Genomic DNA, 56211 nt, shown 5'->3' on the forward strand with positions numbered 1-56211 from the left:
CAGGTAGACGTGCCCGTTCTCCTTGGCGGCCGCCTCCCACTCGGCGGGCACCGGGCACTGCGCCTTCATGAACGGCAGCGTGAGCACGGCCCGCTGGGCCTCGACGAGCAGATGGGCGCCGGTCGCCCGCTCCACCGAGGCGTCGACGACGCGGTCCCCCAGCGGCAGACCCATGCCTTCGAGGGCCGCCCGCATGGCCTCCTCGCCGGCCTCGGGACCGTCACGGCCGTCCCCGAGCGAATACACCATCAGGAAAGGAGTGACGGGGGTGTCGTCGGTCGGACCGATGGTCCACGGAACGACGGTGAGCGTGCCCAGCGGATTGTCACTGCGCGCCGCGGAAACGGCGGAGGGAGAAGTCATGGACCCGGATGCTAGTGGTCGAACAGCCGCCTTCCCGCGCTGAATTCACTCGATCGGCCGACATTCCACCCGCTGGCATTTCCCTCGCAACGAAGTCGGGTTTCCATCGTTGTGCCCTGAGGGCATTCTCCGACCGTTTGGAGATCAATCATGATCGTCCCGCGCCGCGTCGCACTGCGGTCCCTCTTCACCCTGGCCGTCGCCGCCTTCACCGGCGGCGCCCTGGCCCGCATCGCCGCCACACCACGCGAGGGCTCGCCCCGCGCCTCGGCCGGCGACACCGCCGAGAAGCCGTTCGGGGAGCCGTTCGGGGAGCACGGGGAGCTCTTCGACGAGATGTACCGAGGGCGCCGCATCCGGAGCCTCGCGGGCCCCTCGGGCGAGCCCGTGGTCCTCGTCGACGGCCGGCCGCTCCATCTGATGCGCCGCGCCGGCGGCGGCTATCTCACCCCCATCGACCACTACGAGTCCCATGCGACACCCCTGGCGGCCACCCGCGCGGCCGTGGACGAGCTGGGATCCGCCCCGCTGACCCGCTACGCCGCCGCCCACGGCGTCCACCAGGGAGGGAGTCCGCGTGGCCTACACGCGTAAGAACCAGCGCGATCTGACGAGCGCCGAGCGGAAGAAGTTCGTCGCCGCCGTCCTGGAACTCAAGCGGTCCGGAAAGTACGACGACTTCGTCCGCACGCACATCGACTACTACGTCGCCGACGGGGACAACCGCCTCCGCGTGGCCCACATGACCCCCAGCTTCCTGCCCTGGCACCGCAAGTTCCTGCTGGAGTTCGAGCGGGCACTGCGCCGGATCGACCCGACCGTCACCGTGCCGTACTGGGACTGGACCCGGGACAACACCCCGGCCGCCTCCCTCTGGAGCGAGGACTTCATGGGCGGCAACGGGCGCCGCGAGGACCTCCAGGTGATGACCGGCCCCTTCGCCTACTCCGGCGGACGGTGGGCGGTGAAGCACGGCATGACCGAAGGCCGCTTCCTGACCAGGGACTTCGGCCGCCCCCAGGACCCGATCACGCTGCCCACGAAGGCGCAGCTGGACGAGGTGATGCGGGAGACCGTGTACGACGTCGAGCCGTGGAACTCCACGAGCCGCTCGGGGTTCCGGAACACCCTGGAGGGCTGGGCCCCGGGCCGGGGCAACGAACGGTTCCGCATCCACAACCGTGTGCACCGCTGGGTCGGCGGCCTGATGCTCGGCGGCGCCTCCGTCAACGACCCGGTCTTCTGGCTCCACCACTCCTTCGTGGACCTCCAGTGGTCCCGCTGGCAGCAGCGCAACCCACGGGCCGGGTATCTCCCCACGCGCCCGCCGCAGCTGGGCGAGTCCCAGTACCGGCGGATCGCGGCCCGCGACGAGAAGATGGGCCCCTGGGGGGTCACCCCTGGCGAGATGCTCGACCACAGCGCGATCTACCGGTACGCATGACAGAACGTCCCCCCGGCCGACCGGCCGGGGGGACGTCGATGACGAGGGGTCGGCCTCAGCCGCCGTAGCCGCCGTCGCCGTGCCCGTCGACGTTCGCGCACTGGTTGCCGAACGCCGGGTTGATCAGCCCGATGACCGTGACGGTGTTGCCGCACAGGTTGACCGGCACGTGGACCGGGACCTGGACGGCGTTGCCCGACCCGACGCCGGGCGAGTGGGCGGCGACACCGTGGGCGCCCGAGTCGGCGACGGCCATGCCGGCTCCGCTGAGGGCAACGGCACCCGTGCCGGCGAGAACAGCGGCAGCCTTCGCGATGCGAGACATCAAGAACTCCTTGGACGTGGAAAGGCGACCGCGAGAATCACGGCCGACATTCCCGTTCAACGCCGAAACGGCACATGGGTCACGGCCATTACGCCGGACGGGACTGAAGGTGAGGGAAGGCCCGCAGAACCGGTGGGTCCGCCCGCCGTCGGATACGACGGAACGGGCCCGGGATCTGCGGGCCACGGCCATGCGACCAGCCTTCCGTTGTAACGAGCAACGACCCCTCGGGTGGCGGGGAAGAATCGTGCCTTCACCCGCCAGGCCATTGGTCGTACAAACGAACGCCGTCAGGCCGTCTACTGCGCCAGACCCAGCTGGGAGTCCAGCGCTCCGCTCAGCATCGGGGCGACGACTCCGACCTCGGGCACCGCGAGGTCCGGCAGCCCGAGCCGGTCGCCGCGCGGCGCGACGACCGGGTTGCCGACCGTGGCGCCCGGGGTGGCGGCGACCATCTCCGAGCGCGGGGTGGTGAAGAGGGCCTTGCCCGGCTCGCTGCCCTCGATGACCTCGGGCAGCTGCGCGGCGAGGACGGTCTCCGGGAGCGTGCTCGTGAACGGCACGCGGGGCAGGGCCACGTCCGGCAGCAGACCGGCCTGCCCCTCCTGAAAGCCGGTGGGGCCGCCCGGCACGGGCAGGGGAACCCCGCTGGCGACCGTGGGGGCGTCCATCGGGATCACCGGCTCCAGTCCCTGGAGCGGAACGACGACCGGCGCGTCGGCGGCGACGGCGGGGGAGGCCATGGCCGCGGAGGCGAGAGCGGTCATGAGGATTCCCATGCCGGCGTGAGAGCGCAGATTCATGACTGCGTAGGCCCTTCAGAGCAAGTGTCGACGTTACTGAGGTACTGCGCACTGAGAACGAGCCCGGCGGAGGGAACGTCGCGAAATTCCCCTGTCTGCAGCAACGTGAAAGACCCCCACCGGTGACGGCGGGGGTCTTCGTTGACGTGTCGTCAGTACGGAACGTCAGTGCCGGCGCTCACGGCGTCCGGCGCCGACGACGCGGCCGGCCCGGAGGTAGACCACGGTTCCGCCGATGATCAGGGCCGCGCTGATCGCCGCCGCGCCCATCGTCACCGAGTCGGCGCCCGTGTCGGGAAGGTGCGGCTTGTCGGGGCCGTGCGACTCCCCGGGCCCGCCCGGCCCGCCGGGGTGGCTCGGGGACGAGGTCGGCGGCTTCGTCGGCGGCGTGGTGGGCGGAGTCGTCGGAGGCTTGGTCGGCGGCTTCGTCGGCGGCGTGGTGGGCGGAGTCGTCGGAGGCTTGGTCGGCGGCTTCGTCGGCGGAGTCGTCGGCGGCTTCGTCGGAGGCGTGGTCGGCGGCTTCGTGGGCGGAGTCGTCGGCGGCTTCGTCGGAGGCGTGGTCGGCGGCTTCGTGGGCGGCTTCGTCGGAGGCGTGGTCGGCGGCTTCGTGGGCGGAGTCGTCGGCGGCTTCGTAGGCGGAGTCGTCGGCGGCTTCGTAGGCGGAGTCGTCGGCGGAGTCGTCGGCGGCTTCGTCGGCGGCGTGGTCTCGTCGTCCCCGTAGCCGCCGGGCTCTTCCTCGTCCGACGGCGGGCCGCACAGTTCCGCGAGCACGGAGGGCGGGACATGGGCGAACGGCGCGTGGTCGCCGCACAGGTCCGGCGGGACGGGGGCCTGGACGTGGTGACCCGAGCCGGGGTCTGGCGAACGGCCGGTGCCGCTCAGGGAGTTCGCCGCCAGCGCGAGACCTCCCGTCAGCGACAGGATTCCCGTCGTCGCCGCTGCGGTGATCAGCTTTCGGCTGATGTTGGATCGCATACCGATCTTCCTCTGGAGAAGGGAGAGACCGGCGGGACCCCCCTCGCTCCGACCGGCCTGTCCACGCACTCAACGCGTCGGTCCACCTGACGCACTGGTTACGGAACGTCAGGCTCAGGGACACCGGGCAGCGGCGCCGCGGACAGCGGCGCGAGTTCGAGCGCTGCCGCCCTCGGTCTCTCCATGGGCCGACCTTCCGTGAGGGGTCGGCGAGAGCCTAAGGAGCGGCACACCGCGGGAGCCGCGACCACACGGCAGCCGATCTGAAAATCATTCGATCAGCCGATCACTGTGGGTGGCGGCATACGCTCGGTGAGGGCGTCCGCCCGGGGCCAGGCGGAGCGAGGGTTCGATCCAGGAGGATCGGGACCGCGGGCGCGGTCCGCCACGCCGGGGAGCGGCGCGGGTCAGGCAGTCATGCGGGGAGAGAGGGTCAGCCGCCGATCGGGAGGCCGCCGAGCAGCGGGGCGCTCTGGGTCGTCTTGTTGAGCTGGTTGGCGGTGTCTCCCACGGTCTTGACGACGGAGCCGTCGGTGGTGCTGCTCAGCGCGTCCGTCTTCAGGCCCTCGCTGGCGAGCGCCCCGAGTCCACCGTTCAGGCTGGTGGGCATCATCGCCTCGGCGGCCATGGCGGGCGCGGCGGCACCCAGGGCCATCACAGAACCGGCGACGACCGCGGCAACCTTGGTGGGCTTCATGAATCGAATCCTTCCTCTTGGCGTAACTGTGCAGGCAAGTCGCTTGCTGTACAGGCCTCTTGGCCGATTCCTGTACGTCGTTCTGCCTTCTGTAACGAGAGGTGCGCTCCACGGAAACTCCGAGAGGCGGGATTTCTCTCCACTGCACTCGAATGACTGGACCCGGTGCTATTTGCGGATCGGATACCCGGACGCCGTGCCGTCCGGGTGACCGGGCGGCACGGCGTCGGGTGGTGAGGCGGAGCTACCAGCGGACCGGCAGGTCCAGTTCGGGCAGGTCCAGCTCGGGCGGTTCGACCTCGGGAAGCTCCGCCGCGGGAAGCTCCACCGGCGGCACCGCCACCGCCGGCACCTCGACCGGAAGCGTGGGCACCTCGACGGGGATCTCCGGCAGCGCCGGCAGTCCGCCGAGCACCCCGGAGAGAACCGAGTCGATCAGCGAGGTGACGGTCGCGGTGACCTGGGGCACGAGACTGCCGACACCGCCGGTGACCGTCGCGAGGAGATCGGCGATCACCTTCTGGACGGCCGCGAGGGCGTCGGAGACGGGGTCGGCGGCCGCGGCCTTCGCGGTCGGCGCCCCGTAGAAGGAGACCGGGGTACCGGGGCGCGAGGCCGGCGTGATGCCCTTGGCGGCGTCGACCGCCGTCGTGACCTTCGCCTTGAGCGCCTCGATCTCGGAGTGGGGCGGCGCCTCGGCTGTCGCGGCCGGGACGCGGGACTGGTGGTGTTCGTCGGCGACGGCGGTTCCGGCCGCGCCGAGGGTGAGGGTGGCGGATATCGCCAGGACGGTGAGGCGGCTGCAAGCGAGGGGACGCATATGTGTTCCTTTTCCTTATGCGTCGGACAACATCACGGCCACCGTGCGCTGCACACATAGCGCTCCGCAACAGGAGAACTACGGAGCGCCACCCCCTCCGTTCGGGTGAATCCGCCGCTCTGACCTGCTCCTCCGAGGGGCGTACGCCGTTGCACCGGGCGGCGCACGAGGGTGCGTCCGAATGATGCAGAAGGCCGGCGCGCCACCCCGGGTACAGGGGCGGCGCGCCGGCCTCGGAAGGACCACGATCCGGCGTGCGAGATCAGACGTTGGCGCAGGTGTTGCCGAAGGCGGGGTTCAGGGCGCCGATGACGTTGACCGTGTTGCCGCAGACGTTGACCGGCACGTGGACCGGCGCCTGGACGACGTTGCCGGACAGGACGCCCGGGGACTTGACGGCAGCGCCCTCGGCCAGGGAGTCGGCAGCGGCGACACCGGCGGCACCCGCGACGGACGCGGCGACACCCACGGACAGGACTACAGCCTTCGCGATACGGGACATGGAGAAGCGCTCCTCGATTGTTGACGAACCTGCGAGACGGCACGGACGGTTTCGCCCGGCTCCTTCAACAACGCTTCCGCAATTCATCGGTTGCTCTCCCGAACGGGTGACGTTCAACCGATCTTTGGGCCATAAGAGGGCCATTCGAGCGACTGACCGAAGAATGGCGCAACACGCTCAACGAGGAAACTGCCGAGCAGATGCGGGAGTTAGCGTTTGTGAGCATCTAATGCTTACTATCGCCCGACGTCGGGGCTATAACGTTCCCGAGCGTCGCCTACGGTCCAGCCGCGCGAACATCCCTTTCGCGCGGTCGACATCTTCTTCTCCCCCGGTCTACACGGGTGTTCCCTTGCTTCTCTCATCAAAGCGGAGAACCACTATGCGGAATTCAGCGGGTCGTGCTGTGCGCCGCGGTCTGTCGTGTGCCCGGTCGTGTGCGGCCCTGCCCGTCACGCCGCCGGCCGCCTCCGCCGCAGCGCTCCCGTCCAAGCAGGGCTTTCACGTTACCGAGTTGGGGAACGCGGCGGATTCCTCCCATTCCGCGGACGACGGGGGTGCGCTGCGCCATGGAGCCGACCGATTCCACATTCGCTTCGGAGCGCTCTTCCTCCAGGCGGACGTCGGGCGCTGACATGCGTTCCTTCTCCGTTCTGCACGCGGTCCAGCCCGGTGACGGCGGGGTCGCGCGGGTCGTCGTCGACCTCGTGCGCGCCCAGCTCGAAGAGGGGCTGCGGGTGTCCGTCGCGTGCCCGCCCGGCACCGCGCTGGCCTCGGCCGTCCGGGCCGAGGGCGCGGAGCCGTACGACTGGCGGGCCGGGCGCGATCCGGGTCCCCGTCTGGTCGGCGAGACCCGGCACCTGGCGCGGGTGATCCGTACGGTCCGCCCCGCCCTGGTCCACGCGCACAGCGCCAAGGCCGGGCTCTGCGCCCGGCTGGCCGTGCGCGGCCGGATCCCGACGGTGTACCAGCCGCACGCCTGGTCCTTCGAGGCGGTCGACGGCGCCGTCGCCGCGGCGGCCCGCCGCTGGGAGGCGTGGGCGGCGCGCTGGACGCACCGGATCGTCTGCGTCAGTGAGGCGGAGCGCCGCACCGGCGAGGCCGCGGGCGTCCGCGCGCCCTGGTCGGTCATCCACAACGGTGTGGACGTCGAGCGGTTCGGGACGTCCACGGCCGCCGTGGCGGACACCGGCTCCGACGGCTCCGCCGACGGGCCCACCGTCGTCTGCGTCGGGCGGCTCTGCCGGCAGAAGGGGCAGGACGTCCTGCTCGCCGCCTGGCCCGCCGTCCTGGAGCAGGTGCCCACGGCCCGGCTCGTCCTGGTCGGCGACGGGCCCGACGCGGAGCGGCTGCGGGCCGCGGCTCCGCCGTCGGTGCGGTTCACCGGCAACGTCGACGACACCGCGCCCTGGTACCGGGCGGCCGATCTCGTCGTCCTGCCGTCCCGTTGGGAGGGCATGGCGCTCGCGCCCCTGGAGGCGATGGCGAGCGGACGCCCGGTCGTCGTCAGCGACGTGGACGGGGCGCGCGAGAGCCTGCCGCCCGGCCACGAACCCCTGTGCCTGGTCCCGCCCGAGGACCCGGCCGCCCTCGCCGCCGCCGTCGGCCGCCTGCTCGGCGGGCCGGAGCCGCGGCGAACCCTGGGCCGTGAGGCCCACGAACACGTACTCAGCAGATTCGATGTGCGGCGCACCGGCGCGGCCGTCGCGGACGTGTACCGCGAGCTGGCCGGAGTGCGGTGCACCGAGCACAGAGAGCCGATTTCGCCGTGACCACGGAAAGCACCAGCGTTCCTCCTTCACCGGGCCCCTGGCCCTCGACGGTCCAGGGCCCCGGCCCCGGACGCGCCTCCCTCGCACCGCAGCGCGGCCGGCCCGACCGGCTCGCGCTGCCGCCGCGCCGGCCCGCGCCGCCACGGCTGACCGCCGTACCGCTGATCGCGGCCGACGGTCTCGCCGTGCTCATCGCGGCCGCGCTGCTGCCCGAACCACAGCGCGGGCTCCGGCTGTTCCTGCTGGTCGCCGTGTGCGTGCTCGTCGTCAACGCGCACGGGGGCCTGCACCGGCCGTCCGGCGTCGCCGCCTGCGTACTGGACGAACTGCCGGCGCTCGCCGCGCGCGCCGGTGTGGCCTGGTGCGTGGCCGCGGCGGCCGTCGCCGCGTTCGCCCCGGCCCTGGCCATCGGTCCGGTCGCGCTCTGCTCCGCTTACGCGACACAGCTCGCCGCCGTAGCCCTGGCCCGTGCAGCGGTGCACGCCGTCAGGCGGCGCAGGGCCCGGACGCATCCGCGCTCCGCGCTGGTCGTCGGCGGTCCCGCCGCAGCCCGCAGGTTCGCGGCGGCGCTCGCGCAGCACCCGGAGTACGGCATCAGGCCGGTCGGGATCGTCGGGTCGCGGGCGGACGGGGAGCCCGGGCTTCCGGTGCTCACCTCGTCCGAGGAGATCCACCGGGCGGTCATCCAGAACACGGTCCGCGACGCCGTCCTCCTGACCGACGACAGCAGCCTGGTGACGCTCTTCCAGCACTACGGCTGCACCACCTGGCGGGTGGGCGGCCGGGATCACGGCGGGCCGATGGGCGACCACCTGTGGGGGTACGCCTGCCGTCGTCTGGTCCCGCTGGACGAGCGGCCGGGACAGGGCGCGAAGCGCGCGCTGGACGTGGCCCTGGCCGGTCCCGCGCTCGTGCTGGCCCTGCCCGTGCTGCTGCTGTGCGCGCTGGCGGTACGGCTCTCCGACGGGCCCGGGGTGCTCTTCCGGCAGGAGCGGGTGGGGCAGCACGGGCGGCTGTTCACGCTGCTGAAGTTCCGTACGATCCGGCCGGCCGACGAGACCGAGTCGGCGACCCGGTGGAGCGTCGCCGAGGACCGGCGGATGAGCGCGGTCGGCGGCTTCCTGCGGAAGTCCTCGCTCGACGAGCTGCCGCAGCTGTGGAACGTGCTGCGCGGGGACATGAGCCTGGTCGGGCCGCGCCCCGAACGTCCGTACTTCGTCACGCAGTTCAGCCGTGCGCACGCCGGCTACGCGGACCGGCACCGGATGCCCGTCGGGCTGACGGGCCTGGCCCAGGTGCACGGGCTGCGCGGCGACACCTCCATCGAGGACCGCTGCCGCTTCGACAACCACTACATCGACCACTGGTCGCTCTGGCAGGACGTCCGGATCCTGCTGCGCACCGCGGCGGGCCTGGTCCGGCCGGCGGGGAGCTGATGATGGCGACGGCGGCCTGGGCGCTCCCCGGGACGGCTGGGACGACTGGGACGCCTGGGACCGGCGTACGGGACTGGACGCGCCGGATCTGGGCGCTGTCCCCGGTCCTCGCGGTGATCGCGCTGCTGCTCGTCCCGGGCGGCGGTGGCGCCGAGGGCGGCACCGGCGGTACGGGAACGATCGCGGACGCGGCCTCGGGGCTGCTCGTGCTGATCTGTCTGGTGCGGGTGGTCCGCAGCGGAGCGCGGCCGTTGAGCCGCGCGGCCGCGGTCGTGCTCGGGCTGCCGGTGCTCGGCATCTGTCTGGCGGCGATCACCTCGAACGACCCGGCGGCGAGCCTCCCGGGGGTCGCCCGGTACGTCCAGGTCTTCGTACTCGTCCCGGCCGCCGTGCTGCTGATGATCCGCGACCGGCGGGACTTCGCGGTGGTCGCCTGGGCGCTGGTCGGGCTGGCGCTGCTCCAGGGCGCGGTCGGGGTCACGCAGTACCTGACCGGGACGGGCGCGTCGTACCAGGGCGAGGACATCCGTGCGGTCGGGACGTTCGGTCCGACGGACGTGATGGGGATGGCGACGGTCGTCGCGTACGGCCTGGTCATCGTCACCGGGATCGCGCTGGGGAGCGGGCGGGGCCGGGCCCGTACCGCGGCGCTGGTCTGCGCCGGGCTGCTGTTCGTCCCCCTCGTGCTCTCGTTCAGCCGGGGCGCGTGGATCGCGACGGTGCTGACGGTCGCGATCCAGCTGGTGCTGTCGGGGCTGCGACGGGCGGGGCGGGTGGCGCTCGCGGCGGGCGCGCTGGCGGTGGTCCTGGTGGGCGGGCTCGGGGTCGGTTCGGCCATGGTGAAGGAGCGGGTCGCCAGCATCACGCAGGTGGCGGGCGCGCCGGACCAGTCGGTGACGGACCGGTACACGATGTGGGCGGCGGCCGGGGAGATGTGGCGGTCGGATCCGCTGACCGGGGTGGGGCTCAAGGGCTTCCCGGCGTACCGGGACTCGCACGCCTCGCTGGCGCTGTCGTCGGGCAGCGACACGGCGGGCGCGGGCGCCGCGTTCCACCGTCAGCCGCTGCTGTCCCCGCACAACATGTACCTGCTGGTGCTCAGCGAACAGGGGCTGCTGGGGCTGCTCGCCCTCATGGGCAGCTGGGCGGCGTTGCTCGTGGGGGCGGTGCGGCGGATGGGGCTCGTCGCCATCGGCGTGCTGTCGTGGCAGCTCATCGACTTCTTCTACGCGGACATCGGGGGGCCTTCGACGGTCCTGATGTCGGTCGTCCTCGGGCTCGCGGCCTGGTGGGCGCTGGCGGAGGTGAAACGTGCGTGACCCATGGGGCGGGGAGCCCGAGTCCACGGACCGGGTGTCCGCTCCGGAGGGCCCGAGGGCCGCGGGACCGCCGGTCTGGGCGGACCCGTGGCCCATGCCCGACCTCCCGGTGGGCGGCCGCCGCTGGGCGGGCACGGCCTCCCCCGTCCCGGACTCCCCGCCGCTCCGGCTCCCCGAAGGCCCCGCGGGCCAGGGCTCGGTGGGCCAGGGCCGGGGTCCGGGTGCCGGTCCGCGTCCGAGTCCCGCGGGTGCGACGGGCGGTCAGGGCTCCGGCGGAGGCGGCACCGACACCGGGCCGCGAACCGGCCCGTGGCCCGGGCCGGGCACCCGAGCGACGGTGCGCCCCGGCGCGTACACCGGTGCACACCTCGGCGGGGGTCCCGGCGGCCGTTCCGGCGCGGGCGCCGGTCCGGGGGGCGCCCGGGCCGGTGGTGCGACCGCCGTCCAGCCGCACGTCCACCGGGCGGACCGGGCCGTGGAGTACCCCGACGACTGGCGGCCCCGTCCGCCGCGCGACGAGGGCGTCCCGGCACGCGGACGCGCCCGGCACAGGGCGCCGAAGCCCGCCCGCTCCGGCGGGTTCCTCGCGCGGGCCGCGGCCGTGACGGCCGGGCTCACCGCGGCGGGGGCCGTACTCGGTCTCGTACGGGACCAGAGCCTCGCGCGCTACTTCGGCGCCGGGGCGGAGACCGACGCGTTCCTCGTCGCCTGGACCGTGCCCGAGTTCGCGTCGACGCTGCTCATCGAGGACGCGATGGCCCTCATCCTCGTGCCCGCGTTCAGCCGCGCCCTCACCCGCCGCGGCGCCGTCCGCGCGCTCGTACGCTCCACGCTGCCCCGGCTCGCGCTCGTCATGTCCGCCCTCGCCGGCCTCCTGGTCCTCGCCGCGCCGCTCCTCGTCGCCGCCCTCGCGCCCGGTCTCCCCGACCCGCGGCTCGCCGTCGACTGCACCCGGCTGACCGCGACCTGCGTGCTGACCTTCGCCCTCGCCGGCTACTGCTCGGCCGCGCTCCGCGCACACGGCTCCTTCCTCCCGCCGGCCGCCATCTACGTCGCGTACAACGTCGGCATCATCGGCACGATCGTGGCGCTGCGCGAGCCCTTCGGCGTCCGGGCGGCGGCCGCGGGGGTCGCCGTCGGCGGCGTGCTGATGGTGGCGGTCCAGGCGCCCTACCTCGTACGGGAGTTGCGGCGCACACCACGAGTCTCGCGCGGCACGCCGGCCGCCGACGGACGGCTCCTGGTGCTCGGGCTCATCGCCCCCGTCATCGCCTTCACCGTCTCCCGCCAGTCCCAGATCCTCATCGAGCGCTTCCTCGCCTCACCGCTGCCCTCCGGCGCGATCTCGCATCTGAACTACGCGCAGAAGGTCGCGCAGATGCCGATGATCCTCTCGCTGATGCTGTGCACGGTCAGCTTCCCCGTCGTCGCCCGCGCCATGGCGGCGGGCGACACGGACGGCGCGCGCCGCCGTGTCGAGCGGGACCTGCTGCTCGCCGCCGTGGTCGTCCTCACGGGCACCTCGATCGTCATCGCGGCCGCCCCCCAGATCGTCGAACTCCTCTTCCAGCGCGGCGCGTTCGACCGCTCCGACACCGCCGCGACCGCCGCCGTGATGCGCGTCTACGCCCTCGGCCTGCTGGGTCAGACGACGGTCGGCACACTCGTCCGCTGCTACTTCTCCGCCTCCCGCCCGCTCTGGTACCCGGCCGCCGCCATGGCCGTCGGCCTCGCCGCGACCGCCGTGGCCGGCGTCGCCGGCGCCGGCCTCTGGGGCGCCGTCGGCATCGCCGCAGCCAACGCCCTCGGGATCACGCTCACCGCCGCGATGATGCTGCTCGGCGCCCGCCGCCAGGCCATCCCGGTCCGGATCCGTTACCTCGGCGAGGGACTCCTGCGGCTCGCCACCGCCGCCGCCTGGGCCACCGCCGCCGGCTGGCTCTGCTCGGTCCTGATCGAGCCCGTGCTCCTCTCGCTCGCCGTCGCGTGCGCGGTCTGCGCCGCCGTCTTCCTGCTCCTCCTCGCCTGCTCCGCCCATGCGCCGGACATCCCTCCCCTCACCCGCACCGCGTCACGAAGGCTCGCCCATGCCCGATGCCACGGCGCCACGCGCCGCCTCGATCCGTCGACTGCTGCCCAAACCGCCTCCGTGGGTGGCGATGTACCACTCGATCGCCGACACCAGGGATGACCCGTACCGGGTGACCGTCTCCCCCGTGCGCTTCGCCCGGCAGCTGCACTGGCTCAACGACCGGGGCCTGCGCGGTGTCTCCGTACGCGAGCTGCTCGACGCGACGGCGGCGGGCCGCGCGAAGGGACTCGTCGGCCTCACCTTCGACGACGGGTACGCCGACTTCGCCGACTCGGCCCTGCCGCTGCTGCGCCGGCACGGCTTCACCGCCACCGTCTACGTCCTGCCCGGCCGGATCGGCGGCGAGAACGCCTGGGACGACGACGGCCCGCGCAAACCGCTGCTGACGGAGGACGGCATCGTGGCCGTCGCCCGGGCCGGCATGGAGATCGGCTCGCACGGGCTGCGGCACGTCTCGCTGCCCACGGTCGACACCGCGACGCTCGCCGAGGAGACCCGCCGCAGCCGCGAGCTCCTGGAGGAGATCACGGGCGGCCCGGTGCAGGGATTCTGCTACCCGTACGGGCACATCGACGCGCGCGCGGTGCGGGCTGTGCGGGAGGCGGGGTACCGGTACGGCTGCGCCGTCGACCCCGGCCCGCTGACCTGCGCGCACGCGCTGCCCCGGGTTCACATCGACGAGCAGGACACTCCTTTGCGCCTCGCAGCCAAGCGCGTCCTGCACCCCCTGCGCCGCCGGCGTCCCCGCGACCTCGACGACGGCCTCGGCATCGGCCTCGGCCTCGGCAACGCCACCCGTACCGGCGCCGGCCTCGAGGCGATGTCCGGCCGCGACGCCGTACGGGAGGCGTCGTGAAGGTCCTCCACGTCATCACCGGCCTCGGCATCGGCGGCGCCGAGCAGCAGCTCCGGCTGATGCTGCGTCATCTCCCGGTCCGCAGTGAGGTCGTCACGCTCACCAACCCGGGCCCGGTCGCCCGCGGCCTGGAGTCCGACGGGGTCCCGGTCACGCATCTCGGCATGACCGGCAACCGCGACCTCCGCGCGCTCCCCCGCCTCACGGGACTGGTCCGCCGGGGCGGGTACGACCTCGTCCACACCCATCTCTACCGGGCGTGCGTGTACGGCAGGATCGCCGCGCGCCTCGGCGGTGTCCGTGCCGTCGTCGCGACCGAGCACTCCCTCGGGGAGACCCAGATCGAGGGACGGCCGCTGTCGTCCGGAACCCGTGCGCTCTATCGGGCCACCGAGCGGCTGGGCACGGCGACGGTCGCCGTCTCGCCCAGCGTCGCCCGCCGTCTGGAGGCGTGGGGGGTGACGCCCTCCCGTGTCCGGGTCGTCCCCAACGGCATCGAGCGGGCCCGCTTCGGCTACGACGAGGACGCGCGCCGGATCGCCAGGAAGCAGCTCGACCTGCCGGACGACGCGTTCGTCGTCGGCGGGGTGGGACGGCTCGCCCCGGGCAAGCGCTTCGACCGGCTCGTACGGGCGGTGGCGTCGGTGCCCGAGGCACGGCTGCTGCTCGTCGGCGACGGGGAGGAGCGCACACGGCTCCTCGCCGTCGCGCGCGAGTGCGGGGCCGCCGACCGGGTGCTCCTGCCGGGCGCCTGCGAGGACCCGCCGCCCGCGTTCTCGCCCGACCCCGGTCTTCCGTCGCTGCTCGCGGCGATGGACGTCTTCGTCTCCACCTCCCCCGACGAGGCCTTCGGGCTCGCGGTCGTCGAGGCACTGGCCGCCGGGCTGCCCGCGCTGTACGTGGCCTGCCCGGCGATCGACGACCTGCCGCCGGACGAGGCGCCCGGGGCCCGGCGGGTCGGCGAGTCCGTACCCGAGCTGATCTCGGCGCTGCGCGGCATCCGCGACGCCCGGCTCACCCGGCTGCCGCAGCCCGCCGCGGCACGCCGCTACGACATCGCGCACAGCGCCCGGCAGTTGATGTCCCTCTACGAACAGGCCGTCCACGGCACCCCTCTCCTTGCGAAGTGAGTCACCGATGAGCTCCCTGAGTCCCCGACGCTCCCGTCTCGCGACGGCCCTGCGCACCCCTCGCCGCTGGTGGGTGCTGCCCTCGTCCGTACTGATCGGCGCGGTGCTCGGCGGCGGCTACGGGGCCGTGAAGACCCCGCAGTACGCGGCCACGAGTTACGTCATCGTGGTCCCCGGCGAGAAGTCCGACCCGGCCGCGGCGCTCGGCTTCGCCCAGGCGTACGGCAGGGTCGCCACCGACATCGCGGTCACCGGCGACGCCCAGGTGTGGTCGGGGGTCTCCGCCGCGACCCTGCGCGAGAGCGTGCAGGCGGAGACCTCCCCCGACGCGCCGATGATCTCCCTCACGGCACGGTCCACCACGCCGGGCAAGGCCGTCGCCATGGCGGACGGCGTCGCCCGCTCCCTGATCCTCAACAGCACACAGGTCTCGGGGAGCACGGGCGTGAAGGTCGTGCAGTTCTCCCGGGCGACCAAGCCGGCGGCGCCCGTGTCGCCGTCGGCCTCCCTCTCGGCGCTGGTCGGCGGCTGCGCGGGCGGGCTGCTCGGTGGTCTGGCGCTGCTCGTACGCCCCCAGCGCGCGGCGCGCGCAGAGGCCCGGCACTCCCGTCCGGCCACGGCCCCCGTCCCCGGCCCGGCGGCGGGCAGGACCCAGCCCGAACCGGCGTCGGAGACGGTGTGACGAGGGACGGGGTGTCGGGACACGGCGGGTCGGGGGACGGCCGGTCCGGGGACGGAGGGTCGGGGGACGGTCGGTCCGGGGACGGCCGGTCCGGCGGCTGGAGAAGCGAGGTCTGCCGGGACGGCGCGGAATTCGGCCGGCTCGGCGAGCGCTGGGCGTCGCTGTACGCCCGCTGCTCCACGGCCACTCCCTTCCAGTCCCACTCCTGGCTGCACTCCTGGTGGGTGTCGTACGGCAGGCCGGGCGCGCTGCGGCTCGTGCTCGTACGGCGGGAGGACGGCGAACTGGTCGCGGCGGCGCCCCTGATGCGCGCCCGCGGCCCGCTCCCGGTCCTCACCCAGCTCGGTGGCGCGATCACCGACTTCACGGACGTCCTGCTCGACGACGCCTGCCCCGGGGCCGCCGCCGCGCTGGCCGATGCGCTGGCCGGGTTGGCGCGCGGCGCGGTGATCGATCTGCGCGAGGTGCGGCCGGGGGCGTCGGCCGAGCAGGTCTTCGCCCGCTGGCGGGGGCCGCGCCGACGGCTCCCCGACTCGCTCTGCCTGGAGCTCCCCGCCCAGCCGGTGGACTCCCTGCTCGAACGGATCCCCACGGGCAAGGCCCAGCAGCGGGTGCGGGCGAAGCTGCGCAAGCTGGACGCGCTCGGGATCGATGAGCGGATCGTGCCCGGCGACGAGGTGCCGGCCGCGCTCGACCGGCTGCTGAGGCTGCACCGGCTGCAGTGGCAGGGGCGGGGCGTGACCGCCGAGCACACCAGCGACCGGTTCGCCCAGCATCTCGCGCGGGCCGTGCGGCCGATGGTCGAGGGCGGGGACGCGCGGGTGACGGAGTTCCGGCTGGGCGGGGACGTCGTCGCCGCCGACCTGACCCTGATGTCGCCCCGCCTCGCGGGCGGCTATCTCTACGGTGCCGATCCCGAGCTGCGCGCGCGGAAGGTCGACGTCGCGACGATGCTGCTGCGGCACGGGGCCCGGGAAGCCGGTGCGAGCGGGCGGGCCACGCTGAGCATGCTGCGCGGGAACGAACCGTACAAGCGGCACTGGCGGCCGGAGGCCGTACCCAACCAGCGGCTGATGCTGGCGGGTCCCGGTACGGCTCCGCTGCTGTGGCTGCGCGCGGGCGCGGCGGACGGCAGGCGCTGGGCGGCGCGGCAGGCCCGCGAACGGGCCTGGGTGGGGCGGGCGGTCGAACGGCTGCCGGGACGGCCGCGCGGCGGCGGAGGATGATCTCCTCCGCCGCCGCGCGGGACGGCGTCAGAAGGGCCAGACGCCGTTCAGCATCTCCTCCCAGTCGCCGCTGTCGCCGAGGCCCAGGGCGCCCTCGTCCTTCCAGGTCTCCTTGGGGACGCAGACGGGCCCGCCGATCCAGTTCTCGACCCACGAGCCGAGTTCCAGGGTCCAGCAGTCCGGCTTGGGCTCGGGCTTCGGCTCGGGCTTCGGTTCCGGCTTCGGCTCGGGCTTCGGTTCCGGCTTGGGCTCGGGCTTCGGTTCCGGCTTCGGCTCGGGCTTCGGCTCGGGCTTCGGCTCGGGCTTCGGCTCGGGCTTCGGCTCGGGCTTGGGCTCGGGCTTCGGCTCCGGCTTGGGCTCGGGCTTCGGCGGAACCTCCGGCTTCGGCTCCGGGACCGTCGGTTCCTCCGGCTGCGTCGGCAGCTCGGGAATCTCGGGCTCGGCCGGGATCTCCGGGAGTTCGGGGATCTCCGGAATCTCCGGAATCTCCGGGATCTCCGGGATCTCCGGAATCTCCGGGAGTTCGGGGATCTCCGGGTACTCCGGGATCTCCGGGAACTCGGGCACGTCCGGGATCTCCGGATACTCGGGGAACTCCGGCAGCTCGGGCTCGGCCGGGATCTCCGGCACCTCGGGAACCTCGGGCTCCGTCGGAACCTCCGGGATCTCCGGGACCTCCGGGACCTCCGGCTCGGCGCCCATCAGCATCTGCCGGAACACCTGTGAGGACTTCGGGTTGTTGTCGCACTGCCAGACGCCGTGCGGGCAGTAGTCCGTGATCGTGTGGTACAGCGGCTGGTGCTCGTCGATCCACTCGAGCATCCGGCGCATGTACTCGGGATTGTCCCCGTTCCGGAAGAGACCCCATTCCGGATAGGAGATCTCCTTGCCGTGCTCGGCCGCGAAGTCCACCTGCTTCTGCAGCCCGTACGGCTCGTCGATGTGCCGCTGGAAGTCCGACCCGGCCGGCTGGTCGTACGAATCCATGCCGATGATGTCGACCACGTCGTCACCCGGATAGCACTCCGTCCACGGAATGGCGTCCCTACCCCGGCTCGGATTGAAGTCGAAGCGGAACTCCTGGCCGGGAACGGACCGCATGGCGGTGACGATCCGCGTCCAGTACTTCTTCCACGACGTGGGATCGGGCGCACACCGGTGGGTGTACGTCGTGCCGTTCATCTCCCAGCCGAGGACGATGACGGTGTCCTTGGCCTTCAGGCCGACGAGCCGCTCCGCCAGCTTCTTGAAGTGGTGGTCGTAGTACCCCGCCGCGCCGAGCTGGAGCTGGCGGCGGACCTCGTGGTCGGAGACGCCGGCCTCGTTCCGCTCCAGCATCGGGACGTTCAGGACGAACATCCGGTCGGCCCGCTGGTTGCGCCAGGCCGCCCAGGCGTCCAGGAAGCCGGGCGGGCTCTCGATGTTCGACCAGAGGTCGCCCGGGAGGTAGGTGTGGCCGACGCGGAGCTCCCGCCCGCCGAGCCATCGCTCCAGCTGGCCGATCCGGCCGACGCCGGGCGGTCCCGATTCGAGGAACGCGCCCAGTGCGGTGGAGAGAGTCGGTTCGGGGTCTCGTGTCGTGACGGATTCGGCGGCGTGAACGGGAGAGGACAGCACGACGGAACCTGAGGCGAGGAGACCTGCGGTGAACACCCCCAGCCACACTCTCGATGCCTTCCGCTTCCTGTTGGTCATGGCCCACTCCTTCACGATCCACGCCGCTTGATGCACCGTCAGTCCGATACTCGGAAAGTATTCCTAATGAGCCGACCGTGAACGCGGCACCGACCTGATCAGTAGTCCATTGGTGTATTTCATCGCCCGGTTGGGGCACCGGAATGAAGACACGAGGTGCGAAACGCCGACCGCGCGGGCATGGCAAAGGGCCGGTCCCCGGAGCGTCGAAGGCTCTCCGGGGACCGGCCCTGAATACGTGTCAGGCGTTGATGCAGGTGTTGAAGGCGGCCGGGTTCAGGACCCCGATCACGTTCACGGAGTTGCCGCAGACGTTGATGGGAGCGTGGATCGGAACCTGGACGACGTTCCCGGACAGCACGCCCGGCGAACCGATGGCCGCACCGTACGCGTCGGCGTCCGCCATCGCGGGGGCGGCGGCACCCAGGGCCATGAACAGTCCGGCGACGACGACCGCGGCCTTCTTGCACTTCATTTCTCTTACGTCCCTTCCGCGGCGGACGGAATTTCACGGATTTCGCGAATCGCCGGGGGACAAAGAAGTCCCCCGGCCTCCGCCGCACACATCACAACGACCATGCCCCGAAAAGGAAACCGGCTTATCGCCGACCGGCCGGTATTCACTCCATTGAGCCCAGGCTTCCGCGCGGGACGCGTCATCGCGGCCAGACCGGCGTCGAGACCAGCCGTTCCCACTCGCGGTCGGGCATCCCCGGAACGGTGCGCCCGGCCAGGGCCCACTGCTGAACCAGCGAGGAATAGACGGGGAAGGGTCCCCGGTCGGCGGGTGGCGGGTCCGCCACATAACGGCTCTTCGGAATGAAGGCCATCCGTTCCCATTTCCCGGGATCGGGTGCCATCTTCCCTCCCATCCACAGCGGTTCTCGCATCATTACACACCCCCCGCAGCAGAGTGATTCGTCCGCACCATGTCGCGTCGCGAACCTGTGTGCGAGGCATATAGGCCTATCGTGCGCTCATCTCATTTTCTCGGAGTCAGGTGGTGTGCCCCGTGACCGTCAGGAAATTCCGCCGCCCCGGCCGGCTCGTGTTCGCCTCCGCGGCGCTCGTCACCCTCGCGTCGGGGGCGGTCGCCGGCGCCGCGGCCCTGCCGACGCTGCCGGCCCCCCGGCACGGGCTCACCGTCCTGGTGGCCGGGGTGGACAGCCGGGAGGGCCTCACGGCCGCGGAGCTGAAGCGCTATCACGCCGGCGGCAAGGGGTGCGACTGCACCGACGTGATGATGCTGGTGCACATCTCGGCCGCGAACGACCGCGTGAGCGTGGTGAGTCTGCCCCGCGACTCGCTCACCGAGTTCGACAGGGAGCACGTCGACCAGCGGACGGGCAAGACGCACAAGCCCCACCCGGCGAAGATCAACGCGGCGCACACGGAGGGCGGGCCCGCGTTCACCGTCGAGGCCGTCGAGCGGATGACGGGCACGCCCGTCCACCGCTATCTGGAGATCGACTTCCGGCGCTTCGTCGACGGTGTGAACCGCGTCGAGGGCGGTGTGCCGATCTGCACCGACACACCGCTCGAGGACCACGTCACCGGGCTCGACCTGGCGGCGGGCACCACCCGTCACGTCGGGGGCGGCGAGGCACTCCAGTACGTACGGTCGCGGCGCGCCGACGGGAAGATGGACTTCGGCCGGATCCAGAAGCAGCAGCGGTTCGTCGCCAACACGCTGAAGACGATCCGGGCGGACCTCGCCGCCCCCACCCGGCTGCGGCAGCTCGCCGCCACCCTGCGCGGCACGGCTCCGGTCGAGCGCTCCCTGACCGTCACCGAGATGCTCGTCCTCGGATCGCGGCTGCGGAACCTCACCCCGGACCGCATGGAGTTCGCGATGGTGCCGATCCGCCGCTTCAATCCCCTCATCGTGGGCGTCGGGTCCTCCGTCGCGGTGGACGAGGAGCACGCCGAGGAGGTCTTCGAGGCGCTGCGCTCCGACCGGCCGCTGCCGAAGGCCCGCCCCGACTCCACGAGCGAGATCCCGCGGGGTCTGGGCGACTACCGGCCGGCCGGAGGCGCCTCCCTCCTCTGTCCGTGACGGCAGCCTCAGCGGGAGAGCGCGTGGGCCAGGTCGGCCGGGTCCGTCGTCGGCGCGTCGCAGGTGAAGTGGCGGCAGACGTACGCGGCGGCTCCGCCGACCACCAGCGGGCGGTCCCTGAGCAGGGGGAACTCCTCACTGTCCGGGGCTCCGACGGCGACCACGGCGCCCGGCGCCGAACCCAGCAGCGCGGTGCGGTGCAGCGCGCGGGTCAGGGCGTCGTCGCCGTCGGGGCCGACCACCGCGATCTCGCGGGGCCCGTCGAGCAGGGCCTCCGCCGTGGCCAGGCCCCAGCCGATGAACCGCGGCGCGCGCGGGCCCAGCGCCTTGACCACACCGAGCGCGCGCTCGGCGGCGGAACGGTGCGCCTCGGAGCCGGTGTGGGCGGCGTACGAGAGAAGTGCGCCGGCGGCGGCCGTCCAGCCGGAGGGCGTCGCGTTGTCGGTGGGGTCCTGGGGGCGGCGGATCAGCGCCTCGGCGTCGTGGGCCGTGTCGTACAGCGCCCCGCCCTCGGCGACGAACTGGTCGAGGACGATGTCGAGCAGGAAGCCCGCGAACTCCAGCCAGACACCCTCGCCCGTGACTCCAGCGAGCGTCAGGAAGCCCTCGGCGACGTCGGCGTAGTCCTCCAGGACCCCGGCGTTGGCGCCGGCCTTGCCGTCCTTGCTGGTACGGAAGAGCCGCGCGCCCTCGTTCATGTGGAGCCGTACGAGCAGGTCGGCGGCGTCCGTGGCGCGCTCCACCAGATCGGGCCGGTCGAAGAAGGCGCCGGTCTCGGCGAGGGCCGCGATGGCGAGGCCGTTCCAGGCGGCGACGATCTTGTCGTCACGGCCGGGGCGTTCGCGCAGGTCGCGGGCGGCGAGCAGCCGCTCCCGGACGGAGGCGACGCGGTCCGTGTCGGCGACACCGGCGTCCTGGGGAAGCTGGAGGACGGAGGCGCCCTCCTCGAAGGTGCCCTCGTCGGTGACGCCGAAATACCGCGCGGCGAAGGCCGCGTCCTCCTCGCCGAGCACCTCGGCGAGCTGGGCCGGGGTCCACACGTAGTAGGCGCCCTCGACGTGCCTGCCCGTGGCGTCGGCGCTGTCCGCGTCGAGCGCGGAAGCGAAACCGCCCTCGGGGGTGCGCAGTTCGCGGACCAGGAAGTCGGCGGTCTCCAGGGCGACCCGGCGGGCCAGGTCGCTGCCGGTGGTCCGCCACAGATGCGCGTACGTCCGGCACAGCAGGGCGTTGTCGTAGAGCATCTTCTCGAAGTGCGGGACGACCCACTCGCGGTCCACCGAGTAGCGGGCGAAGCCGCCGCCGAGCTGGTCGTAGAGCCCGCCCCGCGCCATCGCCTCGCAGGTGTCGGCGGCCATCTGCAGGGCGCCCTCGGCCCCCGTACGGGCGTGGTGGCGCAGCAGGAACTCCAGCGCCATCGACGGCGGGAACTTGGGCGCCCCGCCGAAACCGCCGCTGCGGCTGTCGTACTCACGGGTCAGGCCGAGCAGCGCCTGCGAGAGCTCCTGCTCGCCCGGCACGCCGTCGCCGCCGAAGGCGAGCGACCGGGCGGAGAGGTCCTCGACGATCTTCGCCGCGACCTCGCCGACCTCCTCGCGGCGGTCGGCCCAGGCGCGGGCGACGCCGTCGAGGACGTCACCGAAGGAGGGCATGCCGTGCCGGGACTCGGGCGGGAAGTACGTACCGAAGTAGAAGGGCTCCGCGTCGGGCGTGAGGAAGACGGTCATCGGCCAGCCGCCCTGGCCGGTGGCCGCCTGCACGGCCTCCATGTAGACCGCGTCGACGTCGGGCCGCTCCTCGCGGTCGACCTTGACGGCGACGAAGCGTTCGTTGACCTGTGCGGCGGTGGCCTCGTCCTCGAAGGACTCGTGGGCCATCACATGGCACCAGTGACAACTGCTGTAGCCGACGCTGAGCAGCACGGGAACGTCGCGGCGCCGCGCCTCCTCGAACGCCTCGGCCGACCACGGCCACCAGTCGACCGGGTTGTCGGCGTGCTGCAGGAGATAGGGGGACGTCTCATGGGCCAGTCTGTTCGGCATGTCTCCATCCTCGCGCACACGACAAGACCCCGGTCGTACGCCACGGGTGGCGACGCGCGAACGGGGCAGTGATAGTGATACGGAAAGCGGCCCCGTTCCCCGCAGGTCGAATGCGGGGAACGGGGCCGTTTTCAGCGGTGCGGTCTGACTCAGCCGCCGACGTTCCCGTTCTGGGACAGAACCTCGCCCAGGATGTGCGACAGGGCGTCGTCGCCCTTCTGCTGCACCGAGTTCTGGGTGCAGGTCTGGTTCGACATCGGGTTGCCGAGGACGTCCTGGACGGCGACCGGGACGGCGATGACGCCGACCGGGACCTGCGCCTGGATCTTCTGGATGTCGAAGCAGTGCAGGACGCCACCGTTGATGAGGCCGAAGTTCGGGCTCATGTAGCCACCGGTGGAGTTGCTGCCGATCGACTGCTTCGACGTGTTGCCGATGATGTTGGCGCTGCCGCCGTCGTTGCCGGCCGCCGACGCAGCGGTCGCCGTCACACCGACGACCGAGGCCGCAACTGCCGCCGTAGCAAGAACCTTCTTGATCACGAGTCTTCCTTCTTGAGCTCGAGGGCCCTGGAATGCTCCGTTAGCCGAAGCACGCTGATCAACTGCCCTCCGAGGGATTGGTTCCGGGGCGTCACCCGGACGCGGTATTCGGCAGATGAACGCCATCGGACGCCGTGTCGAGGGGCAGGCGTTCGGGACGCCGGTCACCCCCGCTCCCTCGCGCCGACGCGCGTCCCGCAGGACACTTGGGGCCGCAAGCGGAAGCTCTCGGAGGGGGACGTACATGCGGGACAGCCACCGGGCCGAAGCCGAACGGCTGTTGGCACGCGCCGTGGAGGAGGAGGTGCGGCGCTCCGGAGGCCGCCTCGACGCCACGGCTCTGCTGGCACGCGGCCGGACCGCGCTGGACACCATGGCGGCGGGTGCGGGCGAGGAGTACACGGCCTATCTGCGGGCCCTGGAGGAGACGGAGGCGGCGCACCGCTCGCTGGGGGATCGATTCAGCAGAGCCGCTGTGGGAACGCCCTCGCTGGTGACCGCCGTCGCGGCGGTCGCCGCCTTCGGCGCCGACCTGGCGCTGGGCACGGCGGCCGGGACGGCGCTGGCCGCCGGGGCCGTGGTGGCCGTGACCGGCGCGGCGGCGACGGTCCTGAAGGTGACGGCGGGGCACTGGCCCGCCGCGCACCGCCGGGCGGGCGCCCTGGGCCAGCCGGGCGGGCCCGAGCAGCTCAGGCTGCAGTGGCTGACGGCGCTCGACGTCCGGGGCGTACGGCCGTTCATCGACCAGCAGCGGGTGCTGCTCGCCACGACGCAGCCGCCCGCGCAGAAGGTCGTGTCCCAGCTGCGCGGCGCCGACCGCAGCGCGGCGGCCCGCCGGCGGACGGTCCTCGAGCAGTCCTTCGGCCATCTGCCCGATCCGGGAGGGCCGTTCGCGGGCCGGCGGGCCGAGCTGGCCCAGATCACCCAGTGGGTGCAGGCCGGGCGGGCGTCGACCATGACCCGGCCGACGGTCGTGATGCTCCACGGGGAGCAGGGCGCGGGCCGGACGGCGCTCGCCTTACGGGCGGCGCACGCGCTGCGGGACCAGTTCCGCGGGGCGTGCGTGGTGGACCTGCGGGGCGGGACACCCGGCGAGAAGCCGCTGACGACCCGGGAGGCGCTGCTGCATCTGCTGAACCGGCTCGGCGCGCCGCGCGAGCAGCTGCTGTTCCGGGAACGGTCCTCGGCGGAGCAACAGGTGCGCCGGCTGGCCGAGTTGTACCACCAGCATCTGACCGGGCTCGCGGTGACGGTGATCCTCGACGACGCGGTGGAGGCGGAGCAGGTCCGCACGCTGCTGCCCGAGCGCTCGGACAGCCTGGTCCTGGTGACCTGCCGCGAACCGCTTGACCTGGGCGGGGACGTACCGGCGTCGGTGCACGCGCTGCCGGTGGCCGCGCTGGACGCGGCCGGGGCGGAGGAGCTGCTGCGGGAGGCGGCCTGGGAGCCCGACCCGGGGCCCTACGACTCCGAGGCGTTCGAGGAGATCCGGGAGCTGTGCGGCGGGCTGCCGCTGGCGCTGCGGGTCGCCGGTTCCTCGCTGGGCCGCCGTTCGATGAGCGATCTGGCGCATCTGCTCGCCCGGCCCGGCTGGGGCCCGACACCGCTCGAACGGGCGCTCTCCGTAAGGTACTTCACCGATCTCGACGAGGACGGCAGGCGGCTGCTGCGGCGGCTCGCGCTGGCCGGGAGGGCCTCGCTGGGCGCGGCCGCGGCCGGGGCGCTGTTCGGCGGCAGCGGGCAGGACGGGACCCGGCTGCTGGCGGAGCTGGCCCGGGCCGGGCTGCTGGACCATGTCCGGGGAGAGCGGTACCGGCTGCACGACGCTGTGCGCGGTTTCGCGGCGGCCCGGCTCAGGGACGAGGAGGACGCGGCGTCGATCGCGGCTGCGCAGGAGCGGCTGATCCAGAACTACGCGGAGCTCGCGAACGCGGTGATCCGGATGGTCGACGGCAAGATGTCGACACGCGTCAACCGCGCTTCCCGGTTCGACGGGCACGGCTTCGGCTCGCTGGAGGCCGCGCTGCGCTGGCTGGACGACGAGTCGAGCTTCATCACGGCGGCCCTGCGGCTCGCCGAGGGCGTCGACCAGCAGGCCGTACTGAACCTGCTCGGCGCGCTCTGCGACTACTGCCTGCTGCGCGGCGACCTCTACCGGCTCGGCGAGATCAACGAGCTGACCGACGCCGTCGGGCAGGGGCTGCTGTCCCGGTCGGTGCAGTGGCGGACCGGTATCGCGGCCCGGCAGCTCGGCGAGCTCGACAAGGCGCGCACCACGCTGACCTCGGTGGTCTCCCTCTACCAGGAGGCGCACCAGGACGCCGGGGCCGCGCTCGCGCTCTGCTCGCTCGGGATCACACTGCACCACCAGGGCAATCTGACGGAGGCGTCGACGAAGCTGCGGGAGGCCCTGGTGCTCCAGGAGCCCGAGTCGCTCGCGGCCGACCGGGGCTGGACCCTGCACGCCCTCGCGGCGGTCGAACGGGACCGGGCCAACCTGGCCGAGGCGCTGGCCCTGCTGCACGCGGCCCTGGAGCTGCACCGGGAGCACGAGTCCGTGCACGGTGAGGCCTGGGCGCACTTCCAGCTGGGCCAGGTGTGCCTGCGCATGGGCGACGTGGAGCGGGCGGACGCCGAGCTGCGGCGTGCTCTGGAGCTGTACGGGCGGACCCGCGACGGGCGCGGCGAGGCGTGGGCGCTGACCCAGCTCGCCCGCGCCCGGCTCGTCGAGGGCGAGGTGGCGCCCGCGGTCGAGGGCCTGCGCCAGGCGCTCGCCCGCCACCGCGACCAGGAGGACGCGCGGGGCGAGGCCTGGACGCTGTACTACCTGGGGCACGCCCTGGAGGAGCGCGGGGACCTGGACAAGGCGGTGCGGGAGCTGGAGCGGGCCCGCACGATGTTCTCCCGGATGAGGGACGTGTACGGGCTCGCCTGCGCCCGGCACCACTCGGGGCGGGTCACCCGCGACCAGCGGGCGGCGCAGACCGGCAACCTGCGCAACTCCGGCTTCGCCCGGCAGCTCCTGGTGGACGCCCGGGCGGACTTCCACCGCGTCGGCGTGGCCCACGGCGAGGCCTGGACCTGCCTTGAGCTGGCGATCGTGGACGCCGGGAACGGGAAGGCGGCGCAGGCCCTGGAGCTGTGCGGGGAGTCGGAGCGGCTCTTCCTGTCGTACGGCGACCGCAGGGGCGCCGACTGGGCCCGCTTCCTGCGCTGCACCCTGCTCCCGTACGCCTCGCCGGGCGGCGTGGAGGTGGGTACGGCGGTGGCGCAGGAGGAGCTGGCACTGCTGCGCCGGGACCGCCATCCGACGCGGGACGGCAAGGTCGAGGACTGCGCGGAGGCGTACGCCCTCGTCCTGGAGCGGGGCGTCCAGCTGGAGGCCGGCTGGCAGGCCTGGGATCTGGGCATGGTGCCGAACCGCCACGCCCGGGAGGTGATGGGCGTTCCGGTGGAGGTGGCGTAGCCGCGGAAGCCGCGGCGGGAGGCGGTGCGCACGGATCGCCGCAGCGCGGGCCCTCCTCGGGGGAGGGCCCGCGCCGCGGCGTACCGCCACTACTCCCGCGCGGCCGCCTTGCCGCCCTGCGGGGCGGCGGGCGCCGGGGCGGCGGGCGCCTTCGGGTCCGGGGCCTCCTCGAAGGAGACCTTGCCCATGTGGCGGTTCATCGACTTCATCAGCATCCAGACGGCCACGGCCATCACCGCGAAGACGACGAAACCGAGGACGCCGGGGGTGACCTTGTTCTTGTCCAGCTCTTCGGCGGCGAAGGGGACAAGCTGGGTCAGTGCCAGGTGTGCGCTCATGTCAGGCATTGTCGCGGATGCCCGCGAAGAGGTCGTCCTCGGGGAGGGAGGTGGGCACCAGCGACTTGCTGAGCTCGTACTCCTCCGTCGGCCAGACCTCCTTCTGGATCTCCATGGGGACCCGGAACCAGCCACCGTCCGGATCGATCTGCGTACGGTGCGCGATCAGCGCCTTGTCGCGGATCTCGTAGAAGTCCGCGCAGGGCACGTGCGTGGTGAGCGTCCGTTCCTTGCGCTCGAACTCCTTCCAGCGCTCCAGCCACTCGCCGTAGGGCGACTCCATGCCCCGGTCGAGCAGCGCCTGGTGCAGGGCCATGGTGCGCGGCTTGTTGAAGCCCTGGTTGTAGTAGAGCTTCTGGGGCTGGAAGGCGGGGCCGAACTCGGCCTCCGGGTACTTCTCGGTGTCCGCGGCGCCGTCGAAGGCCACCATCGTGATCTTGTGGGTCATGATGTGGTCGGGGTGCGGGTACCCGCCGTTCTCGTCGTAGGTCGTGATGACCTGCGGACGGAAGGCACGGATCTTGCGGACCAGGGCGCCGGCGGCCGTGTCGACGTCCTCCAGGGCGAAACAGCCCTGGGGCAGCGGCGGCAGCGGGTCGCCCTCCGGCAGGCCGGAGTCGACGAAGCCGAGCCATTCCTGGTCGACGCCGAGGATCTCCCGGGCCTCGTCCATCTCCTTGCGGCGCACCTCGTGGATGTTCGCCTCGATGTAGGCGTCTCCCTGGAGCTTGGGGTTGAGGATGGAGCCGCGCTCGCCGCCCGTGCACGTGACCACGAGCACGTCCACCCCCTCGGACACGTACTTGGCCATCGTCGCCGCACCCTTGCTCGACTCGTCGTCGGGGTGGGCGTGAACGGCCATCAGTCGCAGCTGCTCAGTCAAGGCTCGATCCTCTGTGATGTGGCGTGGAGGGAGGTCTCTATAGTGACGGAACCGGGGGGCGGAAAATTCCCACCCCCGCGGCGAGAGGAACGATCATGAGCGCGGTGCGAGAGCGGCTGCCCGAGGGGCGCTACGGGCGTTCCGCGGACGAGCGCGCCGACCGCACGCTCAAGATCGTCGGCGCCGTGCTGGGCGTGCTGTTCCTCGGGCTGCTCGGCTGGTTCGGCTGGTTCTACGTGGTCGACAGCAAGATCAGCGCGGAGACGATCAAGTTCGACGTGGTGAGCGACACCGAGGTGCAGGTGCACCTGGAGGTCCGCAAGGACGCCGGCGCCGAGGGCGTGTGCACCCTGCGCTCACGCGCCGAGGACGGGGCCGAGGTGGGCCGCAAGGACGTCCGCTTCGACGAGGCGAGCGAGCGGATCGACCGTGTCGTCGCCATCCGTACGACCGCGCGGGCGACCAGTGCCGAGCTCATCGGGTGTACGGCGCGGTAGCGGTGGGTAGGCACCGGATGGCGCGCCGTCCGGGAGTCCGCGCTGACCAGGGATGACGTCATCTTGATGCTTTATGTCCTCCCCCTTTTCGCCACTAATTGTTAGGCTCGTGGTTTCGCCCGCTCAGGAAGGACAATTCTTCCGGGTAGGGCGATGCTTTGTATTCCCAGTACCTACGAGGAGCACCTGTGACCCAGACCAGCGACAACGTCACCTGGCTCACCCAGGAGGCGTACAACCAGCTCAGGGCCGAGCTGGAGTACCTGTCTGGTCCCGCGCGAACCGAGATCGCCGCCAAGATCGCCGCGGCGCGCGAGGAGGGCGACCTGCGCGAGAACGGCGGGTACCACGCGGCCAAGGAGGAGCAGGGCAAGCAGGAGCTCCGGGTCCGCCAGCTGACCCAGCTGCTCGAGCACGCCAAGGTGGGCGAGGCCCCGGCCGACGAGGGCGTCGTCGCCCCCGGCACGGTCGTCACGATCGCGTTCGACGGCGACGAGGACGACACGACGACCTTCCTGCTGGCCTCGCGCGAGTACGCGAGCAGCGACATCGAGACGTACTCGCCGCAGTCCCCGCTCGGCGTGGGCGTCAACGGCAAGAAGGCGGGCGAGGACGCCGAGTACGAGCTGCCGAACGGCAGGACCGCCTCGGTGAAGATCCTCAGCGTGAAGCCCTACACCGGCTGAGCCGCCGGCGACGATCACGGGCCGGACCCCTTCGGGGGTCCGGCCCTTCGCCTTTCATGGACATGTAATGATCGGGACCTGACGTCACGTCACAGGGGGATGACACACGTGCTGGGACCACTGCGCGAGGACGCGCCGGGGCGGTTCGGACCGTACGAGATCCTGGCGCGGCTCGGCGCCGGAGGCATGGGCGAGGTGTTCCTGGGCCGGCTGCCCGGCGAGGGCACCTTCGTGGCGGTGAAGACCGTACGGCGGGACGTCGCGAACGAGCCCGCCTTCCGTGACCGCTTCCGGCGCGAGATCAAGGTCGCCGGACTCGTACGGAGCGCCTGGGCGGCCGCTCCGGAAGGCGGGGACGCCGATGCCCAGGTGCCCTGGCTGGCGACCGCGTACGTCCCCGGACCGAGCCTGTCGCAGGCCGTGCGGCGGGGCGGCGCGCTGCCGGTGGCGACCGTGCGGGAGCTGGGCGCCGGGATCGCCCGCGCTCTCGCCGACCTGCACACGGCCGGGGTGCTGCACCGGGACCTCAAGCCCGGCAACGTCATGCTCTCCGTCGACGGGCCGCGCCTGATCGACTTCGGCATCGCGCGGAGCACCGGCGCCACGACGATGACGGCGACCGGGATGATGGTCGGCACCCCCGCCTTCATGTCGCCCGAGCACGTCGCGGGGGCGCGCCATGTCACCGGCGCCTCGGACGTCTTCTGCCTGGGCTCGCTGCTCTGCTACGCGGCGACCGGCGAGGACCCCTTCGGGGACGGGCCCCTCGCGGCCGTCCTCTACCGCGTCTCCCAGGCCGAGGCGGACCTGGGCCGCGTCCCGGAGGAGCTGCGGGACACAATCGCCGCATGTCTGCGCCTCGACCCGGCCGAGCGGCCCACACCGGCCGGGCTCGTGGAGCTCCTGGGCGGCGAACGGCGGCCCGCGTGGCCCGAGAGCGTACGGGAGCACATCGGGGAGTACGGGCGGGAGCTCGCGCAGCTCGTGGCGTCGGGAGGCCCGCTCCGCGCGGTCCCGGCGGCGGCACCCGCCGCGGCCCCGGGTCTCGACCAGCTGCCGACGATGCCGCCGGTGGCGCCCACCGCTCCTCAGGAGCCCCCGCGCCGGAAGCGCCGGGCGCTGATCGCGGCCGTGGTGGCCGTCGCGGTGGTCGCCGGCGGGGTGGGCACGTATCTGCTCCGGCCGGAGGCCGAGCAGAAGCAGCCCCCGGCGAAGGCGGCCCCACCGGCGGCCACCGCCCCCGAGGTCGCCGGCGTCGACGACCGCGGGCTCCCCGACGCCTCCGGTGTCGTCCCGCAGAACACGGCCCAGCGACCGGCCGGCTGGAAGCCGTGGAAGGCGAAGCTGAGCGCGCCGGCCTTCGGCTGCTCGGCGGGCGAGTCCGTGGTGGTGTGCCGGACGACGGACGGGCGGTACGAGGCACTGGACACGGCGAGCGGGAAGGGACTGTGGACCGCCGACCTGATCGAGGACCCGCGCGACAACACCAGCTTCATCAGTCCCACCGGCGCCATGCTCATCGCCGGATCGTCCGCCCGGCCGGCGGTCCACGGTTCCTCCGTGGTGATCACCTCTCGTGACAAGCTCCAGGTCCGTGACGCACGGACCGGGAAGGTCCGCTGGGAGGCCGAGGCCTGGGGAGCACAGGACGCGGAGAGCCGGCCCGTGGTGGGCAACGGGATGGTCTTCGCGACGACGGCCTCCCCCCTGGAGGCGGGGGCCAGAGAGATGGTGGACCTCACCGCGTTCTCTCTCGCCGACGGCAAGCCGGTGTGGACCAAGTCCCTCACCAACTCGTCGCTGAGCCGCGCGCAGTTCCGCCCCTTCGACGCCGTGGCCTTCGCGCAGGGGCGGGTGTACGCGCTCAGCGACGCCGGGCTCGTCGCGTACGACGCCCAGGACGGGACACTGCTCGGTCAGGTCGCGGAGAAGGGCGCCGGCTGCGCGACCGTGCATGTCCTGGGCGCGTCGGCCTACTGCACCGACGTCGAGTCCAACCCGCAGGACAGGACCACGCGGACCGTCCTGCGGGTCATGGACGCCGCCACCCTCGCGCCCAAGGCGGACCTCCCGGCCTCGCTGGAGGGGCTGAACCCGCTGGCCATGGACTCCCGGACGGTCGTCGCCGGGGACGGCAAGGGCATCTCGATCCATGACGCGAAGACCGGAGAACGGCTGGCGCGGTACGCGACCAAGGCGACGCCCGCGGGGCTGAAGCAGGCCGTCTCCACCCCGCTGCTCGCCGGCTCGCAGGTCGTGTACGCCGACTTCTCCACGCTCTACACCGTGCGGCTCGGCACGGACGGCAAGCCCTCCGGCCTGGAGGCGCGAGCGGTGCCCGGGGCCCCCGGGGCACGCGTCCCGAAGGAGTACTCGAAGGCGTACGAGGGTGAGGTCTTCGCCTCGGAGGTCCGCCCGCCCGACCTGCTGCCGATCGGCGGCATCGCGTACCTCGTCTACGACCAGGGCGTCGTCGCCTCCGTCGAGCTTCCCAAGTGACGTACTGAAAGGACGTGTTCGGTGCTGGAAGCACTGCCCGCCGGGCAGCCCCCACGCCTCGTCGGCCCCTACCGGCTGCTCGCCCGGCTCGGCGCGGGCGGCATGGGCGAGGTCCATCTGGCGTGCCGGGCGGACGCGCCGACGGCCGATCCGTACCGGATGGTCGCGGTGAAGACCGTCCGGGAGGACCTGGAGGTCGACGGCGACTTCCGGACCCGCTTCCGGCGTGAGATCACGGCCGCGCGGGCCGTGAGCAGCCCGTACGCGGCGCTGCTCGTCGACGCCGACGCGGACGCGGCCGTGCCCTGGCTGGCGACCGAGTACGTGCCCGGACCCTCGCTCGCCGAGGCGGTCACCCGGGCGGGCGCGCTGCCGGTCGACGCCGTACGGGCGACGGGCGCGGCGCTCGCCCGGGCGCTGCAGTCCGTGCATACGGCGAAGGTGCTGCACCGGGACCTGAAGCCCGCGAACGTCCTGCTCGGCGCCGCCGGGCCCAAGCTCATCGACTTCGGCATCGCGCAGGCCTTCGAGGCGACGGCTCTCACGTCGACGGGGCTCGTGGTGGGCTCGCCGGGGTTCATGTCCCCGGAGCATCTGATCGGCAGCCGGGCGGTCGTGCCCGCGTCGGACGTGTTCTGTCTGGGCGCGGTCCTCGCCTTCGCGGCGAGCGGGCGTGGACCCTTCCACGACGAGGAGATGGCGTCGGTCGTCTTCCGGATCAGCCGGGCGGACGCCGAACTGGACCGTGTGCCGCCGGAGTTGCGGCCGGTGGTGGAGCGGTGCCTGCGGCTCGACCCGGCGGAGCGGCCGTCCGCCGCGGAGCTGGTGGCACTGCTCGGCGCGGAGGTCCCGGCGGCCTTCCCGTGGCCGGGCGGGGTGCTCTCGCTGCTGGCGGAGTACGGGGATTCCGCGCGGCGGATCGGCGAGGCGGCGGCTTCCGGGGCGGGCGTGGCCGACCTGCCGACGCTCGCCCCCCAGGTCCCGTACTCCCCCACGGCCGCGGGGATCCGTCCGGCCGTCACCGAGACGCGGGAACGGCGCAGGCCGTGGGGACGGATCGCGGCAAGCGCCGTGGCCGTGGCCGTCCTGGCGACCGTGGGTGTGGTGCTGCTCGACCGGACGGGCGGGCAGGGCGGCCAGGGAGAGCAGGGCGGTTCGGCGGGGGCGACGCCGAGCGGCGGTGTGCGGTCGAGCAGCGCGTCACCCGGCGCGAGCGCCGCGCCCGCCGCCCTCGACCATGTGATCCAGCCCTTCGGCGGCGAGGGTCACGCCGGCGACTTCGGCAAGGACGGTTCCGACCGCTCGGCCCGCCCGGCCGGCTGGTCGCCCTGGGCGACCAGCACGGACGCGGGCGTCGGCCCGTGCGCGCTCGGCCCGGAGATCCTGGTCTGCTCGGGCGACGGCGGTGCGGCCGTGGCGCTGCGGGCCGCCGACGGGAAGAAGCTGTGGTCCAAGCCGTCGACGGGCGATCAGCTGCAGGTCGGCGCGCAGTACCCAGCGGTCGTCGGGGACGTCGCCTGGATGACCGGGCGCGACGGACTCGTCGGGTACCGGCTGAGCGACGGCAGACAGGTCGGGCGGCTGGCCGGGCCGGGGGGCGTGTTCGGCGTCAAGGGAACCGACCTGCACGACGGCGTCCTGTACACGACCTACGTCGACACCACGGACTTCGAGAAGCCGTCCGGCCTGGTGACGGCGGTCCCGCTGTCGGGGGACGGCACTCCGAAGGAGCGCTGGCGGCAGCCGATCGCGGTCTTCCCCGAGTCCCCCGTGGTCTCCGGCGGGCAGGTCTACGTCCCCGGGAACGGCACCGTGCTGGCGCTGGACGCCCGCACGGGCAAGCAGACGGCCCGGGCCCAGGGCCTCGAAGGCTGCTACCGGATCATCGTCGGCGCGCGCCGCGTGCTGTGTCCGCAGGCGGGCCAGGACGGCGTCGAGGTCCTCGACGCCCGCACCCTGAAGCGGGAGCGGACGGTAGGGCGCGGGAGGCAGGTCACGGCCCTGGCGGTGAACTCCGCGGGGGTGGTGGCACTGAGCGACGGCGACACGCTCTCGACGTACGACCTGAAGTCGGGCGCGGAACGCTGGAGCCGGGCCACCGGCGGGCAGTGGGTGGCGTTTGCCGGCGACCGGGTGCTGACCGGGAGGAAGTCGACGGTCACTTCGGTTCCGCTGACCGACCCGCCGGCCGATCCCGACGAGAGGACTTTCAACGCGCCCGAAGGAACGGCCGCCGTGGAGGGCGAGGACGTGGCCACCGGCGCGGTCGCCGCCGGCGGGGCCGTCTTCATCGGCCTCGCCGGCGGCGTCGTCGTCTCGGGTTACGCCCCGTAGCCGGACACCACGGGGCGGTCGCCGCTAGGCGGTCGCCGAGCGGTACTTGCGGACCGACAGCGTCCTGAACACCACGATGATCAGCACCGACCAGATGATCGACGCCCACACCGGGTGCTGCATCGGCCAGGCGTCGGACGTCGAGACGCCCGGGTTGCCGAACAGGACGCGGCACGCCTGGACCGTCGCGCTGAAGGGGTTCCACTCGGCGATCGGCTGCAGCCAGGACGCCATCTGCGCGGAGTCCACGAACGCGATCGAGATGAACGTGACCGGGAAGAGCCAGATCAGCCCGCCGGACGTGGCGGCCTCCGGTGTGCGGACCGAGAGGCCGATCAGGGCTCCGATCCAGGAGAAGGCGTAGCCGAGGAGGAGCAGCAGGGCGAACGCGCCCAGCGCCTTCGGGACGCCCTCGTGGATGCGCCAGCCGACCAGGAGGGCGACGATCGCGAGGACGACCACGGTGAGGGCCGTCTGGACCAGGTCGGCGAGGGTGCGGCCGGTGAGGACCGCGCCACGGGCCATCGGCAGTGACCGGAAGCGGTCGATCAGGCCCTTGTGCATGTCGTCGGCGATGCCGGCGCCCGCGCCTGCGGTGGCGAAGGTGACCGTCTGGGCGAAGATGCCGGCCATCAGGAACTCCCGGTAGACAGCCGGGGAGTTGGTGCCTCCGATGGTCATGGAGCCGCCGAACACGTAGCTGAAGAGCACCACGAACATGATCGGCTGGATGAGCCCGAAGATGACCATCTCGGGGATCCGGGACATCCGGATCAGGTTGCGCCTGGCGACGACGAGCGAGTCGCCGATGGACTGGGCGATGCCGCCGCGCGCCTTCGGGGCCGCGACGGCCTCGTTCACTGCGGTCACTTCGCCGTCTCCTTCCGGTCGCGGCCGCGGCCCTTCGCGTCCTGCGCCGGGCCCCCGGATTCCTCTTCCGCCCGTTCGGCCGCGTGGCCGGTCAGCGAGATGAAGACGTCGTCGAGGGTGGGGCGGCGCAGACCGATGTCGTCGATCTCGACGCCCACGGTGTCCAGGTCGCGGATGACCTCGGCCAGCAGCTTGGCTCCGCCGGTGACCGGGACGGTGAGCTTGCGGGTGTGGTTCTCGACGGAGACCTCGCCGTGGCCGATGCCCGCCACGCCGTAGCGGGCGAGGACGTCGTGGGCCGGGGCGATCATCTCGGGTTCGTGGACGACGACCTCGACGCGCTCGCCGCCGGTCTGGGCCTTGAGCTGGTCCGAGGTGCCGCGGGCGATGACCTTGCCGTGGTCGATGACGCAGATGTCGTGGGCCAGGTGGTCGGCCTCCTCCAGGTACTGCGTGGTCAGGAGGAGGGTCGTGCCGCCCGCGACGAGCTCCTGGATGACCTCCCAGAGCGCCTGCCGGTTCCGGGGGTCGAGACCGGTCGTCGGCTCGTCCATGAACATCACGGGCGGGGATACGACGAGGGCCGCGGCCAGGTCGAGCCGGCGGCGCATGCCGCCGGAGTACGTCTTGGCGGTGCGGTCGGCCGCGTCGGCGAGGTTGAACCGCTCCAGCAGCTCGTCCGCCCGCGCCTTCGCCCGCTTGGCGTTCAACTGGTAGAGCTGCCCGACCATCTGGAGGTTCTCGCGGCCGGTCAGGTACTCGTCGACGGCGGCGAACTGGCCGGAGAGGCCGATCGAGCGCCGGACCTCGTTGGGGTGCTTCAGTACGTCGATGCCCGCGACGAGCGCCTTCCCGCTGTCCGGCTGGAGGAGCGTCGTCAGCACGCGCACGGCGGTCGTCTTCCCCGCGCCGTTGGGGCCGAGCAGGCCCAGGACCGTGCCCTCGGGTACGTCGAGGTCCACGCCGTCCAGAGCTCGTACGTCACCGAAGGTCTTCACCAGACCCTCGGCGTAGATCGCGCCTGGCATGTGGGTTCTCCCAGGGATTTGGGCGTTTCCGCCCAAGTTTAGGTTTGGACGGCGACCGCCGCCCACCGGATATGTGACCCGGACCACACGCTAACGCGATACATCGCGACCCACAAGGGGATTACGCCATCACCACGTATCCCGCGTCCCGCAGCGCCGCCTCGACCTCCCGGCAGTGCTCGGGGCCCTTCGTCTCCAGGTGCAGCTCCACCTCCGCCTCCGTCAGCCCCAGCCGCGGATCGGTGCGCACATGGCTCACGTCGAGGACGTTGGCGTCCACCACCGTCAGCACCGCGAGCAGCGTCGCCAGCGCGCCCGGCCGGTCCGTCACCCGCAGCCGCAGGCTCAGATAGCGCCCCCCGGCCGCCATGCCGTGCCTCAGGACCCGCTGCATCAGCACCGGATCGACGTTCCCGCCGGACAGGACCGCCACCACCGGCCCCTGGAACGCCTTCGGGTCGCTCAGCAGCGCCGCGACCGGGCTCGCGCCGGCGGGTTCGACGACCAGCTTCGCCCGCTCCAGACAGAGCAGCAGCGCCGAGGAGAGGGCGTCCTCGGAGACGGTACGGATCTCGTCGACGTACTCGCGCACGATCGCGAACGGCACGTCGCCCGGCCGCCCGACCTTGATCCCGTCCGCCATCGTCACCGGCGAGCCGATCGCCACCGGATGCCCCGCGGCCAGCGACGGCGGGTAGGCGGCCGCTCCCTCCGCCTGCACGCCGATCACCTTCACGTCGGGGCGTACGGACTTCACCGCGAGCCCGACACCGGCCACGAGCCCTCCCCCGCCGACGCCCACCAGGATCGTGCGGACCTCCGGGCACTGCTCCAGGATCTCCAGGCCGACCGTGCCCTGCCCCGCGATGATGTCCGGGTGGTCGAAGGGGTGGATGAAGACCGCGCCGGTCTCCGCCGCGTACTCCTCCGCCGCCGCCAGCGTCTCGTCCACGACCTGGCCGTGCAGCCGCACCTCGGCGCCGTACTCCCGGGTCGCCGCGACCTTCGGCAGCGGGGCGCCGACCGGCATGAAGACCGTGGAGTGCACGCCGAGGAGCGCGGAGGCGAGGGCGACGCCCTGCGCGTGGTTGCCCGCCGACGCGGCGACCACGCCGGCCGCCCGCTGCTCGGGACGGAGCCCCGCGATCCGTACGTACGCGCCGCGCAGCTTGAACGAACCCGTTCGTTGAAGGTTCTCGCACTTGAGGTGGACCGGGGCTCCCACCAGCGAGGACAGATGCCGGCTCCCCTCCATCGCGGTCATCCGGGCCACCCCCGACAACATCTTCTGCGCCCCGCGCACGTCGTCGAGGATCAGTGGATGCAAGGGGTCTGGCCGACGGAAGCTCATGACAGCAAGTCTCGCAGCTCAAGGGGCTGGTGGCCGCCCGGCGAGAGGTCGTCGCAGCCGGTTTGCGCAGCGCAGGTACGGACCCACGCGGGTCCGCGTACTCTGTCCCCCACCAACCGACCACCGCACGAGAGAGCCCCCACAGCCATGCCCACATCTCAGGACATGACGACTGAGCTTGACCCCGGTCTCCTCGATGCCCTCCAGCACCAGGTGGCCGTCTTCGCGCGCCGGGCCGAACAGACCCGCCTCGGCGGCACCGGCCAGCTCCGCAACTCGATGGACCGGGCGGCGTACCTGCTCCTGAACCGGCTCGACCAGGAAGGCCCGATGGGCGTCAAGGCGCTCGCGGCGGGCATGGGGATCGACTCCTCGACCGTCACCCGCCAGGTCGCTCCGCTCGTCGACACGGGCCTGGTCAAGCGCACCTCGCACCCCGAGGACGGGCGTGCGGTCGTGCTCCAGCTCTCCCCGCGCGGCCTGGCCCGCCTGGAGGAGGTCCGCGCCTCGCGCCGCGAGCTGATGGCTCAGGTGACGGAGGGCTGGACGCCGGCGGAGCGCGAGTCGTTCTGCACCCTGCTCACCCGGTTCAACTCCGCGCTCTCCGCGCGGCAGTCGGGCCTGCCGCCCGCCACCGACACGGAGTCCGGCGCGACCTCTTGACCCCGGCCGTCCGCTGTCCTCATATGAGGACGTGCGAGATCGAGAGGACGGCCGGTCGGGCGGGAACCGCTTCCGCGCCCGGCAGTTCGAGGCGTTCACGGCGGGGGCGGCGGGACGGCTGCTGCATGCCGCGACGCTGCTGACCGCGGAGACGCGGGACGCCAATCCGCGCGCCCAGGCGCTGTTGACCGCCTCCCTCGCCCACACCTACGCCCACTGGGACCGGCTGCGCGGCGAGGATCCTTACGACCGCACCCGCTCCGACCTCGCCGTCCGCTTCGCGCGCACCGCCTGGCGGCACCACCGCGGCCGGGGCGGGCTCCTCTCCACGCTCACCCCGCAGGAACGTCTCGTCGTGGTGCTGCGGCTGTACGAGGGGGTGGCCGAGGAGCAGACCGCGGCCCTGCTCGGACTGGCCGAGGAGCGCGTGCGGGCCATCTGCGCGCGGTCCGTCTCCGCGCTGCGGGACCGGCGCGGCGGGAGCCTCGCCTCGTGAGCAGGTACGAGGACAAGGAGGACGAGGTGCGGCGGATGCTGGAGTCCCCGCACCCGCAGGTCCCGGCCGAGCTGGTCGCGCGGGCCGTGACGCGCGGCGGCCGGCTGCGCCACCGCGACCGGGCCGTCCGCCGGGCCCTGTGGTCACTGCTCGTCGTGGCCGTGCTCGCGTTCGCCGTCTGGGCGACGGTGGCCGAGCCCTGGAGCGTGCCGCCCGCGGAGACGACTCCACCGCTCGAAGGCTGGTGACGGCGGACTTAGCCTGGAAGGAGCGGGCGAGTCGAGGAGGATTCATGACCAGGAAAGTCGCCGACTGCCGCAAGGAACCGAGCGTGATGAACTGCACCCTCACCATCACCGGCGAGGAGGACGAGGTCGTGAAGGCGGCCTCCGAACACGCGATCTCCGTGCACGGGCACGAGGACACCCCCGAGCTGCGCACCATGGTCCGGGAGTCCCTGGAGGACGAGAAGGTCCCGGCCTGACGGACGGGACACAAGGACGGGACTCGAGGACGGGAGACGGGAGAGCGTGCCGGGCGCCCCTGGCTCAGGGGCGCCCGGCAGCGTGTCGTACGTACTAGCCCAGCGCCTGGCGCAGGTCCGCCAGCAGGTCGTCCACGTTCTCGATGCCCACGGAGAGGCGGACCAGGTCGGCCGGGACCTCCAGGGCCGAGCCCGCGACGCTGGCGTGGGTCATCCGGCCCGGGTGCTCGATGAGCGACTCGACGCCGCCGAGGGACTCACCGAGGGTGAAGAGCTTCGCGCGGTTGCAGACCTCGACCGCCGCCTCCTCGCCGCCCTCCACCCGGAAGGAGATCATCCCGCCGAAGGCCTTCATCTGCTTGGCGGCGATCTCGTGGCCCGGGTGCTCCGGCAGGCCCGGATAGAGGACCTGGGTGACCTTCGGGTGCTGCGTCAGCATCTCCACGATCTTGCCCGCGTTCTCGCTGTGCCGGTCCATGCGGACGGCGAGCGTCTTGATGCCGCGCAGCACGATCCACGAGTCGAACGGACCGGCCACCGCGCCCATCGCGTTCTGGTGGTACGCCAGCTCCTCGCCGAGCGCCTCGTCGGCCGTCACCAGGGCGCCGCCCACGACGTCCGAGTGGCCGCCCATGTACTTCGTCAGCGAGTGCACGACGACGTCCGCGCCGAGCGACAGCGGCTGCTGGAGGTAGGGCGAGGCGAAGGTGTTGTCGACGACGAGCTTCGCGCCCGCCGACCGGGCCACGGCCGCGACCGCCGCGATGTCGGTGATGCCGAGCAGCGGGTTCGACGGGGTCTCGACCCAGATCACCTTCGTACGGTCGTTGACCGCGCCGCGCACCGCGTCGACGTCGGAGGTGTCGGCCACGGAGAAGTCCACGCCCCAGCGCTGGACGACCTTGGCGAAGAGCCGGAAGGTGCCGCCGTAGGCGTCGTTCGGGATCACCACGTGGGCGCCGGGGGCCAGCAGCGTCCGCAGCAGGCAGTCCTCGGCGGCGAGGCCGGAGGCGAAGGCCAGTCCGCGGCGGCCGCCTTCGAGGGCCGCGAGGTTCTCCTCGAGCGCGGTGCGCGTGGGGTTGGCGCTCCGGCTGTACTCGTAACCCCCGCGCAGCCCGCCCACGCCGTCCTGCTTGTACGTGGAGACCTGGTAGATCGGCGGGACGACCGCGCCGGTCAGCGGGTCGGCGGTGTTGCCCGCGTGGATCGCGCGGGTCTCGAAGCTCTGGTGGATGTGCTCATCGCTCATGGGTCAGGAGCGTAGTCGCGAGGGGCGGGGACCGCCGCCCGATGTCTCAGGGAGTGTCCTGGACAATGGACACATGGAGATTCTCTGGTTCCTGATGGCGATGGCTCTGCTGATCGCGGTCGTGACCCCGTACGTGAGGCGCCGCCGGTCCGGCGTCGGCATCCGTCAGGTCGCGCCCGGCTCACCGGACGCCGCCGACCCCGAGGCCTACGGCTTCCTGCGCCAGGAGGAGCAGGACGTACGGATGCCGGGGCCGGACCGGGATCTGCTCGACGTGCTCGACGTGGTCCAGGCGACCCAGGACTGGCGGGCGGCCTCGCAGCTCCTCGCCGGCACGGAGAAGGCGGGCGAGGTCCGCTGGCAGCGCGTCCAGGCGTTCGCGGGCGCGGCCTCGCTGGAGCTCCAGCAGAAGCCCGGGGTCGGCGGCGCGTGGCTGCGGGCCTGGCGGGCCGACTCGCCGAAGGACCCGGGCGGGGCCGCCGTGCACGCCGAGTTCCTGGTGCAGCAGGCGTGGCGCTCCTCCTCGGCGGGCAGCGACGACTTCCGGATCATCCTCGAAGAGGCGAAGAAGGTGAGCGAGGAGGCGGCCCTGCTCGCCCCTGGGGACCCCGTCCCGTACATCGTGCAGCTCGCGGTGGCGCGGGGACTCGGCTACAGCCACGAGGAGTTCGACCAGGTCTGGGCGAAGATCATCGACCGCGCGCCGCAGCACATGGGCGCGCACCTGGCCGCGCTGCACTACTGGTGCGAGAAGTGGCACGGCTCGCGCGAGGACGCCGACCGGTTCGCCACCGCGGCCGCGGCACGCGCCCCGCGGGGCTCGCTGCTCGCCGCGCTGCCGCTGTTCGCGGTCTACGAGCACCTGCCGGAGATCGTGCTCGTCCAGGACTTCTTCCGTACCGAGGTGGTGCGCAAGGCGATGGAGGGCGCGCTGTACGCCGTCCACTCGGCGCGCGCCGACGACCCGATGCTGGCGCACGTCCGGCACCTGCTGGTCCTCTTCCTGGTCCGCGGGGAGCGCTGGCAGGAGGCCATGCACCAGCTGGTCCACGTGGACGGCCACGTGGGCGCCCTGCCGTGGACGCTGACCGGAGACCCGGCGGCGGAGTACACGGTGTACCGGAACCTGGCCGTCGCGGGCTACGAGGCCAACGGCGGAAGCCCGGCGACCCTGCCGCACTGACGCACGGGGAGACACGCGCTCCGCCGGACCCCGGGGGGAATCCCTCCCGGGGTCCGGACGTTGTGCGTAACGCCCACCGTCGAGGAGATGCCGCATGTTCCTGTCACGCACCCCTGTCCTCCCCACGCCCGAGCAGGCGCTCAAGGGCCGGTCCGAGTCCGAGTTCGCGGTTCCCGAGCGCCACACCGTGCTGGGCACACCGCTGCTCGGCCCGTACCCCGAGGGCCTTGAGGTGGCCGACTTCGCCCTGGGCTGCTTCTGGGGCGCCGAGCGCAAGTTCTGGCAGACCGAGGGCGTCTTCACGACGCTGGTCGGCTACCAGGGCGGCATCACGCCGCACCCCGTCTACGAGGAGGTCTGCTCGGGCCTCACGGGCCACACCGAGGTCGTCCGGGTCGTCTTCGACCCGTCGAAGGTCTCGTACGAGCAACTGCTCAAGCTCTTCTGGGAGTCCCACGACCCGACCCAGGGCTTCCGCCAGGGCAACGACGTCGGCACCCAGTACCGCTCCGCCGTCTACACCCACTCCGACGCCCAGGCCGCCACCGCCGACGCCTCCCGCGCGGCGTACCAGAAGGTCCTGACCGGCTCCGGGTACGGCACGATCACCACGGAGGTGCTCCCGGCCGAGGGCCGCACCTTCTACCCGGCCGAGGGCTACCACCAGCAGTACCTGGACAAGAACCCGGCCGGCTACTGCGGCATCGGCGGTACGGGAGTCTCCTGCCCGATCGGCGTCGCGAAGGCCGACGGCTGAGACCGTCCTGAGGGGCCCCGGCCCGACGCAGGGCCCCGCGCACGCGGACCGCCCGCCCGGAAAATCCACGCGACCCGGGCGGGCGCCGTCGTTACACTCGGTCGCATGGGTTCGTTCCACTTCTTTCTCTGATTCCGGCCGCGGACACGGTCCGACCCGCTGATCCGGCGCCCTTGGGGCGCGGCGGCGGTGGTCCCGGTGTCCTCTCCCCGGCCCGAACGCACCCCAGCCATCAGGGAAAGATCCCATGCGCGACCGCGCCCAGTTGACCTTGAAAGACGTCTCCGTCTCCTACGGGGACCGCTCCGTCCTCGAACAGCTCACGCTCACCGTCCGCCCCGGCGAGAAGGCCGCCGTCATCGGTGAGAACGGCTCCGGCAAGTCCACCCTTCTCCGGCTGCTCTCCGGTGCGGAGGCCCCCGACGACGGCGAGGTGACCGTGGTCTTCCCCGGCGGCGTCGCGCGGCTCGCGCAGACGCTCGCCGAGACCTTCGGCCTCGGCCCCGAGCACACCGTGCGCGACGTCGCCGACGCGGCGCTCGCCGAACTCCTCGCCATGGAACGGGAGATGCGGGCGGCCGAGGAGCGGCTCGGCTCCGCGACCCCCGAGGAGCTCGTCGCGTACGGCGAGCTGGCCGCCCGGTACGAGGAGCGGGGCGGGTACGAGGCCGACGCCCGGGTCGACGCCGCGCTGCACGGGCTCGGCCTCGGCCACGTCCCGTACGAACGCCGCGTCGGCACGCTCTCCGGCGGGGAGCAGTCACGGCTCGCCCTCGCCTGTGTCCTCGCGTCGGGCGCCGAGCTGCTGCTCCTCGACGAACCGACGAACCACCTCGACCGGGCCGCCGCCGGCTGGCTGGCGGAACGGCTGCGCACCCACCGCGGCACGGTCGTGGCGGTCACCCACGACCGGGGCTTCCTGGAGGGGATGGCGACCACGATCCTGGAGGTCGACCGCGACACCCGGGCGGTGACCCGGTACGGCGACGGCTGGCACGGCTACCGCGCGGCGAAGGCCGCCGCCCGCCGGCGCTGGGCCCGGCAGCACGAGGAGTGGCGCGAGGAGCTGGCCCGCACGGAGGAGCTGGTGGCCGCGGCCGGGCAGCGGCTCGCGGGGGCGGGGAAGGACCCCCGGCAGGGGTTCGGCAAGCACCGCCGCTCGCACGAGAACAAGCTGTCCGGGCAGGTCAGGGCGGCCCGTGTACGGCTCGAACAGCTACGGAGGGCGCCGGTGCCGGCCCCGCCCGAGCCGCTGCGGTTCACGGCCCGGCTGACGACCGCCGGCCCTCGCACCACGGCACCCGCGGACGGCGTGCCGTGGTCGGACGGTGGTCCCGGGCGGCACGCCGGCGTGCTCGCCGAGCTCGACGACGTCGTGGTCGGCGAGCGGCTGCGGATCGGCGCACTGCGGATCGCACCCGGCGACCGGCTGCTCGTCTCCGGGCCCAACGGGGCCGGGAAGACGACCCTGTTGCGGGTTCTCGCCGGGGATCTCCGGCCCGACAGCGGCACGGTCGTCCGGTCGGGCCCGGTCGGCTACCTGGCCCAGGAGCTGCCCGCCGTACCGTCCGCGAAACCGCTGCTCACGGCGTACGCGGCGGGCCGCCCCGGCCCGCCCGAGGAGCACGCGGAGGAGCTGCTCGCCCTCGGTCTCTTCCGGGAGGAGGACCTGGCCGTTCCGGTGGCCCGGCTCTCCGTGGGGCAGCAGCGCCGGCTGGAGCTGGCACGGCTCGTGACCCGGCCGGCCGACCTGCTGGTCCTGGACGAGCCGACCAACCATGTGGCGCTCTCGCTGGTGGAGGAGCTGGAGGCGGCACTCGCCGCCTTCGAGGGCGCGGTGGTCGCGGTCTCCCACGACGCGCGCTTCCGCGCGGGGTTCGGCGGGACGCCGCTCGAGCTCCGCCCAGGCCGTACCGGCTGACGCGGCGCGCATCGCGGCGGCGGTCGACGCCGGGTCGTAGCCGGGCGGTACGCCGTCGATCAGCAGGATGTCGCCCGGGATGTGGCGGGTGCGCAGCGGGAGGATCTCCTGGTAGGCGGCGGAGTCGTACCAGTCGCGGGCGGCCTCCATCGACGGGAAGGCGATCATGACGAGGGCGCCGGGCCACTCCCCCTCCCTCACCTCCCGTTCGGGAGCGCCGTGCACGAGGAAGCGGCCGCCGTAGGGGTCGAGCGTGGACTGGATGCGCTCGATGTAGACGAGGACCTCCTCGTGCGGTGCGGTCTGCGGGCGGAGGTTCGCGAGGGCATATGCGGTCATGACGCAAGGGTGCCGGGACATGCCGTGCGGGGTCGATTACCCCGGAGGTCATGCCCCGGCACCTTCGCGAGCCCCGGGCCCGAGGGCCCTCAGGTCCTCAGATCGTCGACGTGTCGATCACGAAGCGGTACCGCACGTCGCTCGCGAGCACCCGCTCGTACGCCTCGTTGATCCGGTCGGCGCTGATCAGCTCGATCTCCGCGCCCAGGCCGTGCTCCGCGCAGAAGTCGAGCATCTCCTGCGTCTCCGCGATACCGCCGATCGCCGAGCCGGCGAGCGTCTTGCGGCCGAGCATCAGCGGGAACAGGTTGAGCGAGATCGGCTCCTCGGGAGCGCCGACGTTCACCAGCGCGCCGTCCGTCCGCAGCAGCCCGAGATAGGCGGCGAAGTCGAGCGGGGCCGAGACGGTGGAGATGATCAGGTCGAAGGAGCCGGCGAGCTCGGTGAAGGTCCGCGGGTCGCTGGTGGCGTGGTAGTGGTCGGCACCCAGCTTGCGGCCGTCCTCCTGCTTCTTCAGCGACTGGCTGAGCACGGTCACCTCGGCGCCGAGAGCGTGGGCGATCTTGACGCCCATGTGGCCGAGGCCGCCGAGACCGACGATCGCGACCTTCTTGCCCGGGCCGGCCTTCCAGTGGACGAGCGGCGAGTAGAGGGTGATGCCGGCGCAGAGGAGCGGGGCGGCCTCGTCGAGGGCGATGCCCTCCGGGATGCGCAGCGTGTAGTTCTCGTCGACGACGATGTGGGTGGAGTAGCCGCCGTAGGTCGGCTCGCCGTCCTTGCCGAGGGCGTTGTACGTGCCCGTCGAGCCGCCCGTGCAGTACTGCTCCAGGCCCTGGCGGCAGTTCGCGCACTCCCGGCAGGAGTCGACGAAGCAGCCGACGCCGACGCGGTCGCCGACCTGGTGCCGGGTGACGCCGGGGCCGACCTCGGTGACGACGCCGGCGATCTCGTGGCCGGGCACCATCGGGAAGATGCCCTCGCCCCAGCCGTCGCGGGCCTGGTGGATGTCGGAGTGGCAGATGCCGGCGTACTTGATCTCGATCAGGACGTCGTGCTCGCCGACCGGGCGGCGCGGCACGGTGGTGCGCTCCAGCGGGGCGTTGGCGGCGGGGGCGGCGTAGGCGGGGACGAGGGAGACGTTCGTGGTCATGGCGACCAGCCTGCCGGAGCGGCCGCCGTCCACCCAGACCTCTGCTCTGCCTACGTCCAGCGTGCCTACCACTGGCAGGGTCAGGAACACCTGTCCGTCCGGTCGTAGGGCCTGGGATAATCGGGACGCATGGATGGCCGCATGGACCTCAGTGCCGAACTCAGTGAATTCCTGCGCTCGCGCCGGGCCCGGCTGAAGCCGGAGGACGTGGGCCTGCCGGAGTTCGGGCGCCATCGTCGCGTACCGGGGCTGCGCCGGGAGGAGCTCGCGCAGCTGGCGGGCGTCTCCGTCGCGTACTACACCCGCCTCGAACAGGGCAACGGGCGCAACGTGTCCATGGAGGTGCTGGACTCGATCGCGCGGGCGCTGCGGCTGAACGACTCCGAGCGGGCGCATCTGACGCACCTGGCCAAGCCGACGGCGAAGAAGAAGCAGCACCGGGCGGCGATCGTCCGGCCCCAGCACGTGCGGCCCGGTCTGCAGCATCTCCTGGACTCGATGGAGTCCGTCCCCGCCCTCCTCGTCGGCCGCCGCCTCGACGTCCTCGCCTGGAACCGGATGGCGCGGGCGCTGCTCGGCGACTTCGTCGCGATGGAGCCGGAGGAGCGCAACATGGCCCGGCTGGTCTTCCTCGGGCCCAACGCGCGTGATCTGTACCTGGACTGGGAGTGCAAGGCGACCGAGGTGGTGAGCGTGCTGCGGCTGTACGCGGGCTGCTACCCGGACGACCCCGCGCTGCTCGCGCTGGTCGGCGAACTGTCGGTGAAGAGCGAGGAGTTCCGCTCGCTGTGGGCGGCGCACACCGTCGCGGACAAGGGGCACGGCAGCAAGAAGCTGCGGCACCCGCTGGTGGGCGAGATGACGTTGCAGTACGAGTCGCTGAAGGTCTCCGGGACGGACCCGGACCTGGTGCTCGTGACGTACCAGGCGGAGCCGGGGACGGCCTCGGCGGACGCCCTGCGGCTGCTGGCGCAGTGGGGCGTGGAGGAGGTCGTCCGGTAGGCCGGCCTCTGCCGTACGCCATGACCGGATGACAGCGGCGGCCCCCTCCGTCCTCAAAGGGGGCCGCCGCTGTCGTCGGTACGGGACGGGATCAGACCGCCGAGCCGGCCTTCCACGCCGACCAGCTCATGTTCCAGCCGTTGAGGCCGTTGTCGGGAGCGATCGTCTTGTCCTTGGAGTTCTTCACGACCACGACGTCACCCACGATCGAGTGGTCGTAGAGCCAGGCGGCCTGCTGCTTCGGGTCGCCCGCGCCCTTGACGTCGTTCAGGCCCACGCAGCCGTGGCTGGTGTTGGCCGAGCCGAAGATCGAGTCCGGGCCCCAGTAGTTGCCGTGGATGAACGTGCCCGAGGTGGACAGGCGCATCGCGTGCGGGACGTCCTTGATGTCGTACTCGCCCTTGCCGTCGTCGTCCGTGAAGCCGACGGTGGCGCCGTTCATCCGGGTCTCCTTGAACTTCTCGGAGATCACCATCTGACCGTTGTAGGTCGGGTTCTCCGGAGAGCCGGCGGAGACGGGGATCGTCTTGACCGTCTTGCCGTCCTGCGTGACCGTCATGGTCTTGGTGGCGACGTCGACGGTGGAGACCTGGTTGCGGCCGATCTTGAAGGTGACGGTCTTCTGCTGGACGCCGTAGACGCCCTGGGCGCCCTCGACGCCGTCGAGGTCCAGCTTCAGCGTGACGGTCGAGCCCTCGGTCCAGTAGCTCTCGGGGCGGAAGTCCAGGCGCTGGGAGTTGAACCAGTGCCCGACGACCTCCTGGCCGCTGCTGGACGACACCTTGATGCCGCCCTGGACGGCGGCCTTGTCGGTGATGGCCTTGTTGAAGTTGATCGAGACCGGCATGCCGACGCCGACGGTGGAGCCGTCCTCGGGCGTGAAGCTGCCGATGAAGCTGTTGGCCTGGGAGACGGTGGTGAAGGAGGAGTTCTCGTGCGCCTCCAGACCGTCCGCGTCCTTGGCGGTCGCGGCGATCTTGTACAGGGTGGCGCGCTTGAGCTGCTCGGCCGGCTGCCAGCTCGTCTTGTCGGCCGACATCTCGCCCTTGACGGCCTCGCCGTCCTGGGTGGTCATCGTGACCTCGGTCAGCGTGCCCTCGGTGACGGTGACCTTGGCGTCCTTGTTGATCGAGGCGTTGTCGGCGCCGTTCTTGGGCGCGATGGATATCTGCGCCTTCGACGTCTTCTGCGCCGCGGCCTCGTCGACCTGAGCCTGTGACTGCGCCGACGCGGAGCTGTCGGCCGCGCCGCCCTTGTCCCCGTCGCTGCACGCCGAGAGCACCAATACGCCACCGAGCACCGCGGCAGCCGCCGCCAGGCCCTTGCGGCGCTTGCTGTCCGTCATCACACGCTTCTCCATCGTCGCCGAATCCCTGCCCACACTTGCCTGAACATCCATGACACCCCGCCCGGTTCCGGAAGCGGGGGCTTTGTGGGGAACACCACTGATCAACACGCGCAAACGGTCCTTCCGGTTCCGCACACTGCTCCCGCACACGAGACCCGCGCACGAGACCTGCGCACGGAGCCCCTCGGAGAGCCCCACTCGGATCCTCGCGAGGACGCGTACCCGGGATGCGTGCGCGGACTCCCCATGGGAAAGCCCCGGGGTGTGCGACGTCTCACAACGTCGCCCCGGGGCTCCTGGCAGGGCGTGCCGCGCTGCTAGGCCGTTTCTTCGTCGTCTTCCTCGTCCCCGTCTTCCTCGTCCCCGTCTTCCTCGTCGAGGTCCCACTCCTGGGCGTCGGGGTCGTAGTCGATCTCCTCACTGGTCCAGGAGGCCTGGACCAGGTCGACGCCGGGGACGTCCCTGACGAGGTCGAAGGGCTCGATCAGGTACGCCAGCGCCTCGGCGCTGTCCTCGTGGACCGCGGAGCGGGCGTGCACACGCTCCTCCTCGGGCATGAACTCGTCGGTCTCGATCCGCCCGACGGCCGCGCCCGTCAGCTTCTCGGCCTCGGCGATCTCCAGGACGACTTCCACTCGAAGCCGTACATAGCGCGATGTCTCGGAAGTGCTCATACGTCGGAGAGTAGGCCGCCCGAGCTCCCGACTTTCCTGCGACCCGCTGTGTTCATTAGCATCGGCGCACCGACCAATTCGCGGTTTCCGCAAGGAGGATCGAATCTCTGTGTCCGTCGCTCGACGTCCGCTGCTGACCGCCACGGCGGCCGGGGCGCTGCTCTTCGCCCTGTGGTTCGTCCCGTCCGCGAACGCGACCGACGAGGGTCGCGTCACCTCCTCCGAGCAGGAGCGCGCGGCGAGCGGGGCACGGCTCGCCGAGACGGGCGGCCCGGACACGACGCCGTACGTGATCGGCGGGACGGGATTCCTCGCTGTGGGCGCCGGGTTCGTGGCGCTGGCGATGAGACGCGGCGGCCGGGCGTACTGAGACGCGCGGAGAACGGCACAGGCGGCCGCCCCCTGCCGGGGTGGCCGCCTGCGTCATGTCCGGGTGCGGTCCGTCACGCCAGCGGGCCGGTGACCGGTTCCACGGCGGCGACGAGCTTCCCCTCGCGTACGAAGGCGTCGGCCGCCGCCAGGTCGGGGGCGAGGAAGCGGTCCGGGCCCGGGCCCTCGACACCCGCGGCGCGCAGGGCCTCGATGGCGGCCTGCGAGGCGGGGGCGGGGGTGAGGCCGCGGCGCAGCTCGATGCCGCGGGTGGCGGCGTAGAGCTCGACCGCGATGATCCGGTTGAGGTTGCCGATCGCCGTGCGCAGCTTGCGGGCGGCGGACCAGCCCATGGAGACGTGGTCCTCCTGCATGGCGGAGGACGGGATGGAGTCGGCCGAGGCCGGGACGGCCAGCCGCTTCATCTCGCTGACCAGGGCGGCCTGGGTGTACTGGGCGATCATCAGGCCGGAGTCGACGCCGGCGTCGTCGGCGAGGAACGGCGGCAGGCCGTGGGACCGGTTCTTGTCGAGGAGCCGGTCGGTGCGGCGCTCGGCGATGGAGCCGAGGTCGGCGGCGGCGATGGCGAGGAAGTCGAGGACGTACGCGACGGGGGCGCCGTGGAAGTTGCCGTTGGAGCGCACCTGGCCGTCCGCGAGGATCACGGGGTTGTCGACGGCGGAGGCGAGCTCGCGCTCGGCCACCGTACGGGCGTGGACCATGGTGTCGCGGCCGGCGCCGGCCACCTGGGGGGCGCAGCGCACGGAGTACGCGTCCTGGACGCGCGGGGCCTCCTCCTCCTGGAAGTGGCCGGTGAGCCCGGAGCCCTTGAGCACGGCGAGCATGTTGGCGGCGGACGCGCCCTGGCCCGGGTGGGGGCGGATCGCGTGCAGCTCGGGCTCGAGGACCTTCTCGGTGCCGAGGAGGGCTTCGAGGGAGAGGGCCGCGGTGATGTCCGCGGACTTGTAGAGGGTGTCGAGGTCGGCGAGGGCCATGATCAGCATGCCGAGCATGCCGTCGGTGCCGTTGAGGAGGGCGAGGCCCTCCTTCTCGCGCAGCTCGACGGGCTCGATCCCGGCGGCGGCCAGCAGCTCGCCCGCGGGCTTCACGGTGCCGTCGGGGCCCTCGGCGTCACCCTCGCCCATGAGGGCCAGGGCGCAGTGCGAGAGCGGCGCGAGGTCGCCGGAGCAGCCGAGGGAGCCGTACTCGTGGACGACCGGCGTGATGCCCGCGTTGAGGACGTCGGCCATGGTCCGGGCGACCTCGGGGCGGACGCCGGTGTGGCCGGAGGCGACGGTCTTGAGCCGGAGGAACATGAGCGCCCGCACGACCTCCCGCTCGACGCGCGGACCCATGCCGGCGGCGTGCGAGCGGACGATGTTGCGCTGGAGCTGCGCCCGCAGCTCGGGGCTGATGTGCCGGGTGGCGAGGGCCCCGAACCCGGTCGAGACGCCGTACACGGGCTCGGGCTTGGCGGCGAGCGCGTCCACGACGGCACGGGAGTCGGCAAGCGCCTGCACGGCCTCGGGGGACAGCTCGATGCGGGCGCCGTGGCGGGCGACGTCGATGACGTCCTGGAAGGTGGTTCCGGACGTGCCAAGGACGACTGAGTGCATATCCATATTCAGCACCCTACGGACTGAAGACCTCCATGTCACTAGTCGACCGCCGGACGAGTCCTTACCGGGGTCCGTACGGGGTCCGTACGGGGTCCTAGACCGGCGGCGCGTCGCGGAAACGCCTGCGGTCGCGCGCCCCGGGCGGGGCGTCGGCGAGGCGGATGACCGTGCCGTCGCGGCCCGCCACCACCGGCTTCACCGAGCGGGCCGCCTTGGCCTGGTACTGGGCGGCGTCGGCCAGGCGGAAGAGGCGGCGGGCGGACTTGACCGGACCGATGGGGTCGCCCGTGGAGGCCACTCCGCAGGCGACGCCCTCGCCCAGCTCCAGTTCGCCCGCGCGGACGCAGAGTTCGTCGGCGACGGCCACCACCTCGTCGGACGTCGGGCCGACCGAGAGCAGACAGAACTCGTCGCCGCCGAGGCGCGCCGAGAGGGCGCCGGGGAGCATCGCCCCGCACCGGGAGAGCACCGAGCCGAACCGCTCCAGGAGCCGGTCGCCGACCGCGTGCCCATGGGTGTCGTTGACCCGCTTGAGACCGTTCAGGTCGCAGACCACCAGGCTCACCACGGAGCCGTCCGTCCGGTAGCGCTCGATCGCCTCGTCGAGCCGGGTGTCGACCGCCCGACGGTTGGCGAGGCCGGTCAGCGGGTCGGTGAAGGCCAGCTTGCGGACCTCCTCCAGGCGCTCGGACTGGGCGATGCCCGCCGCGACCACCGCCGCGAGCACCGCGGCGAAGTCCGCGTCGTCGCGGCCGAAGACCGGCACCCCGGCCGGTCGGGCCACGTACAGCTCGCCCCAGGCCCTTCCGTGCAGCACGACCGGCGCGACCACGCAGCAGCCGCGCCCGCGCCGGCGCAGTCCGGTGACACGGCCGGTCGGGAGGCGGTCGCCCGCGGTCTCCACCCAGGCGTCCGGCTCGCCGCCGCCCGCCCACCGCGCGTGCAGGAACTCGGTGATCTCGGGGAACTGGTGCACGGGATACGTCTCGGCGTCGGGGAACTCCTCCTCCCCCACCGCCCGCTCTCCGGCGTTCACCAGCACCTTGAGCCGGCCGTGGTCACGTTCCCAGACCGACAGGGCGGCGAAGCTCCCGCCGAGCGCGTCGCGGGCACCCAGCGCCGCTGCCCGCCAGAACTCGCGCGGGGTGTGCGCCGCCGCCATCGCCTGCGCCAGCGCCACTACGGCCCGCAGCCGCACATCCTCTCCCATTCCTCCAGCTTAGGGACGTTTCATCCCTTTTTACGTGTGGAGCATCACGGAAAGTGACAGTCCGGGAGGAATCCGGGAGGAATCCGCGAGATTCTCAGACGCCCGGCCACTCCGGCTTCCGCTTCTCGTTGAACGCGGCCACACCCTCGGCCCGGTCCCCCGAGAAGGCCACCGCCCGCCACGCCGCGTCCTCGACCTCCATGCCGGCCTTCAGGTCCAGACCCTGACCGAGCCGCAGCGCCCGCTTGGAGGCGCGCAGACCGACCGGGGAGTTCGCCGCCATCCGGCCGCCGAGCTCCAGGGCCGCCGTACGGGCGTCCTCCGCCAGCACGTCGACGAGGCCCAGCTCGCGCGCCTCCGCCGCCTCCACCCGCCGCGCCGTGAAGATCAGCTCGGCCGCCCGCGCCGCGCCCACCCGGCGCGGGAGCAGCTGCGTACCGCCGCCGCCCGGGATCACGCCCACCGACACCTCCGGGAGCCCGACGACGGCCGTCGCGTCGGCGACGATCACGTCACAGGCGAGCGCCAGCTCGTAGCCGCCGCCCAGCGCGAAGCCGTGGACCGCTGCCACGGTCGGCATCGGCAGGTCGAGCACGCCCCCGTAGGCGCCGCGCGAGACGGGACGCTGACGGACCATGTCGGCGTCCGTGAAGGAGTTCCGCTCCTTGAGGTCGGCGCCGACGCAGAAGGCCTTGTCGTTGGAGGACGTCAGCACCGCCACGCGTACCGTGTCGTCCGCGCCGAGCGCCGCGCAGGCCGCGCTGATGGAGCGCGCCATCTCCAGGGAGACCGCGTTCATCGCCTTGGGCCGGTCGAGGACCAGCTCGGCGACGTGCTCGTGCCTCCGGACCGCGACGAACTCACCAAAACGCTGCTCGGACTGCTCGGACATGACCGCACCCTCCCGGTTAACGCCTGTTAACGACTGTTCACCGGATCCTAGGTGGGGCGACGGGTCAGGTGCCAGGGCTCCACGACGCCGAGACCGCGCACGGGCCGCTGCCACATGGGCTGGAGCGCGAAGCGGTACGTCGGAGGCTGCTCGCCCTCCTTCTCGGCGCGGGCGGTCTCCTCGGCGGCCTGCGTCTCGGAGACGGGCGCGTCGCCGGTCCTGGTCAGCTCCTCGGCGAGCGCCCCGTCGACCAGGACGGTGTCCTTGGGCGCTATCGAGGTGAGCCGGCTGGCGAGGTTCACGGTCGTACCGAAGACGTCGCCCATCCGGGTCGTCACCGTGCCGAAGGCGATGCCGACGCGGAGGGCGGGCATCGTCTCGTCGTGGCTGAGCGTCTCGATCAGCCGCAGCGCGATCTCGGCGGCGGTTCCGGCGTCGTCGGCGGCGTAGAGCACCTCGTCACCGAGGGTCTTGATGAGGCGGCCGCCGTGGGCGGCGACGAGGTCGGCGCAGGTGGTCTCGAAGGCCTCGACGAGCTCGCCGAGCTCCTCCTCCTCCAGGCGGCGGGTCAGCCGGGTGAACCCGACGAGGTCGGCGAAGCCGACGGCGAGCCGGCGGTCGACCATCTCCTCGTCGTCCGCGGCCTGTACGACGCGGCCGGTGGCGGCGGCGAGCTGGCGGCGCCAGACGTAGATCAGGAACTCCTCCAGCTCGGGCAGGAGCAGCTCGACCAGGGGGTACGTGACCTCGGTCCGGGTCATTCCGGGCTCGGGCGGCTCGGTGAGGCCCTCCAGGAACGAGTCGATCTGCCACTCGGCGAGCCGGGCGGTGGTCTGTCCGGTGGACCGGGCGACCTGGACGGCCATCGGCTCGCTGAGCAGCCCGGCCTCGACGAGACCGGCGAGGCGGCGCAGGGCGAGGACGTCGGCCTCGGTGAGCGCCTTGGCCTGACCGATGTCGGCGAAGCCCATGGCGCGCCAGAAGCGGGAGGCCAGCTCCATGGAGACGCCGGCGGTGCGGGCCGCCTGGAAGGGGGTGTAGCGGCGGTCCGCGCCGAGGATGAGCTGTTCGAGGCGGATCGCCAGGGGATCGTCGGTCGGCTCGGCCGTGTGGTCGACATGGTGGTGCGGGGTCGGGTACGCCGGTGGCTCGGCCTCGCCGCCGTTGTGCGCGTCGTCGACGGTCACCGGCCGCCTCCTGCCCGTTCCCTGCCCACTGCCCTGCCGATCTGTCGCCATGGATCGCGCTCCACGATACGACAGGTGTGTGCCAGCTCACGCCCTCGGCGTACATCCGGTGCACGCGTTCGGCCCACGGAGGCGTCACCCACCCTCGACCCCCGTTGCGGGCGTTCGTCCCGCCGGGACGGGGGTCCTCCCGGACGGAGTCCGGGGGAGGGTGGGCACAACCCAGGGCCCCGGCGCCGTCGCCGGGCAGCTCGTGCACACTCCACGGCCCCGGCGCCGTCGGCGGGCCGTCGTGCACGGGCCCCCTCGCCGCGCCCCGGCCCCGCGGGCGCGGGGCCGGGGCCGCAGGGCCTCGGGGTGACGCACCCGGACGTCAGGGAGCGGCCCGGACGTGGACGATGTCGCCCGCCGCGACCGCCTCCGTGCCGCCGCCCTCCGTCTCGACCACCAGGCGCCCGTCGCCGTCCAGGGCCACCGCCTCGCCCTCCAGCATCCGCTCGCCCGGGAGGTCGGCCCTGATGTGGCGGCCCAGGGTCGAGCAGCCCGTCGTGTACGCCGCCTGGAGCCCGGACGCCTCGGGGTCGCCGTCCGCCCGCACCCACTCCCCGTACCGCTGCTCCAGCGACCGCAGGACCGCCCGCAGCAGCGTGTCCCGGTCCGTCGAGATCGCGTTCGCGAGGAGCAGGGAACCCGCGCCGGGCACCGGCAGCTCGTCCTCCTTGAGCGTCACGTTGACGCCGATGCCGACGACGATGCCGTCCGCGCCGGCCCGCTCGGCGAGGATCCCGCCGGTCTTCCGCTCCTCGCCCCCGACCGAAACCAGCAGGTCGTTCGGCCACTTGAGGGAAAGGTCCACGCCGGCGGCCTTCGCGAGCCCGGTCGACGCGGCGACGCCGGCGAGCAGCGGGAGCCAGCCCCAGCGGTGCACCGGCACGTCCGGCTTGAACAGGACGGAGAAGAAGAGCCCGGCCCGCGGCGGTGACACCCAGTCCCGGTCGAGGCGGCCGCGCCCCGAGGTCTGCTCCTCGGCGACGAGCACCGCGCCCTCGGGCAGCTCGTCCGCGCGCGCGGCCAGGTCGGTGTTGGTGGAGCCGGTCGTGGTGACGAGGTCGAGCGAGGTCCACAGACCGTCGGAGTGGACGAGCGCGCGGCGCAGCGCGGCGGCGTTGAGCGGGGGCCGGTCCAGGTCGGACCACCGGGCTCCTGAGGCATCGGAGGACGTCATGCAAGCCAGACTAGGTGTGGCAAAGACCGCAGTGCCGAACCGTATCGGCGTCGATACCCTACGGATCAGTAGCCGGGCAGTAGCCCATTCGTACCCAACGAACCCCCGTGACCAGGCAGGGAGCCGCATCCCGATGTCCGAGTCGGTAGAGCCGCAAGAAATCGACATTCACACGACCGCGGGCAAGATCGCGGATCTGCAGCGCCGCATTGACGAGGCGACCCACGCCGGCTCCGAGCGGGCGGTGGAGAAGCAGCACGCGAAGGGCAAACTGACCGCGCGCGAGCGGATCGCGCTCCTGCTCGACGAGGGCTCCTTCGTGGAGCTCGACGAGCTGGCCCGGCACCGGTCGACCAACTTCGGCCTGGAGAAGACCCGGCCGTACGGCGACGGCGTGGTCACCGGCTACGGCACCGTCGACGGGCGCCCGGTCGCCGTGTTCTCGCAGGACTTCACGGTCTTCGGCGGCGCGCTCGGCGAGGTCTTCGGCCAGAAGATCATGAAGGTGATGGACTTCGCGCTGAAGACCGGCTGCCCGGTGGTCGGGATCAACGACTCGGGCGGCGCGCGGATCCAGGAGGGCGTCATGGCCCTCGGCATGTACGGCGAGATCTTCCGCCGCAACACCCACGCCTCCGGCGTGATCCCGCAGATCAGCCTGGTCGTCGGCCCGTGCGCCGGCGGCGCGGTCTACTCCCCGGCGATCACCGACTTCACGGTCATGGTCGACCAGACCTCGCACATGTTCATCACCGGACCCGACGTCATCAAGACGGTCACCGGCGAGGACGTGGGCTTCGAGGAGCTGGGCGGTGCGCGCACGCACAACACCACGTCCGGTGTCGCGCACCACATGGCGGGCGACGAGAAGGACGCGATCGAGTACGTCAAGTCCCTGCTGTCGTACCTCCCTTCGAACAACCTGTCGGAGCCGCCGGCCTTCCCGGAGGTCGCCGACACGGAGCCCTCGGACGAGGACCGCGAGCTGGACGTCCTGATCCCGGACTCCGCGAACCAGCCGTACGACATGCACACCGTCATCGAACACGTCGTCGACGACGGCGAGTTCCTGGAGACCCAGGCCCTGTTCGCGCCGAACATCCTGACCGGCTTCGGCCGCGTCGAGGGCTTCCCGGTCGGTATCGTCGCCAACCAGCCGATGCAGTTCGCCGGCTGTCTGGACATCGACGCGAGCGAGAAGGCCGCGCGCTTCGTCCGCACCTGCGACGCCTTCAACATCCCGGTCCTCACCTTCGTCGACGTGCCGGGCTTCCTGCCCGGTGTCGACCAGGAGTACGGCGGCATCATCCGCCGGGGCGCGAAGCTGATCTACGCGTACGCCGAGGCGACGGTCCCGCTGATCACCGTCATCACCCGCAAGGCGTTCGGCGGCGCGTACGACGTCATGGGCTCCAAGCACCTGGGCGCCGACCTGAACCTGGCGTGGCCCACCGCGCAGATCGCGGTCATGGGCGCGCAGGGCGCGGTGAACATCCTGCACCGCAGGACCATCGCGGCGGCCGAGGACCAGGACGCCGAGCGGGCTCGGCTGATCCAGGAGTACGAGGACACGCTGCTCAACCCGTACACGGCGGCCGAGCGCGGCTACATCGACGGGGTGATCATGCCGTCGGACACCCGCCCGCAGATCGTGAAGGGGCTGCGTCAGCTCCGCACGAAGCGGGAATCCCTGCCTCCGAAGAAGCACGGCAACATC

At 72.5% G+C, this 56211-nt stretch carries 51 protein-coding genes and 2 pseudogenes (2 of these 53 cut by a window edge); 27 read left to right on the forward strand and 26 right to left on the reverse strand.

Annotated features, from left to right (window positions below):
- On the reverse strand, positions 1–363 hold the 5' portion of the coding sequence (locus tag ACF1G2_RS15525) for a DUF5949 family protein (protein ID WP_391798766.1). 141 nt of this gene lie to the left of the window's left edge; the window shows 363 of its 504 coding nt (coding positions 1–363); the start codon lies at positions 361–363; its stop codon lies beyond the left edge, outside the window.
- Positions 364–513: 150 nt separating this feature from the next.
- Between ACF1G2_RS15525 and ACF1G2_RS15530 the strand changes: the two genes are divergently transcribed.
- Both ACF1G2_RS15530 and ACF1G2_RS15535 read left to right on the forward strand, forming a co-directional pair.
- Positions 514–957, forward strand: a complete 444-nt coding sequence (locus ACF1G2_RS15530; protein WP_391798767.1) for a tyrosinase family oxidase copper chaperone — start codon at positions 514–516, stop codon at positions 955–957.
- Positions 941–1807, forward strand: a complete 867-nt coding sequence (locus tag ACF1G2_RS15535) for a tyrosinase family protein (RefSeq protein WP_391798768.1) — start codon at positions 941–943, stop codon at positions 1805–1807. Before ACF1G2_RS15530 ends, ACF1G2_RS15535 begins: the two co-directional genes overlap by 17 nt.
- Before the next feature lie 55 nt (positions 1808–1862).
- On the opposite strand, the gene ACF1G2_RS15540 is transcribed toward ACF1G2_RS15535, so the two are convergent.
- Both ACF1G2_RS15540 and ACF1G2_RS15545 read right to left on the reverse strand, forming a co-directional pair.
- Entirely contained in the window at positions 1863–2132 is a 270-nt protein-coding gene (locus ACF1G2_RS15540) for a chaplin (protein ID WP_361668066.1), read from the reverse strand.
- Positions 2133–2431: 299 nt separating this feature from the next.
- The gene (locus ACF1G2_RS15545) at positions 2432–2899 is read right to left on the reverse strand and encodes a hypothetical protein (protein WP_391798769.1); all 468 of its coding nucleotides are present in this window, start codon (positions 2897–2899) and stop codon (positions 2432–2434) included.
- 271 nt (positions 2900–3170) lie between these two features.
- Here ACF1G2_RS15545 and ACF1G2_RS15550 point away from each other — a divergent pair, with 271 nt between their 5' ends.
- Complete coding sequence (locus ACF1G2_RS15550) at positions 3171–3656, forward strand: hypothetical protein (RefSeq protein WP_391798770.1); 486 nt, start codon at positions 3171–3173, stop codon at positions 3654–3656.
- 687 nt (positions 3657–4343) lie between these two features.
- Here the strand turns inward: ACF1G2_RS15550 and ACF1G2_RS15555 are convergent.
- From ACF1G2_RS15555 to ACF1G2_RS15565, 3 genes are all read right to left on the reverse strand, one after another.
- The gene (locus ACF1G2_RS15555) at positions 4344–4607 is read right to left on the reverse strand and encodes a hypothetical protein (RefSeq protein ID WP_391798771.1); all 264 of its coding nucleotides are present in this window, start codon (positions 4605–4607) and stop codon (positions 4344–4346) included.
- A 244-nt stretch (positions 4608–4851) separates the two neighbouring features.
- A complete protein-coding gene (locus ACF1G2_RS15560; RefSeq protein WP_391798772.1) occupies positions 4852–5427 on the reverse strand; it encodes a hypothetical protein in 576 nt (191 codons plus the stop codon).
- A gap of 262 nt (positions 5428–5689) precedes the next feature.
- Positions 5690–5929 (reverse strand): chaplin, encoded by a 240-nt coding sequence (locus tag ACF1G2_RS15565; protein ID WP_391798773.1) that lies wholly within the window; start codon positions 5927–5929, stop codon positions 5690–5692.
- A 635-nt stretch (positions 5930–6564) separates the two neighbouring features.
- Here ACF1G2_RS15565 and ACF1G2_RS15570 point away from each other — a divergent pair.
- The 8 genes from ACF1G2_RS15570 to ACF1G2_RS15605 all read left to right on the forward strand — a co-directional run bounded on the left by ACF1G2_RS15570 (position 6565) and on the right by ACF1G2_RS15605 (position 16442).
- Positions 6565–7701: a glycosyltransferase gene (locus ACF1G2_RS15570; protein ID WP_391798774.1), complete on the forward strand. Its 1137-nt coding sequence runs from the start codon at positions 6565–6567 to the stop codon at positions 7699–7701.
- Positions 7698–9137 carry an exopolysaccharide biosynthesis polyprenyl glycosylphosphotransferase gene (locus ACF1G2_RS15575; RefSeq protein ID WP_391798775.1) on the forward strand — a complete coding sequence of 480 codons (1440 nt, stop codon included), beginning with the start codon at positions 7698–7700 and terminating at the stop codon, positions 9135–9137. The genes ACF1G2_RS15570 and ACF1G2_RS15575 overlap by 4 nt, the downstream gene beginning before the upstream one ends.
- Entirely contained in the window at positions 9137–10456 is a 1320-nt protein-coding gene (locus ACF1G2_RS15580; protein ID WP_391798776.1) for an O-antigen ligase family protein, read from the forward strand. Before ACF1G2_RS15575 ends, ACF1G2_RS15580 begins: the two co-directional genes overlap by 1 nt.
- Positions 10457–10931: 475 nt before the next feature.
- The gene (locus ACF1G2_RS15585; RefSeq protein WP_391799030.1) at positions 10932–12647 is read left to right on the forward strand and encodes a lipid II flippase MurJ; all 1716 of its coding nucleotides are present in this window, start codon (positions 10932–10934) and stop codon (positions 12645–12647) included.
- Entirely contained in the window at positions 12616–13404 is a 789-nt protein-coding gene (locus ACF1G2_RS15590) for a polysaccharide deacetylase family protein (protein ID WP_391799031.1), read from the forward strand. The genes ACF1G2_RS15585 and ACF1G2_RS15590 overlap by 32 nt, the downstream gene beginning before the upstream one ends.
- Positions 13401–14534: a glycosyltransferase gene (locus ACF1G2_RS15595; RefSeq protein WP_391798777.1), complete on the forward strand. Its 1134-nt coding sequence runs from the start codon at positions 13401–13403 to the stop codon at positions 14532–14534. The genes ACF1G2_RS15590 and ACF1G2_RS15595 overlap by 4 nt, the downstream gene beginning before the upstream one ends.
- A gap of 7 nt (positions 14535–14541) precedes the next feature.
- Complete coding sequence (locus ACF1G2_RS15600) at positions 14542–15216, forward strand: lipopolysaccharide biosynthesis protein (RefSeq protein ID WP_391798778.1); 675 nt, start codon at positions 14542–14544, stop codon at positions 15214–15216.
- 161 nt (positions 15217–15377) lie between these two features.
- Complete coding sequence (locus ACF1G2_RS15605; protein ID WP_391799032.1) at positions 15378–16442, forward strand: GNAT family N-acetyltransferase; 1065 nt, start codon at positions 15378–15380, stop codon at positions 16440–16442.
- A gap of 696 nt (positions 16443–17138) precedes the next feature.
- Here ACF1G2_RS15605 and ACF1G2_RS15610 read toward each other — a convergent pair.
- The 3 genes and pseudogenes from ACF1G2_RS15610 to ACF1G2_RS15620 form a co-directional block, all read right to left on the reverse strand.
- Positions 17139–18137, reverse strand: a pseudogene (locus ACF1G2_RS15610) (glycoside hydrolase family 26 protein); the annotation flags it as partial.
- A gap of 241 nt (positions 18138–18378) precedes the next feature.
- Positions 18379–18612, reverse strand: a complete 234-nt coding sequence (locus ACF1G2_RS15615) for a chaplin (RefSeq protein WP_383225215.1) — start codon at positions 18610–18612, stop codon at positions 18379–18381.
- A 181-nt stretch (positions 18613–18793) separates the two neighbouring features.
- Positions 18794–18997: a hypothetical protein gene (locus ACF1G2_RS15620; RefSeq protein ID WP_383778796.1), complete on the reverse strand. Its 204-nt coding sequence runs from the start codon at positions 18995–18997 to the stop codon at positions 18794–18796.
- 152 nt (positions 18998–19149) lie between these two features.
- Here ACF1G2_RS15620 and ACF1G2_RS15625 point away from each other — a divergent pair, with 152 nt between their 5' ends.
- Positions 19150–20193 carry an LCP family protein gene (locus ACF1G2_RS15625; protein WP_391798779.1) on the forward strand — a complete coding sequence of 348 codons (1044 nt, stop codon included), beginning with the start codon at positions 19150–19152 and terminating at the stop codon, positions 20191–20193.
- Between the two features lie 8 nt (positions 20194–20201).
- Here ACF1G2_RS15625 and ACF1G2_RS15630 read toward each other — a convergent pair whose 3' ends face one another.
- Positions 20202–22232 (reverse strand): thioredoxin domain-containing protein, encoded by a 2031-nt coding sequence (locus ACF1G2_RS15630; protein ID WP_391798780.1) that lies wholly within the window; start codon positions 22230–22232, stop codon positions 20202–20204.
- A 149-nt stretch (positions 22233–22381) separates the two neighbouring features.
- The gene (locus ACF1G2_RS15635; RefSeq protein ID WP_391798781.1) at positions 22382–22774 is read right to left on the reverse strand and encodes a rodlin; all 393 of its coding nucleotides are present in this window, start codon (positions 22772–22774) and stop codon (positions 22382–22384) included.
- A 244-nt stretch (positions 22775–23018) separates the two neighbouring features.
- Between ACF1G2_RS15635 and ACF1G2_RS15640 the strand changes: the two genes are divergently transcribed.
- Entirely contained in the window at positions 23019–26240 is a 3222-nt protein-coding gene (locus ACF1G2_RS15640; protein ID WP_391798782.1) for a tetratricopeptide repeat protein, read from the forward strand.
- Between the two features lie 89 nt (positions 26241–26329).
- Here the strand turns inward: ACF1G2_RS15640 and ACF1G2_RS15645 are convergent, their stop codons facing one another.
- Both ACF1G2_RS15645 and mca read right to left on the reverse strand, forming a co-directional pair.
- Positions 26330–26587, reverse strand: a complete 258-nt coding sequence (locus tag ACF1G2_RS15645) for a hypothetical protein (RefSeq protein ID WP_391798783.1) — start codon at positions 26585–26587, stop codon at positions 26330–26332.
- The gene (gene mca / locus ACF1G2_RS15650; RefSeq protein ID WP_391798784.1) at positions 26580–27461 is read right to left on the reverse strand and encodes a mycothiol conjugate amidase Mca; all 882 of its coding nucleotides are present in this window, start codon (positions 27459–27461) and stop codon (positions 26580–26582) included. The genes ACF1G2_RS15645 and mca overlap by 8 nt, the downstream gene beginning before the upstream one ends.
- Positions 27462–27556: 95 nt before the next feature.
- Between mca and ACF1G2_RS15655 the strand changes: the two genes are divergently transcribed.
- The 4 genes from ACF1G2_RS15655 to ACF1G2_RS15670 all read left to right on the forward strand — a co-directional run bounded on the left by ACF1G2_RS15655 (position 27557) and on the right by ACF1G2_RS15670 (position 33477).
- Entirely contained in the window at positions 27557–27958 is a 402-nt protein-coding gene (locus ACF1G2_RS15655; RefSeq protein ID WP_391798785.1) for a DUF4307 domain-containing protein, read from the forward strand.
- Positions 27959–28146: 188 nt separating this feature from the next.
- Positions 28147–28644, forward strand: a complete 498-nt coding sequence (greA, locus tag ACF1G2_RS15660) for a transcription elongation factor GreA (protein ID WP_391798786.1) — start codon at positions 28147–28149, stop codon at positions 28642–28644.
- Positions 28645–28743: 99 nt separating this feature from the next.
- Positions 28744–31143 carry a PQQ-binding-like beta-propeller repeat protein gene (locus ACF1G2_RS15665; RefSeq protein WP_391798787.1) on the forward strand — a complete coding sequence of 800 codons (2400 nt, stop codon included), beginning with the start codon at positions 28744–28746 and terminating at the stop codon, positions 31141–31143.
- 21 nt (positions 31144–31164) lie between these two features.
- Complete coding sequence (locus tag ACF1G2_RS15670; RefSeq protein ID WP_391798788.1) at positions 31165–33477, forward strand: protein kinase; 2313 nt, start codon at positions 31165–31167, stop codon at positions 33475–33477.
- A 24-nt stretch (positions 33478–33501) separates the two neighbouring features.
- On the opposite strand, the gene ACF1G2_RS15675 is transcribed toward ACF1G2_RS15670, so the two are convergent.
- The 3 genes from ACF1G2_RS15675 to ilvA form a co-directional block, all read right to left on the reverse strand.
- Positions 33502–34347 carry an ABC transporter permease gene (locus tag ACF1G2_RS15675; RefSeq protein ID WP_391798789.1) on the reverse strand — a complete coding sequence of 282 codons (846 nt, stop codon included), beginning with the start codon at positions 34345–34347 and terminating at the stop codon, positions 33502–33504.
- The gene (locus ACF1G2_RS15680) at positions 34344–35375 is read right to left on the reverse strand and encodes an ATP-binding cassette domain-containing protein (protein ID WP_391798790.1); all 1032 of its coding nucleotides are present in this window, start codon (positions 35373–35375) and stop codon (positions 34344–34346) included. The genes ACF1G2_RS15675 and ACF1G2_RS15680 overlap by 4 nt, the downstream gene beginning before the upstream one ends.
- Before the next feature lie 121 nt (positions 35376–35496).
- Complete coding sequence (gene ilvA, locus ACF1G2_RS15685; RefSeq protein ID WP_391798791.1) at positions 35497–36726, reverse strand: threonine ammonia-lyase; 1230 nt, start codon at positions 36724–36726, stop codon at positions 35497–35499.
- 147 nt (positions 36727–36873) lie between these two features.
- Between ilvA and ACF1G2_RS15690 the strand changes: the two genes are divergently transcribed.
- From ACF1G2_RS15690 to ACF1G2_RS15705, 4 genes are read left to right on the forward strand one after another with little or no spacing between them, the layout of a single operon-like run.
- On the forward strand, positions 36874–37389 hold the full coding sequence (locus tag ACF1G2_RS15690) for a MarR family transcriptional regulator (protein WP_352190124.1): 516 nt from the start codon (positions 36874–36876) through the stop codon (positions 37387–37389).
- A gap of 31 nt (positions 37390–37420) precedes the next feature.
- On the forward strand, positions 37421–37885 hold the full coding sequence (locus tag ACF1G2_RS15695; RefSeq protein WP_391798792.1) for a sigma factor-like helix-turn-helix DNA-binding protein: 465 nt from the start codon (positions 37421–37423) through the stop codon (positions 37883–37885).
- Positions 37882–38133: a hypothetical protein gene (locus ACF1G2_RS15700; RefSeq protein WP_391798793.1), complete on the forward strand. Its 252-nt coding sequence runs from the start codon at positions 37882–37884 to the stop codon at positions 38131–38133. The genes ACF1G2_RS15695 and ACF1G2_RS15700 overlap by 4 nt, the downstream gene beginning before the upstream one ends.
- A 44-nt stretch (positions 38134–38177) precedes the next feature.
- The gene (locus ACF1G2_RS15705; protein ID WP_391798794.1) at positions 38178–38369 is read left to right on the forward strand and encodes a DUF1059 domain-containing protein; all 192 of its coding nucleotides are present in this window, start codon (positions 38178–38180) and stop codon (positions 38367–38369) included.
- Positions 38370–38463: 94 nt separating this feature from the next.
- Here ACF1G2_RS15705 and ACF1G2_RS15710 read toward each other — a convergent pair whose 3' ends face one another.
- Positions 38464–39618 carry a cystathionine gamma-synthase gene (locus ACF1G2_RS15710; protein ID WP_391798795.1) on the reverse strand — a complete coding sequence of 385 codons (1155 nt, stop codon included), beginning with the start codon at positions 39616–39618 and terminating at the stop codon, positions 38464–38466.
- Between the two features lie 73 nt (positions 39619–39691).
- Here ACF1G2_RS15710 and ACF1G2_RS15715 point away from each other — a divergent pair, with 73 nt between their 5' ends.
- The 3 genes from ACF1G2_RS15715 to ACF1G2_RS15725 all read left to right on the forward strand — a co-directional run bounded on the left by ACF1G2_RS15715 (position 39692) and on the right by ACF1G2_RS15725 (position 43479).
- Positions 39692–40801 carry a hypothetical protein gene (locus ACF1G2_RS15715; protein ID WP_391798796.1) on the forward strand — a complete coding sequence of 370 codons (1110 nt, stop codon included), beginning with the start codon at positions 39692–39694 and terminating at the stop codon, positions 40799–40801.
- A 94-nt stretch (positions 40802–40895) separates the two neighbouring features.
- Positions 40896–41558: a peptide-methionine (S)-S-oxide reductase MsrA gene (msrA, locus tag ACF1G2_RS15720; protein WP_391798797.1), complete on the forward strand. Its 663-nt coding sequence runs from the start codon at positions 40896–40898 to the stop codon at positions 41556–41558.
- Positions 41559–41805: 247 nt separating this feature from the next.
- The gene (locus ACF1G2_RS15725; protein WP_391798798.1) at positions 41806–43479 is read left to right on the forward strand and encodes an ABC-F family ATP-binding cassette domain-containing protein; all 1674 of its coding nucleotides are present in this window, start codon (positions 41806–41808) and stop codon (positions 43477–43479) included.
- On the opposite strand, the pseudogene ACF1G2_RS15730 reads toward ACF1G2_RS15725, so the two are convergent.
- A pseudogene (locus ACF1G2_RS15730) lies at positions 43480–43818 on the reverse strand (DUF1330 domain-containing protein); the annotation flags it as partial. It lies immediately after the preceding gene.
- A 97-nt stretch (positions 43819–43915) separates the two neighbouring features.
- Complete coding sequence (locus ACF1G2_RS15735; RefSeq protein WP_391798799.1) at positions 43916–44968, reverse strand: NAD(P)-dependent alcohol dehydrogenase; 1053 nt, start codon at positions 44966–44968, stop codon at positions 43916–43918.
- A 141-nt stretch (positions 44969–45109) separates the two neighbouring features.
- Between ACF1G2_RS15735 and ACF1G2_RS15740 the strand changes: the two genes are divergently transcribed.
- Entirely contained in the window at positions 45110–45970 is an 861-nt protein-coding gene (locus ACF1G2_RS15740) for a helix-turn-helix domain-containing protein (protein ID WP_391798800.1), read from the forward strand.
- A gap of 91 nt (positions 45971–46061) precedes the next feature.
- On the opposite strand, the gene ACF1G2_RS15745 is transcribed toward ACF1G2_RS15740, so the two are convergent.
- Together ACF1G2_RS15745 and ACF1G2_RS15750 are read right to left on the reverse strand one after the other, a co-directional pair.
- The gene (locus ACF1G2_RS15745; protein WP_391798801.1) at positions 46062–47330 is read right to left on the reverse strand and encodes an Ig-like domain-containing protein; all 1269 of its coding nucleotides are present in this window, start codon (positions 47328–47330) and stop codon (positions 46062–46064) included.
- Between the two features lie 305 nt (positions 47331–47635).
- Entirely contained in the window at positions 47636–47992 is a 357-nt protein-coding gene (locus ACF1G2_RS15750) for a hypothetical protein (protein WP_391798802.1), read from the reverse strand.
- Positions 47993–48101: 109 nt separating this feature from the next.
- Here ACF1G2_RS15750 and ACF1G2_RS15755 point away from each other — a divergent pair, with 109 nt between their 5' ends.
- A complete protein-coding gene (locus ACF1G2_RS15755) occupies positions 48102–48362 on the forward strand; it encodes an LAETG motif-containing sortase-dependent surface protein (protein ID WP_391798803.1) in 261 nt (86 codons plus the stop codon).
- A 73-nt stretch (positions 48363–48435) separates the two neighbouring features.
- On the opposite strand, the gene hutH is transcribed toward ACF1G2_RS15755, so the two are convergent.
- The 5 genes from hutH to ACF1G2_RS15780 form a co-directional block, all read right to left on the reverse strand.
- Complete coding sequence (gene hutH / locus ACF1G2_RS15760) at positions 48436–49977, reverse strand: histidine ammonia-lyase (protein ID WP_391799033.1); 1542 nt, start codon at positions 49975–49977, stop codon at positions 48436–48438.
- A 97-nt stretch (positions 49978–50074) separates the two neighbouring features.
- On the reverse strand, positions 50075–51190 hold the full coding sequence (locus ACF1G2_RS15765) for a diguanylate cyclase domain-containing protein (RefSeq protein WP_391798804.1): 1116 nt from the start codon (positions 51188–51190) through the stop codon (positions 50075–50077).
- Between the two features lie 94 nt (positions 51191–51284).
- Positions 51285–52082 carry an enoyl-CoA hydratase/isomerase family protein gene (locus ACF1G2_RS15770; RefSeq protein WP_391798805.1) on the reverse strand — a complete coding sequence of 266 codons (798 nt, stop codon included), beginning with the start codon at positions 52080–52082 and terminating at the stop codon, positions 51285–51287.
- A 47-nt stretch (positions 52083–52129) separates the two neighbouring features.
- Positions 52130–53269 carry an adenylate/guanylate cyclase domain-containing protein gene (locus ACF1G2_RS15775; RefSeq protein ID WP_352190142.1) on the reverse strand — a complete coding sequence of 380 codons (1140 nt, stop codon included), beginning with the start codon at positions 53267–53269 and terminating at the stop codon, positions 52130–52132.
- 373 nt (positions 53270–53642) lie between these two features.
- A complete protein-coding gene (locus tag ACF1G2_RS15780) occupies positions 53643–54494 on the reverse strand; it encodes a biotin--[acetyl-CoA-carboxylase] ligase (RefSeq protein ID WP_391798806.1) in 852 nt (283 codons plus the stop codon).
- Positions 54495–54627: 133 nt separating this feature from the next.
- Here ACF1G2_RS15780 and ACF1G2_RS15785 point away from each other — a divergent pair, with 133 nt between their 5' ends.
- Positions 54628–56211, forward strand: partial view of an acyl-CoA carboxylase subunit beta gene (locus tag ACF1G2_RS15785; RefSeq protein WP_391798807.1) — the 5' portion only. The gene runs 9 nt beyond the window's last position; only the first 1584 of its 1593 coding nucleotides appear in the window; it begins with the start codon at positions 54628–54630; its stop codon lies off the right edge, out of view.

This window comes from Streptomyces sp. NPDC013457 (assembly GCF_043089925.1).
GTDB lineage: Bacteria > Actinomycetota > Actinomycetes > Streptomycetales > Streptomycetaceae > Streptomyces.

Excerpts from the sequence above, each read along its gene's own strand:
- ACF1G2_RS15530 (WP_391798767.1), top strand. The coding sequence starts at position 514 with ATGATCGTCCCGCGCCGCGTCGCACTGCGGTCCCTCTTCACCCTGGCC.
- ACF1G2_RS15540 (WP_361668066.1), bottom strand. The coding sequence starts at position 2,132 with ATGTCTCGCATCGCGAAGGCTGCCGCTGTTCTCGCCGGCACGGGTGCC.
- ACF1G2_RS15545 (WP_391798769.1), bottom strand. The coding sequence starts at position 2,899 with ATGACCGCTCTCGCCTCCGCGGCCATGGCCTCCCCCGCCGTCGCCGCC.
- ACF1G2_RS15550 (WP_391798770.1), top strand. The coding sequence starts at position 3,171 with ATGATCAGGGCCGCGCTGATCGCCGCCGCGCCCATCGTCACCGAGTCG.
- ACF1G2_RS15555 (WP_391798771.1), bottom strand. The coding sequence starts at position 4,607 with ATGAAGCCCACCAAGGTTGCCGCGGTCGTCGCCGGTTCTGTGATGGCC.
- ACF1G2_RS15560 (WP_391798772.1), bottom strand. The coding sequence starts at position 5,427 with ATGCGTCCCCTCGCTTGCAGCCGCCTCACCGTCCTGGCGATATCCGCC.
- ACF1G2_RS15565 (WP_391798773.1), bottom strand. The coding sequence starts at position 5,929 with ATGTCCCGTATCGCGAAGGCTGTAGTCCTGTCCGTGGGTGTCGCCGCG.
- ACF1G2_RS15570 (WP_391798774.1), top strand. The coding sequence starts at position 6,565 with ATGCGTTCCTTCTCCGTTCTGCACGCGGTCCAGCCCGGTGACGGCGGG.
- ACF1G2_RS15580 (WP_391798776.1), top strand. The coding sequence starts at position 9,137 with ATGATGGCGACGGCGGCCTGGGCGCTCCCCGGGACGGCTGGGACGACT.
- ACF1G2_RS15590 (WP_391799031.1), top strand. The coding sequence starts at position 12,616 with ATGTACCACTCGATCGCCGACACCAGGGATGACCCGTACCGGGTGACC.
- ACF1G2_RS15600 (WP_391798778.1), top strand. The coding sequence starts at position 14,542 with ATGAGCTCCCTGAGTCCCCGACGCTCCCGTCTCGCGACGGCCCTGCGC.
- ACF1G2_RS15615 (WP_383225215.1), bottom strand. The coding sequence starts at position 18,612 with ATGAAGTGCAAGAAGGCCGCGGTCGTCGTCGCCGGACTGTTCATGGCC.
- ACF1G2_RS15620 (WP_383778796.1), bottom strand. The coding sequence starts at position 18,997 with ATGGCACCCGATCCCGGGAAATGGGAACGGATGGCCTTCATTCCGAAG.
- ACF1G2_RS15630 (WP_391798780.1), bottom strand. The coding sequence starts at position 22,232 with ATGCCGAACAGACTGGCCCATGAGACGTCCCCCTATCTCCTGCAGCAC.
- ACF1G2_RS15640 (WP_391798782.1), top strand. The coding sequence starts at position 23,019 with ATGCGGGACAGCCACCGGGCCGAAGCCGAACGGCTGTTGGCACGCGCC.
- ACF1G2_RS15645 (WP_391798783.1), bottom strand. The coding sequence starts at position 26,587 with ATGCCTGACATGAGCGCACACCTGGCACTGACCCAGCTTGTCCCCTTC.
- ACF1G2_RS15655 (WP_391798785.1), top strand. The coding sequence starts at position 27,557 with ATGAGCGCGGTGCGAGAGCGGCTGCCCGAGGGGCGCTACGGGCGTTCC.
- ACF1G2_RS15665 (WP_391798787.1), top strand. The coding sequence starts at position 28,744 with ATGACACACGTGCTGGGACCACTGCGCGAGGACGCGCCGGGGCGGTTC.
- ACF1G2_RS15680 (WP_391798790.1), bottom strand. The coding sequence starts at position 35,375 with ATGCCAGGCGCGATCTACGCCGAGGGTCTGGTGAAGACCTTCGGTGAC.
- ilvA (WP_391798791.1), bottom strand. The coding sequence starts at position 36,726 with ATGAGCTTCCGTCGGCCAGACCCCTTGCATCCACTGATCCTCGACGAC.
- ACF1G2_RS15690 (WP_352190124.1), top strand. The coding sequence starts at position 36,874 with ATGCCCACATCTCAGGACATGACGACTGAGCTTGACCCCGGTCTCCTC.
- ACF1G2_RS15705 (WP_391798794.1), top strand. The coding sequence starts at position 38,178 with ATGACCAGGAAAGTCGCCGACTGCCGCAAGGAACCGAGCGTGATGAAC.
- ACF1G2_RS15710 (WP_391798795.1), bottom strand. The coding sequence starts at position 39,618 with ATGAGCGATGAGCACATCCACCAGAGCTTCGAGACCCGCGCGATCCAC.
- ACF1G2_RS15715 (WP_391798796.1), top strand. The coding sequence starts at position 39,692 with ATGGAGATTCTCTGGTTCCTGATGGCGATGGCTCTGCTGATCGCGGTC.
- msrA (WP_391798797.1), top strand. The coding sequence starts at position 40,896 with ATGTTCCTGTCACGCACCCCTGTCCTCCCCACGCCCGAGCAGGCGCTC.
- ACF1G2_RS15725 (WP_391798798.1), top strand. The coding sequence starts at position 41,806 with ATGCGCGACCGCGCCCAGTTGACCTTGAAAGACGTCTCCGTCTCCTAC.
- ACF1G2_RS15735 (WP_391798799.1), bottom strand. The coding sequence starts at position 44,968 with ATGACCACGAACGTCTCCCTCGTCCCCGCCTACGCCGCCCCCGCCGCC.
- ACF1G2_RS15740 (WP_391798800.1), top strand. The coding sequence starts at position 45,110 with ATGGACCTCAGTGCCGAACTCAGTGAATTCCTGCGCTCGCGCCGGGCC.
- ACF1G2_RS15745 (WP_391798801.1), bottom strand. The coding sequence starts at position 47,330 with ATGGAGAAGCGTGTGATGACGGACAGCAAGCGCCGCAAGGGCCTGGCG.
- ACF1G2_RS15750 (WP_391798802.1), bottom strand. The coding sequence starts at position 47,992 with ATGAGCACTTCCGAGACATCGCGCTATGTACGGCTTCGAGTGGAAGTC.
- hutH (WP_391799033.1), bottom strand. The coding sequence starts at position 49,977 with ATGCACTCAGTCGTCCTTGGCACGTCCGGAACCACCTTCCAGGACGTC.
- ACF1G2_RS15765 (WP_391798804.1), bottom strand. The coding sequence starts at position 51,190 with ATGGGAGAGGATGTGCGGCTGCGGGCCGTAGTGGCGCTGGCGCAGGCG.
- ACF1G2_RS15770 (WP_391798805.1), bottom strand. The coding sequence starts at position 52,082 with ATGTCCGAGCAGTCCGAGCAGCGTTTTGGTGAGTTCGTCGCGGTCCGG.
- ACF1G2_RS15780 (WP_391798806.1), bottom strand. The coding sequence starts at position 54,494 with ATGACGTCCTCCGATGCCTCAGGAGCCCGGTGGTCCGACCTGGACCGG.